Genomic DNA, 57,671 nt, shown 5'->3' with positions numbered 1-57,671 from the left:
TAGTTTTTGATGAAGCTGAAAACCGTATGCATACAATCAAGGCAGTAATCGCTGCAACTCTTGGCAATAACTTTTAGCCTGGAGATAAAGGAGAACACAATGAACGCAATTATAACTGTAGTAGGATCAGATAAAGTCGGAATCATCGCAAAGGTTTCTCAGTTCCTTTCTGAGCATAAAATCAACATTGCCGACATCACACAGACAATTCTTTCAGGTAACTTTGTAATGATGATGATGGTAGACCTTTCTGCTGCCGACATCGACATTGAAGTCCTCCGTTCAAATATGAACACCCTCGCCGAAGACATGGGCGTAGAAATCAACATCATGAACGAAAAAGTCTTTTCTGCAATGCATCGTGTTTAAAAGGGAGTTTTGCTTGCAAAACTCCAGGTGGCGGTACGAAATTATTTAATTGAACGATAAGGTTTTCAACCGCCACCAGCTATGCACCGCGTATAAAAAGATCATAGAAAAGAAATAACGGGTTGTATATATTTATTTTGCGCATAGTAAATTTCTGTGTTAAAATTAAATAAATGGAATTCGGATTATCAGACTACTATGTGATTGGCGAACTCATCACCTGCTGGGGCTCGTTTCTCATTTGTGTTAATACAATTCTCTCTTACGTGCTCTATGACAGGAGTCAAAGATTCTTTTTGTATGCTGCGCTTTCTACATTCTTTGCGTCAATGTTCAACATGATTTCCGTTTATAACATTACGCATTTTACAGAACATTCGCATTTTGCATTAACGCTCGTTACTACACTTTACTTTTTTTCTTTGCTTATATGTCCGTTCTTTATGACAACTTATGTCTGTGATATTGCAATTCAAAGTCCAAAGGCAAAAAAGATTTTCTGTTCAATTATAGGAACTTTTCAAACTGCCTTTTTATTGATAGTTCTTTTGAATTGGAAGACCGGTTGGATTTTTTATTATGATGATGTGATTGGATATGTACGTGGGCCGCTGAAAAATTTAACCTATTTATATTCAGCTGGATACGGATTAATAATTCTTTCTACAGTCATAGTTCAGTTTAAGAAGATTGCACGTCGCATCTTTATTGTATTTGCCTTGTATCCTTTTATTTCATTGTACTTTGTTGCAATTCAGTTTTTGTTTCCAAAGGTTATACTTACAGGAGTCGCTTCATTCACATCACTCTTGTTTGCATATCTTACTATTCAGTCTTACATGATGGAAATCAATTTGAAGACTGGTCTTATGACAGAGACAAGGCTTCGAAAAAGAATTGCAACACACAGGCATGCTGGCGTACTTTATGTAATCAACATTGATAATATTAATGTGATTCAGTCGAGTCTTGATGTTGCTGAGTTGAATCAGATGTATCTTCAGCTCGGACAGATTATGATGACTCATTTTCCTCGTAATGCTTACATACTTTCGCTGAACCGTCTTGCAGCAATTGGAAAGAGCGTTCAGGAAGTTCAGCTCAAAACTGACCTGGTTCTTGAAGATATTAAAAAGCTTTCTTCAGATATAAATTCAATTATTCCTATCCGCATTGAATCTTATTCAGCCGCAATAGAAGTTTCTAAGGATGATAATGATTATGATGCAATGATGGATTTGATTAACAACATGCTTGTTCGCGCTAAGACATCACAATTAAAAGCACTTCAGGTTTGTGATGAATCAGTTTTTGCAGACCGCGAACGAAAACGCTGTATTTACCGAATCCTCAAAAGAGAGCTTACTCTGGAATCTGATCAGTTTCAGGTCTGGTTTCAGCCAATCTATTCGATTGAAGGAAAACAGTTTGAATATATGGAAGCTCTTTCGCGTTTGCGTGGAACAGAACTTGGTGATATTCCACCACAGGAATTTGTTCAGGTTGCAGAAAGTCGTGGTCTTATAGAAATGCTTGGCTTTGTTGCCTTTGAAAAAGTATGTAAATTTATTTCTGATAACCGAGACACTGTAAAAGCAGTTTCGATAAACTTTTCTGTATATCAGATGATGAATCCTAAGGTTGTAGAAAATGTTCTTTCAACGATTGAACGCTTCTCTCTTTCTCCTTCAAACATTGTAATGGAAATTACAGAAAGTATTTTTATTGATAACTACGAACTGGTTATGAAGCATATGCTTGAACTTGCCAATGCTGGCGTTAAATTCTATCTTGATGACTTTGGTACTGGTTATTCAAATCTTACAAATGTAATTTCGCTTCCATTTTCTACTATAAAAATGGACCGTTCTCTCGTGCTTGCAATGGAAGAAGGGCAGAAAGGGGTAAGCCTTTTCTTTGATCTTGTAAGTACATTCAAGGGAGTAGGCTTTAAGATTCTTGTAGAAGGTGTTGAAACTAATAATCAGAATTATCTTGTTGAACGGGCAGGGGTAGATTACATCCAGGGCTTCTTGTATAGCCGTCCGCTGCCACCACATGAGTGCGTTGAATTGCTTCGTCGCTCGACACAGCAAATTAAAATGTAATTATTTCCTCATAGACCTGGATTGCAAACTGGTCTGTCATTCCTGAAATAAATTCAATTACACATTTTGTATAAGACTCGTTGTCGTGCAGATCGAATACCGGCTGTGTGTTGTATTTGAGAATCTGCTTGCGGTCTACAAAAGTATGACGCTCTGCAATAAATGGTTTGTAGGTTGTGTATTTTATGAGCCAGTCTTCAAAGGTTGCACAGAGTTTTGGGTAAAAGCGCAGTGCCTGACTTACACGGCCAGTCTCTGCATAAATCTTTGTTTTCTGCAGGGTACGGAAAAGAGTTCCAATAATGTTCTCAGCATAGATTGCAAACTCGCCAAGTCTCCAGTGTTTGTAGATTCTCGCAAAGTTAAATTTTTTGAGTTCCAGAATAAAGCGGAAGTATTCATCAGAAAAGCACAGTCCTTTTTCCGGGCTGCTCTGTTCGCAAAGATCAACAATCAGATCATTAATAAGCGTTGTCGTGTTTACGGCTTTGCCGCTCCGTAATGCCCGCGCTCCCTTTCTCTCAAAACCGAGCGTGCTTCCCACAATTTCGCGGAGTTCCCTATACGCCGACATGTCCAAAATATGGTACGCGCGGGCATCCTCGATATCTCTACCAAGGTACGCAATCTTATCAGCAACTTTTACGACACAGCCTTCCCAGGTGTACGGCTGAATAAAGCCCGGGCGTTTAATTGAATACAAATCAATTGCTTCTTCACGAGGCTTAATAGCCTGCTGGTCAATTTCTCCACAGTGGCAGATAAGCCCGTCGCGTACAGCGTAGGTAAGATTCAGCGGTTGTTCAAAACCGTTCGGGTCTGGCAGAGTCTCAATAAAATCTGCAAAGAAAAGACTGTTTCTTTCATGCCAGAATTTTTTAGGTGCGTTGTGACCTTCTTTCTGTTCGAGTAATTTGTTCAGACAGTCTTCGCCGTGATGCCCAAAAGGTGCGTGGCCAATATCGTGCCCCATGGCAATTGCTTCTGCCAGGTGTTCGTTTAATCCAAGATATTTTGCAATGGTAGTCGCAACAGAGGCAACGTGCATTACATGCTCCATTCGTGTACAGATATGGTCGTTATGTGGAGCAAAAAAGACCTGTGTTTTATGCTTAAGGCGGCGGTATGCCTGAGAGTGCAAAATACGGGTATAATCTCTTTCAAAATCGGTTCTTATTTCATTGTTGCGGCCATAAATTGGAATTTCACGTTTGTTTGCCTGTTCCCACTTAGGATTTTCCGGGCTTATTCGAACATCATAAAAAGAATTCTGCATTTTTCCACCTTATATAGTAATTATATATCTAAAAATACATTTTGAAAATCTATTATACTAGTGATATAATTAAATGATATGCTGAAAAACAATAGAATCATCAGAAGGCTTTTCGGAGAGCAATTTGACATCCAGCACAGACTCCTCAACATCATTATTCTTGTGGGAATGCTTGGTGTATCTTTTGCTTGTCTGATGTCTATTGTACTTCATCAGAACAGCTTTACACAGATTCTTTCGTTTACCTGTCTTGGCCTTTTTATTCTGATTTTCTGGATAGCCAACAGTCTTAAACGGTCTCAGCTTGCAATCATAGTCTTTTCAATCATATTTGATAATTTTATCCTGCCGAGTCTTTATATTGCTTCAGGCGGCATTGAAGGCGGTATGCCCTTATGGTGTCTTTTAGGTTTTGTATTTCCATTCCTTTTGATTAAGGGAAAATCCAGCATAGTTGTTTTTATTATAAGTATCAGCGAATTTATAGCACTTGTTATCTATTCGTATTACCATCCAGAAATCATCATGAAAATGCCAAGCATTAAAATGGTGTATTTTGATATGGTTATGACAATGATTGCAGTTGTTGTTATTATCGCTTCTATTTTTGCTTATCAGACACATATCTATCAGAAACAGCAGAAGGCAATTATTAAGTCGGTACGCGAGGCAAACTCTGCTATCAAACAGAAACAGGACTTTATTTCAAACGTTTCTCACGATATTCGAACTCCAATGGATTCGATTATCGGTTTTACAGAACTTGCAAAAAAAAATATTAATAATCCGGAAAAGCTTTTAGACAGCCTTCAGAAAATTACGCTTGCTTCAGATCATCTTATGAATCTTATTAATGAGGTTCTTGACATTTCAAAAATCGACAGCGGTAAATCTGTTGTTGAAGATGAAATGTGCAGCATTCATGAAATTATTGATGAAGTCTGCCAGATGATGCAGCACGAAGTAGAAAAGAAAAAACTTAAGATTGAATTAGATTACAGCATGCTCGATGAAGACGTTCTTTCTTGTGATAGAATCCGTTTGAATCAGATTCTTTTGAATCTTGTTAGTAATGCCGTTAAATATTCTTATGAGGGCGGAACAATTACAATTGCTGTTATTCAGCTTTCTTCTGATGATGAGAGTAGAATTGTAAATGAGTTCCATGTGCGCGATGAAGGCTGTGGTATGACACCAGAATTCATTGAGCACGTTTTTGAGCCGTTTGCCCGCGATAAGACTTCTCTTGTTTCTGCAGAAGGTACAGGACTTGGTCTTACAATCGCAAAATCTCTTACAGAAATTATGGGTGGAACAATTGAAGTTGTAAGTGAACTTGGTAAAGGTTCGGAGTTTACAGCAACAATTCCGCTTTCTATTCCTCAGCTTACAGAAATCGAAGAAGAACAGGATATCGTTATTTACGATTTCAAAGGCCGCCGCGTTCTTGTTGTTGATGATAATCAGCTTAACCGCGAAATTCTTGTTGAAGCTATGCGCGAAGAAGGCTTTATAGTTGATGAAGCAATTGATGGTTCGTTTGCCATTGAAAAACTTCGCGACAGTGAACCTGGTACTTATGAGCTTGTTATCCTTGATCTTCAGATGCCTGTTATGGATGGTTTTGAAACAGCCAAAATTATCAGAAGTTTCCAGGAGCCAAAGGTTTCTGGAATTCCGATTGTAGCCCTTACAGCCGATGCTTTGCCGGAAGAAAAGACACGTGCCTTCAACTGTGGAATAAACGCATATCTTGTAAAACCTGTAGATATGCCGTCACTCCTTAAGGTTCTCATGCTTTTCTTCCGTGAAAATAAACGTTCATAAAAGGAGGTGCTTTGTGGAAAGAAGTGTAGTTGCATTAACATCCAGTTCAGTAAATGAAGAAGCTTATTCAGAAATCCAGATTCAGCTAGACTCACACAAAGCTTCTCCAAAACTCATCATCTTCTTTTCTGAAGTTGATATGCTGTGGTTTTTCTCACAAAAGCTGCAGTCGCGATATCCAGACTCTGTTGTTATTGGTTCCTCAACTTATGTAAATTATAATTCTGAAGGCTACAGCCACTGTGGAGCTTCTGTACTTGCGGTTAATTCTGATATTGAAGTTACTTCCGGCCTCCTTTTTGATATTGACCGACATCCCGGAATGTACAAGGCTCATATTACTAATGCACTGAGCGGGCTTTCCTCTTATGAAAACACCTGTTGTCTTGAATTTATGACCGCGTTCGGCAAGGGCGAAGAGCTCGTGCTCGATACCTTTGAAGAAGCGCTTGCCGGAACCGGAATTACAGTTGCTGGCGGCTCTGCCGGAGTTGCTACAGACCGCAAAGAAACCTTTGTTGCCCTCAATGGTGCAATCTATAAAAATACCTGTGCCTTTGTTTTGATTCATAATCTAAAAGGTAAAATCGGCTTATACAGAGAAAATATCTTTAAGCCAACTTCATATAGATTTACTGCTACCTACGCAGACTGCGAAGACCGTGTTGTTATGGAATATAACGAAGAGCCTGCCGCAGAGATTCTTGCGCGTGCATTGAACGTTCCTGTAGACCGGCTTCCTAAAGAACTCGAATCACATCCAATGGGCCGCATTGTAGACGGCACAATAAACATCACCGAAGCAGATGAGGTTTATGCAGACGGTTCAATTTCTTATTACGCAACTATTTATAATCATACAAAAATGCTCCTGCTCGAAACAGACAATATCAAACGTGTATGGAAAGAAACTGTTGAGCGTGTAAAAAATGATTTTAAGGAGCCAGCTTTTACAATTTCTATAAACTGTCTTTCCCGTTCCAGACTTTTTGAAAACGAAAACTGCTTTGGTGAGTTTGTAAACGTTCTTCGAAATTATGGAACTTTTATTGGCGTTTCTGGATATGGCGAACAGTTAAATTTCGTACATTTAAATCAGACAATGATACTGCTGGTTTTTGAGTGAGGCATACATGGGCGGATATAATAGCGGCATAATTTTTACAAATGATAAATGTATCGGCTGTAACAGATGTATAAGTAACTGTTCTCTTATGGGTGCTAACGTTTCCATTATTAAAAATGGAAAAGCCCATATGGAAATTGACTCACGAAAATGTAATGACTGTGGACGTTGTATCAATATCTGTGTACATCATGCACGAGACTTCCGTGACGATGCCGATGCCTTTTTTGCAGATCTTAAAAAAGGTCAAAAGATTTCTGTAATTCTTGATCCAACCTTCTACGCCATTTACGGAAAAAAAGCACCTTGCATTGTAGGCTGCCTCAGAAAGCTTGGTGTTGAAAAAATCTATGATGGTGCCTATGGCCGAGAGCTTTGTGCATACCTGACTGTAAAATATCTTAAAGAAGCAAAAAATCTTCCGGTAGACCAGCGTGCATTTATCAGTAATGCCTGTCCTGCTATGATTGCGGTTGTTCAGAAATATCATCCTTTCCTTCTTAAAAAGATGATTCCTGTTCAGCCTTCTCCAGTCTGCGGTGCAATTTATGCTCATAAATATCTTGGTGATGATAATAAGATTGCTTATCTTAGCGCCTGTGTTGCCAATAAGACAGAAGCAGAAAGTGAGAATACAAACGGTGTAATTTCCTATAACCTTACCTTTGCCCATGTAATGGATCATCTTAAGGAATATCAGAATGAGAAATTTACCGAGGGCTGTGAGCCGGACTTAAAGGGTAGTGGCTTTGGTTCGCTTGTTTCTATTGGCGGACAGTTTTCAAATATCATCTCTTATTTCTTTTCTCATACAGAAACTGTTCTTTCTTTGCAGGGATTTTCTAAGGATAATATTGATTCTTTGTACATGTCGCTTGATGACAAGTTCAAGGAAAATCAGCCTTTGTTTGCCGAAATTACAGCCTGCAAAAATGGCTGTAGCGGCGGTCCTGGAATTGACCGCACTAATTACAACAGCGGCGACGTTTATTCAAATGCCATAGAGCTCAGAAAAGATGCCTATGCAGCTTTTTCAGAAATTGATAATCCAGAGAAATTCTGGAAACATGTTTCTTCTCAGTTTAAATATATACGACCGGAAGACTTTAAGCGTGAGTATACAGACAGCTCTCGCCAGCAATTTAAGATTCCAAAGAGTGCTCTTGAAGAAATCTTTACCGATATGCTTAAGGACACTGTTCAGAAGCAGAATATCAACTGCGGTTCTTGTGGTTACAATTCCTGCAAGGATATGGTTCGTGCCATTGCTTATGGATACAGCCGTAAGGAAAACTGTATTCAGTATATGCAGGAACTTTTGATTAAGCGTTATTACACAGACGCTGAAACAGGCTTAATGAGCCGTGCTGCCTTCCTGCAGGCAGGAAATAAACTTTTTGCAGACAATCCTAAAAAGACCTTTATTGTTGCCGTTGGTGATGTTAATAAGCTTAAGGTTATTAATGACCTGTACGGCTTTGCGGCTGGTAATGATGCGCTCAAGCAGATTGCTGCAACCCTGCGGCAGATTGCCGGAGAGCAGGGACTCGTTGCAAGACTCGGTGGCGGTGCTTTTGCGGTTTGTATGGAGAACTCGGTAGACAATCTGCAGAAGCTTCAGTCATGTAAGGTTTTTGATAACGGTTCTGTTCACATGTCTTTCCCAATCACAATGCATTTTGGAATCAGAATTGCAAATGCAGAGATTGGACTTACCGTTGCCCTGGACCAGGCTTCTCTTTGTATGGATAACAATATTTCGTCTGTACAAAACACCTTTACTGCCTTTACCGAAAAGAATGTAGAAGATACACATCTTGAAGCAGAAATTACTTCGCTTATGCAACAGGCGCTCAAAGATGGTGAATTTAAAATCTGGTTCCAGCCTCAGTATACTGCCGCAAATGGAGAACTGGTTGGTGCCGAGGTTCTCTGCCGCTGGATAAAAGAAGACGGTACAATCATTTCTCCTACAGTATTTATTCCAATTGCAGAAAAGAACGGCTTTATCCGAACTCTTGATGAAGAAATCTGGACTAATGTTTTTGCAGCAGTTCGTTCCTGGCTTGATATTGGAATTGATCCGGTTCCAGTTTCAGTTAACATTTCCCGTGTAAGCCTTGAGACAGATAAGATTTATTATATTATTAAGCGCCTCAAAGAAAGATATAATATCCCTGAAAAATACATTCACTTTGAAATTACCGAAAGTGCGTCTATTACAACTCAGGGAGTTTTAAACAGCCGCATTCAGAAGATCCGTGAACTTGGTTTTAGAATCGCAATGGATGATTTTGGAAGCGGTTATTCTTCACTGAACTCTCTTAAGGATATGCCAATTGATATCCTTAAACTTGATATCGGCTTTATGCGCGGCGATGATAGCCTGAACCGCGGCGGAACAATCTTAAATTATGTTGTCCGCATGGCACAGGGCCTTGAATATATTACCGTTGCCGAAGGAGTTGAAACTTCCGAACAGGCAGACTTCCTGCGAAGTATTGGTGTAAATGTTTTCCAGGGCTTCCTATATGCAAAGCCAATGCCGGAAGAAGAATTTGTTGAAATACTTAAAAAAAGCAAAGAGCGCACATCTGTTTTACGTCCAAGAACCTTTGGTCAGATTGACGTTCGCCGCTTCCTTTCTCCGGATTCTCCAGAAAGCCTTATGTTTGAAGATTTTACCGGCCCTGCTGCAATTTATGAATTTGATGATAAATCAAAATCTTTCCAGCTGATTCGCGCAAACAGAAAATATCTTTCTCTTTTTGAAATGGACTCTCTTTCTTTTGCAGAGGTTCGCAAAAATCTTAAAAAGCTTGTGGGAAAAGAACCTTTCGGTTATATGCTTAAACAGATAGAACAGTCTATTTCAGATAAGCAGGAAGTTATTTTCAATGTTGAAATGCGTACGTATGAAACAAATACTCCAGTCTGGGTAAAGATTCATATGTGGGAAATCAGCGCTAACGAGAACAAGCATTCCTTCTATATGCTTCTCGAAGATATAACCAATGAAAAGCTCACTGAAAGTACGCTTGAAATTGCAAATACCCAGCTTGGAATGATGATGGAGAATTCTCAGATCGGTATGTGTCTTATGCATATTGATGTTGATTTAAAGAGACTTGTTACAGGTCTTTCTCTTCATGTGCTTCGTGTTAATAAAACTTTCCTGGAAATTTCTGGTTTTACAGAAGAAGAGGTTTTGGGCTGGACGTCAAAAGAAGCTCTTGCGGTAATTCATCCAAATGATGTTCTGGGCTTTAAGGTTAAGATGGCTAAAGCACTTCTTGGAAAGTTTAAGAATGCGTTTACTTATGATTATCGTGCTATAAAGAGTGATGGAACTTATGCATTGGTAAGGATTATTGCTACCGGAGTTCAGCAGCCGGATAAATCGTTTATGGTAATTACAAACTATATCATTCTTGATATATAAAAAAACACCAGCGATTAATCGCTGGTGTTCTTATTTAACAGATCCCTAAGCGGAGTCGAAGGGATAATATTATCTATGCGTTCTTCTTAGACATCGGACGAACAAGGAAGCAGCTCAAACACATAGCAACAGCATAAAGGATTGTTGTTACGATGAGTACGTTCTGGTAACCAGCCGGGTTAGCCTGAACTCCGTGTACATCAATAAACTCACCTGTGTGCTTTACAATGTAAGAAGCCATCTGGTTTCCTGTAAGACCTGCGAATGCCCATGCAGAAAGTGTAATTCCGTGAATAGCAGAAATGTTACCCATCCCGTAGTGGTCAGAAAGGAGGGTAGGAACGTTAGAGAATCCTCCACCATATCCTGCGTTTACAATGAAAATCAAAGCAAGTACGAAGATGATGAGGAGTGTATTTCCTGCACCGTTAGCAATACCCTTTGTGCAGAGAACAATTACAGTTGAAACAATTGAAAGTGTGAAAATCAACTTATAGATTGTGTTGCGGTCCTTAAGCTTGTCTGCCCATGCAGAGAAACCAAGACGTCCGCCGGCATTGAAGAGAGCAGAAATTGTAGAAATAATTCCTGCGAAAGCTCCAAGACCTACACACTTAACAATCATCTTTTCCTGAGAAATGATTGCAAGACCACAAGTGATGTTGATGTAGAACATAAGCCAGATACCGATGTAAGAAGCAATTGGTTCTGTCTTAAGAGTTGCAATGATTCCTTCTTCCTTAGATTTTTTCTGTGGTTCAACCCAGCCTTCAGGTTTAGCAAGAATAAGGTGACCAACAAACATCATTACAAAGTAAACTGCTGCAAGGATGAGGAACATTTTATAAACTCCGGTACCATCATGCTTAATGATGGTACCTGCCTCATCAAATACTTTGTTTCCACTAAGACCAGAAAGCATACGTGTCATAATTGGAGAAGCAATAGCTTTAGCAGCACCAAAACCTGCTACAGCAAGACCAGTTGCAAGACCTTTCTTGTCCTGGAACCAGAGCATCAAAGTCTTAACTGGAGAAAGATATCCAGTTCCAAGACCAATACCCATAATAAAGCCGTAGCTGATGTAAATACCAACAAGAGAAAGTACACTGTGAGGATTGTTTCCGCCGTACCAGATAAAGAAACCTGTTCCAGCCATACCAAGTGCAAATGTGATTGAAGCAATCAAAGAAGACTTGTGGATATTTTTTTCTACAAGGCTGCCAAGGAAAGCAGCTGACATACCGAGGAAGAAGATTGCAAAGCTGAAAGCCCATTCTACAGCGCCCTTTGAAAAGCCGATGTAGTCTGCAATTTCCTGGCTGAAAATTGACCAGCAGTATACAGTACCGATACTGCAATGGAGAAGAAGAGCCGGGATAGCACCACGGATCCACTTGTTCTGAATGTTTTTCATATTTGTTATACCTTAAATATTAAAATGATTTACTATTTTATCAGAATTTTGTGCGATAGCCAATATCAACCGAAAAAGCTTTTCCGGTGCGTTCGCGAAGCAGTTCCATAAAACGAACTGTTGCCTGAACGTGAAGCTGTCCTGAAAGGAACTGAGATTCAATATATGGAGTCAAAGAAATGTTGTAATCATCTGTTGTAAAATCTGCAATGTTTTCAAGGTCTTTGAAGTTTTTATCAATCAAAGAAATTGAAAGATGAGAACCAAATACAATTGAGTTGGAAGAAGTTACAGAAGCCTCTGAATAAAGGTTTAGATTAACTCCAAGAGTATCTTCTACTAATAAAAGTTCAGCTACAGTTTTCTCAGGCAGAGAATAAAGACTCATATTGAAATGTGAATTCTTAAACAGGATTCTAGGTTCAATAAGAATGTAAATATCATCAGGACTTACAATAGAGCTGTCCTGTTTTGCCTTAAAGCTTGCGTTGTAAATACCACCCTGCATAAAGAGAGAGTTTGTAAAGTTGTTACCAATAAGAATAGTTGTACCGGCATGCCAGTAAACTTTTTCAACGGCAATAATTACATCTTCTCCTCTGTATTTGTCTGCAAGAGGAACACCAACTCCACCGGCCAAATCACAGGTGAGGTAGCTAAGGTTAGTAGCAAAACGAAGGTCAGTATTCAATACATAGTAATCAGCATCTTCATGATTCAAATATACGTAGCCACCAAAAGCAATCGGCTGATTGTAGAGTTTAATAACATCTGCAATACCAACACCAAAGTGAGGGTAGAGGATAGAGCCTGCAAGGCCAAGGTAGCTTTCTGTAATTTTGGAGTTTATAGGTTTAATATTGAAATATCTCTGAAGGAAAATATCTGAACCGATTGGATCATAAGTTCCCATAAAGACACTGAAATAGTTTGCATTGCTGTACATGTTAGCTCTGGCAATCAATGAGATTTCATCAATCTGGAATAGAGATTCTGTTTCGTGGAAAATTGACTGAGCTAAAAGGTCGTTTGTATTAATAGAAAATTCAAGATGACTCCAGAGGTTCTGAGTAAAGTTAAACTGTCCGGCAAAGAATGCCTGAAGTTTGAGGTCCGGGTCGTATTCTTCTGCTTCCGGGTTTGCAGTATAATTGAGCTTGCCGCCCGCATATCCGCTGAAGGAGGTTGCGGCGAATAGTCCTGTTGAGAAAGATATAACTGCCGCCAGTATAATAATGTGCTTTCTATTCATAATATAAAACTCCTGTTTCTTTATCGGCAGAAAATAAGTTCATCATTAGAAAAATCTGCTGCAAATCATTTAATAATAGAAGAAAAGTGTAAAAATTGCAAAAAAGAAAATTCATCATTCAAAATTATTTTTAACTTGAAATATGTGATTTTCGGGGTATAATAGTTCTATATGAGTGATTATCTTGACCCAAATAACGAAGAACTGTTGAAGGACTTCTTCGCAGAAGCAGAACAGCAGGTAGAACAGTTGGAGAGTAATATTCTCGTTATTGAAAATGATCCTTCTAATCACGAAGCGATCGATGAGATATTCCGTGCCGCACATACTTTAAAAGGCGGTTCTGCAACCGTAGAAATGATGGAGCTTTCTCACTTTACACATACTGTAGAAGATGTGCTTGATGAGATTCGTTCTGACAGAATCAAAGTAGATGAAGACGTTGTAGATCTTCTGCTTACCTCAATTGACGTAATTAAGGCAATGCTTGAAGCACGCCAGAATGGCAGTGTATACGAAGAGAATATTGACCCAATTATCGAAAAGCTTCAGGGGCTTATTCCTTCTAAAGATGGAAAGGCGCCTGCAAAACCAAAGGCTGCTGCAAAGCCGGCTGCGCCAAAACCGGCTCCGGCTCCTGCCGCTGCACCTGCGCCAGCCGCTGCTGCTTCTTCGGAAACACTCGTACTTCCAGATATTACAGAAGACGATTTTACAGAACTCAAACAGACATGCGAAGGCAAGCAGAAGCTCTGGTGTATTGCTGTTAAGTTCGATGAAAACAATCCTATGAATACAGTAGGCGGAATCCAAGTATTCGCTGCTCTTAAGAATGTTGGTAACGTACTTAAGACTGTTCCTGATTTCGATGCTCTTTATGAAGATCAGTTCTATGAGAATGTATTCTATTATGTTGCAACAGAAGCTGAAGGGGCAGAAATTGAAGACTGTGCCTTCCTTAGCGACGTAACTCTCATTACAGATGCTCATCTTCTCGAAGACTATACTACTGGAACTGCTGCAGATCCTTCTGTAGCTAAGGCTGCTGCTGCCGCTCCTAAACCAGCTGCTGCACCTAAGCCTGCTGCTTCGGCTCCAATTACACCTTCTGATGATGTTCCTGCAGGAAATATGACTGCTGCTCAGTCTGAACTCCTTGGCGACATTTTGAACGACAATGTTCTTAAGCCGGAACCAAAGAAAGAAGAAAAGAAGCCTGAGCCTAAGAAAGAAACAAATGCTGCTCATGCACAGCAGGGCTCAATCCTCCGTGTTGACTCACGCCGTATTGATAACCTGTTGAACCTTGTATCAGAAGCAGTAATCAATAAAGCTTCATTCAACCAGCTGGCAATGCAGAATGCTGCAGAGCTTTCTCACTTCCAGTCTATCGAAGCAGAATACAAAGAAAGACTTCACAATCTTTTCGACAAGCTTCCAGATTACATGGAGCAGGTTAAAGATGGAGTTTCTTCTGTAGATATCAGAAAGAATATTCTTAAAGAATACGGTTCTTTGAGCAATATCTTTGATGAATATGAATCAGAGGCAAAGAATATTTCGGGTAAATTCCGTTCTTATACTCAGAACCTTGGAACAATTGCAGGCGACCTTCAGGAAGGCGTAATGAAAATCCGAATGGTTCCTATCAACCAGATTTTCAGCCGCTTCCCTCGTGTAGTTCGCGACCTCCAGAGAGATCTTAATAAAAAGATTGACTTGGTAATTGAAGGTGAGGATACAGAACTTGATAAGTCGGTTGTAGAAGATCTTCTCGACCCAATCATGCACTGTGTTCGTAACTCTGTAGACCATGGTATTGAAACTCCAGAAGCTCGTATTGCTGCCGGAAAACCAGAAACAGGTACAATCCTTCTTAAAGCTTCAAACGAAGGTAACCAGATTGTAATCGAAGTTAAAGATGATGGTGCCGGAATTGATGTAGAAAAGGTTCGCAAGAAGGCTGTAGAGCGTGGTCTTATCCATCCGGACAAGGCTGTTACAGAGCAGGATGCTTTCAACCTTATTATGCAGCCAGGTTTCTCTACTGCAGATAAGATTTCAAATATTTCTGGACGTGGGGTTGGTCTTGATGTTGTTAAGACAATGATTAACAACCTTAAGGGAACAATTTCCATCAACTCTGCAAAGGGTAAGGGAACTTCCTTTATCATCAAACTGCCACTTACACTTGCAATTATTCAGGGACTTTTGGTACGCGTAGGTCACGAGGTTTACTCAATTCCTATCGCAAACGTAATTGAAAGTCAGTGTATTAATATTTCAGAAATCAACCATATTGATAATTACGAAATTATGAACGTTCGTAACGAGGTTATCAGTGTACTTCGTCTTTCACGACTGTTCGGCATTACAGAGTCTGTTCAGACAGATGAATGCTACATCGTAATTGTTGGTACACAGGAAAAGAAGATCGGTGTTATGGTCGATGCCCTTATCGGAGAAGAGGATGTCGTTATCAAACCTCTGAAAGACCAGTTCACAAACTCGCCAGGTATTGCCGGTGCGTCAATCCTTGGTGATGGTTCTGTTTCGCTGATTATTGATGTTGGTCAGCTTCTTGAGCTTGGTGTTAAGCAGGAGCTTCTTGCTCAGGCACAGGAACAGGCTCAGTATGTTCAGTAATAGAGGTGTTTTTTATGAGTGCAGAAAATGAGACTTTAGTTGCAACAGAACTTGCGCAGCAGCTTGAAGAAAAGAAAGAAAATGCCGCTATTGTTGATTTTAAGATGGTAACTTTCTCGCTCGCAGATAAAGATTACTCAATCGACATTATGCATGTAAAGGAAATTGCTAAAGCCGGACGTTTTACATACGTTCCAAATACACTTCCTTTCGTACTTGGTGTTTACAATCTGCGTGGTGAAATCATTCCTATCCTTGATTTAAGAATCTTCTTCAATATTGAAGTTCCTCCTCGCGATGAAAATAAGCTTGAAAATATGCTTATTCTTTCAGTCGAAGATCAGAAGTTCGGTGTTGTAGTAGATAAGATTGATAAGGTAATTGGTGTTCAGAAGAGCACAATCCAGCCACCACACCCATTGTTTGGTGATATCAATATTAAATACATCGATGGTGTAGTTGAGAGTAATAACAGACTTTATGTCCTCCTCGACATTACACGTATCTTCTCTTCAAAGGAATCTGCAGAAGCCATTGCTCCTGGTGCAAATTATGAGAAACCTCAGAAAATAGTGAAGCAGCCACAGCAGGCTACAGCAGTTCCTAAAAATCAGGCCGCAGCTGTAGTACAGGGCGGAATGGTAAAATCTCCGGCAGATATCGCAAAGGGTATCTCGGGCGGGGCTGCAGAAGATGAAGCATCTTCTGTTGATATTAAGTTCATAAGCGAAAGCCTTCTTACCTATAAGAATTTCACTGTGTCGTCAGTGAATTCATCTTGGGTAAAGCACAGATATTTGGAATGGTCTAAGGAAACAAAAAAGACTCAGCTTCAGAATTCAGACGATGCTGATTCATTCCTCAAGACCTTCTGGTCACCATTTACTAATAACTGGTGGTCATCAGAATATGCTGATGCTATTGCCAAGGTTCTTCCTGAAAACTCTGCTAAGCAGATAGTTGTATGGAATCCGGGCTGTGGAAAAGGCACGGAAACATATTCTCTGGCATGTGTTCTTAAGAAACGTTACCCTGGAGCAAAAATCAGAATTTATGCTCAGGATATCGATCTTCTTAATGTTTCTAATGCGGGGCTTATGTCTGTTCCAGCAAATCTAGCTTCAGATTGGTACGCTCCTTATTTGACAAAAAAAGCAAATGGAGAGTATACTTTTAGTCAGGAGATTAAAGACAGTATTATGTTTGAGTATCACGACTGCAAGAACACTAACGCTCTGCCAGCAGTAGACGTTATTTTTGCACGCGATATTCTTTCTCTGCTGGATGAAAAGGCTCAGGAGTCTGTAGTTGCCGACTTTATCGAGAAAATGAAGGGCAATGCAATTGCAATTATCGGAGAAAACGAAGATATGCCAGATTCCTTTAGTTTTGGTGAGAATGCGGTTGGTGCGCTTGTGGCGTATACAAAGGATTAATAAAGCAAATAAAATAGGAGATTAAGATGCGAGTAGAGTATATTAACCCGTTCGTTGAAACTTCATTCCGTGTGCTTCAGGAAGTGCTCGGTGGCGCAGAGGTAAAACGCGGTGATTTGTATTTGAAATCAACTGCTATGCCTGTTATGGGTGTTGCTGCATTGGTTGGTCTTGCTGGAGATGTAGAAGGTCGTGTTCTTTTTGATATGACTATGGAAACTGCATTGAATATTGCGTCTGCAATGAACGGTGAGACTCTGCCGGAATTTGATGATTTGGCTAAAGCTACTATCAGTGAGCTTGCTAACCTGATTACTGCTCAGGCTGTTACAAAGCTTCATGAGCTTGGATTCAGATTTGACCTTACACCACCAGCTCTTTTCGTTGGCCAGAAGATGGAAATTGCTGCTCTTGGTGGAACTACAGATAGTGTTGAGGCTTTGATTGTTCCTCTTATTTCTGATTGTGGAAAAATTGAAGTAAACGTTTCTATCAGGGAACGTGCATAAAATATTCTAAAGGAGTAATAACATGAAAACGACACAGGATTATCCTACAATCAACGAGCGTCCGCCTGAGGGCAGAAAAGACGACGGAACTTCTTTCAGAGTATTAGTTGTCGATGACTCTATGTTCGTTGCTAAGCAGCTCGGACAGATTCTTTCTAGCGAAGGATATGAGATTGTTGCAACTGCCGCTGATGGAAAAGAAGGCGTTGATAAGTACAAGGAACTTTGTCCAAATGTAGATCTTGTAACAATGGATATTACAATGCCTAAGATGGATGGTATTACAGCTCTTGAGCAGATTATGGCTTTTGATAAGAATGCAAAGGTTGTAATGGTTTCTGCTCTTGGAAAAGAGGAACTTGTAAAGAAGTCTCTCATGACAGGTGCAAAGAGCTACATTATCAAACCTCTTGACCGCAAGAAGGTTCTTGAGCGTATTGCTAAGGTATTACAGTAGTTCTACCAGACATAAAAAAAAAAGCGACAGTTTTTACTGTCGCTTTTTTTATAAACTGCATTATTTACATCGCTTTATTTGTCCACTCTATTGCCATCTGTCTTAATTCAGCAGAAGATGCGCAGTGAAGTTTACCCTTGATATTTTCTTTGTGGGTATCAATTGTCTTAATACTCAGATTCAGTTTCTTGGCAATTTCAACAGTACCAAGACCTTTTCCAACAAGTGTAAAAATCTGAAGCTGGCGGTCTGAAAGTGCGCTGATAAGATCTGAAAGCTCTCCAGATTCCGGTTTTCCCTGAGAAAGCTCTTTAATGCGGTTCTTTTCGTTTTCGCTAAGATAGATTTCTCCGCTGGTAACAGTCTTAATAGCATTAATAACCTGTGATTCAGCTTCTTCCTTCATGATATAGCCCTTAGCTCCGGCTTTAATGGCACGTTCCGCATAAAAGCGTTCATCATGCATTGAAAGAACAAGAATCTTTGTCTGTGGGTGAATAATAATGATGTCTTTAATCAGTTCAAGACCATCTTCCTGGCCAAGGTTTAAATCCACTATGGCAAGATCAGGTGTTGTATTATCAAGGAGAGTGAGAGCTTCGTTTCGGTCTTTTGCCATACCAATAACTTTGTAATCCTTCTGTGTCTCAATAAGCTGAGAAAGCCCGCGGCTAAAAAGAGGATGATCGTCAATAATAATTACATTACAACTCATGGCTATATAATATCATATTTTTTAATTTAAATGTATAATATTTCTATATGAGAATTGGAGTTGTTTTAAATATTCTTGATGAGGAATATCAGATTTCTGTTTATAAAGGAATTGAACAGAAAGCACGGAGTCTTGGTGTAGAACTTGTATGTTTTCAGCAGGAAAATGCAAAAATTACAGAAGATGAGCCCGTCTCTAGGTTTCCTAAAAAAGAATATTTTGATCTTGATGGAATTATTCTAGTTACCTCTGTAATTACAGGAAATGCAGATTTTACTACAAAGGCTGATGTTGAGCGAATCTGGGGAAATCTTCCGGTTATTTCTGTCGGTCAGAGAATTGAAGGAATTCCTTCTGTTTTAATTGAAACGGAAGATTCTATGAAGCAGCTTGTTGAGCATCTGATTCTTAATCATAAATATAGAAAGTTTCTGTTTATTAGTGGTGCAGAAGACCATCCTGATGCAGAAGAACGTGAACAGATTTTTACAAAAACCATGGAAGCCTATAAACCCTGGTTTGCAGATTTGCAGTATAAACTCAAGCGCGGTTACTTTACCGAAGTTGCAGCCATTCGTGCAATGACAGAATATATGGAAGAAGAAAAGACTTCTCCTGATGTTGTTGTCTGTGCAAACGATAACATGGCTATTGGTGTTTATAAATACTTTAAGATTAATCCTAAGATAAAAGAATGCGCCGTAACCGGCTTTGATGATATTCCGCAGGCACGTTTTGAGATTCCGTCTCTTACAACTGTACATCAGCCTTTGAGTGAAATTGGAGCTAAGTCTCTGGAGCTTATAGTAGAGCTTAAAAAGGGAAAGTCTCTTCCTCAGGAAGTCTTTATTGAATCTCGTGTTGTATATAGAAAGTCCTGCGGTTGTAAAGGCAGTAAGGATGATTTTGCTTCTGATGAAGAACAGTTCCGTGCAATGCAGGCAAATTATGTTCAGTCAGAAACCCTGCTGCGTATGGTAAGCCATATTGGTCAGGATTTAAACTATGGTGAAAGCTTTGGCGCGCTTAAATACGTTGTAAGGCAGAATCTCAATCAGCTTGGACTTAATAATTTCTGTATCCTTCGTTTTTCATCGGGAAATCCAAAAGGGCCGCATTTGAAAAATATGCCGGTAGATCCTCTGTTTGTACGCAGAAGTGGAAACGAATGTTATGAGTTTGACCGCGAAATGCGTATGCCGCTTGGTCAGTTTTATCGAAGATTTTATGATATTGACCCGCAGACAAAACCTTCAATGATTTTGAAATTCCTTAATGCGGGAAACGAGCTTATTGGCTGTATTTTCTACGAAGCAGACGAAAATGTTCTTCCATATTTAAGTTCTATTGCAATCAATATTGCACATGGCTTAAACCGAATTACCATTGCAGATGAAAGACGTAAACGCTCTGAGTTCCTCGAGCGTGAGGTTAATGAAAGAACAAAAGAGCTTGTAGAAGCCAATAACCGCCGTATGGAAGTGGAAGCAGAAATCTTAAAGATCAGTGAACTGGAACGCCAGCGCTTTAGTAATGATCTTCATGATGATATCTGCCAGCGCCTTGCGGGAATCTCAATGCTGTGTCGCAGTTATTCAAATCAGGATACTCCTGTGGAAAAAAGTCAGATGCTGGAACTGGCACAGTTAATTGGTGAGACTCTTGCAACAACCCGTCAGTATGCGCATAACTCGTATCCGGTAGAACTGGAAAGCCTTGGTATGAATCACAGTTTGAGTAATCTGTGCAATACCTTTATGGCTCAGTCTGGAATTAATTGTGAATATGAATGGGGGATGCCTAAAGGCGTACATTTTGATAAGATTCAAAAACTTAATATCTTCCGTATTATTCAGGAAGCTTTGCATAATGTTCTTAAGCATTCAAAGGCAAAGAATGTATGGGTTAGCGTAAAGCCTGAAGCAAGAAAAACTGTCATAAAGATTGTAGATGATGGTGTTGGCTTTTTGAATGATTCTGAGGAAAACGGAAAGGGAAACAATAAGGGCTTGGGCTTAAACTCAATGCAATACAGAGCAAACCAGATTGGTGCTAGCTTTGTTATTAAGAGTAATAAGCCTAACGGAACCTGCGTACAGCTTTCACTGAGCAATAAATTGTTAGAGGACAAGAATAAAAAATGAAAAGTAAATTAAGACAGTTTGTGGAGCTGTATCTTGCTTTCCTTAAAATAGGTGCATTTACTTTTGGTGGTGGTCTTGCAATGATGCCTATTATGCAGCGCGAGCTTATAGAAAAGCGCGGCTGGCTTACAGATGAAGAACTTATTGATTATTTTGCAATTGGTCAGAGTACACCGGGAATTATTGCTGTAAACGTAGCAACCTTTGTAGGTTATAAAAGACTTGGTGTGCTTGGTGGAATTATCGGGACACTTGGAGTAGTAACTCCATCCTGGGTGATCATAATGATTCTGGCTGGGGCTATAAGTTCTGTAGATAAGTATCCGGTAGCACAGAAGGCTTTGAAAGGAATAAACGTTGCCGTTGCGGCTCTTCTTACAAGCGTAATTGTAAAGTTTTCAAAAAAGACTATTAAAAGCGTATGGAATGCAGTTCTTATGCTTACTGCTTTTGCGCTGATTTACTTTTTCAAGGTACAGTCTGTATGGATTATCATTGCCTCTCTTGTAATTGGATGTCTGATTACAATGTATAAACAGAAAAAGGCAGCTAAGGCTGTTGGAGCATCTGATACTGAAAAGGAGGCTGAATAATGTCTTTGTTACAGCTTGCGTTTACCTTCTTTTATATCGGTCTTTTTACAATTGGCGGCGGTCAGGTTGCAATCACATTGATGCAGCAGGCTATTGTTTCTGCAGGTCTGATTTCTCAGGAACAGTTTTACAATATGATTGCAATTTCAGAAAGTACACCGGGTCCTATCGGAATCAACATGGCTACTTACATCGGCTATGAGCTCTATGGAGTTCCTGGTGCCCTTATAGTTACCTGTGCCCAGGTACTTCCTTCTATCATAATCATTTTAATTATTGCCCGCTTCTTAAAAAGCTTTAACGATAATCCTTTTGTAAAAGGCTCTTTAGCATTTTTACGCCCGGTAACCACAGGACTCATTCTGGTTCCGGTTATTCAGGTAATCATGTTTACCCTGATTAATCCCCCGGAATCCCTTAGCGTGCTTACCACTCTGGAAGGCTGGAAAGGACTTTTCAACCCAATCCCGATTGCCGCCTACGGTGTGTTTGTGTTCCTGCTGTTTAAGGTAAAACTTCACCCAATCGGAGTGATAATACTGGGTGCTGTTTTCGGTATTGTTTTTTTGTAATACGCTGATATAATAAAGGTTATGAGTACACATATTAACGCTCCAGAAGGAGCAATCGCAGACAAGATTCTGCTTCCAGGTGACCCATTAAGGGCTAAATTTATTGCCGAGAATTTCCTTGAGAATCCGGTATGTTATAACGAAGTACGCGGAATGTTAGGTTTTACTGGAACTTACAAAGGCGTAAAGGTTTCTGTTCAGGGAACCGGTATGGGACAGCCGTCTCTTTCAATCTATGTACATGAGCTTTTTGACTGCTATGGAGTTCAGAAGGCAATTCGCGTTGGAACTTGTGGCGCGGTAAGTGAAGATGTTGAGCTTCGCGATGTAATTCTTGCAAACGGAGCATGTACAGACTCATCTTTGCAGAACCAGAGATTTGGTGGACTTCACTATGCTCCAGTTCCTGATTTTGGACTTCTGTATACAGCTTACAATAAGGCAAAAGAAATGAACCTTAAGACTGTTGTAGGACAGTGTGTTTCAAGCGACCGTTTCTATGATGATAATCAGAACTGGAAGCTCTGGAAAAAGTATGGAGCTAAAGGTATTGAAATGGAGTCAGCTGAACTGTATACTTTGGCAGCCGAATTCAACAGAAAGGCACTGACAATTCTTACTGTAAGTGACCATATTCTTAAGGGCACAGCTACAACAGCAGAAGAACGTCAGACAACATTTAAGGACATGATGAAACTTGCCCTTGAAACAATTATCACAGAATAACCGAGGTAATAAAAATGAAACCAACATTATTAGTTCTCGCAGCCGGTATGGGCAGCCGTTATGGTGGAGTAAAACAGATAGACGGAGTAGGCCTTCATGATGAATGTCTTCTCGACTTTGCAACTTATGATGCAATGAAGAGCGGCTTTGGAAAGGTAGTATTCATTATTCGTAAGGATATTGAACAGGCTTTCCGTGAGCGCCTTTTTGACCGCGTTGCACGCAATTTTGATGCTGAATATGTTTTTCAGCAGCACGAAAGTCTTCTTACACCACAGCAGCTAAAAGACAGCGAAGGCCGTGAAAAGCCTTGGGGAACAACACACGCTGTTCTTTGTGCGGAAAAAGCAATCAATGCACCATTTGCAGTAATCAATTCTGATGACTACTATGGACGCCAGGCTTTTGAAGTACTTGGTAAGTATCTTTCTTCAATTGATAATGATTGTACAGAACATGCAATGGTTGGTTATATTCTTGGTAATACAATGAGCCGTTCTGGTTCAGTAAGCCGCGGTGTATGTACAGTAGCTGATGAAAAGCTTGTAAGCATCGTTGAAAATCTTAAGATTTATTATGATGAAAAAGATCAGATTATCAGCGAAATGCCAGACGGAGAGAAAAAGCTCTTTACTGGAAAAGAATGGGTAAGTATGAACCTCTTTGGATTCAGCCCTAAGGCTTTTGAAGAATTCCATGTATACTGGGAAAACTTTATGGCTGCAAACTCTAAGGCACCAAAGGCAGAGGCTTTGCTTCCTGTTGCTGCAAGCGATATTATTGCTCACAACAAGGGAATCATTAAGTTCTTTAATTCTTCTGAAACCTGGTTTGGTATGACATATCCGGAAGACCGCCAGCTCGTAAAAGACGAAATTGCTAAGAAGATTAAAGACGGTTACTATCCAGAGAAATTGTGGGAGAAATAATGTCATTGCGAGCGAAGCGAAGCAATCTATAAAAAGATTGCCACGTCGCTATCGCTCCTCGCAATGACGGATGGTCTACTATGTTAAAACTTAATTCAATTAAATCAGATAAAATCTGGGGCTACGAACTCTGGATTGCTTCTACTCATCCAAATGGCTGCCAGCAGGAGTTTAAGAATTTCTGTGGCGGCGATTATCCTCTTCTTATAAAGGTAATTCAGGCAGATGAAACTCTTTCAATTCAGGTGCACCCGGATGATGACTGGGCTGTAAAACTTGAAGGTCCGGGAAATCGCGGAAAAACCGAGTGCTGGTATGTACTCGATGCCGCTCCTGATGCAAAGCTTGTTTATGGAATTAAAGAAGGTTATTCAAATGAGGTTCTTGCAAAGGCAATTACAGAAAACAATCTTGAGCAGTATCTTGAGTTTGTAAATGTAAAGCCTGGTGACTTTGTTTATATTCCGGCTGGTACAGTTCACGCAATTGGCGGCGGTCTCCGTCTTATGGAAACTCAGCAGTCCTGCGACCTTACTTACCGTCTTTATGACTGGGGGCGCGGCCGTGAAGTTCATATTGAAAAAGGTCTTGCTGTAATCAAGCGCGAGGAAATGCAGCCTGTAGCTCAGTTCCCCGGCGAGTTTGACTGTAAGTATTTTTCTCTTGAACGCATTGATGTAAAGGGCGGCTGGAGCATGTACTGTTCAGGTGATGCAGGCGAGCCTTCAGATGTTCAGCTTTTGTATGTTCTTAGCGAAGATAAGGCTGTTATCCGTACATCAGAAGATAAAATCGGGCAGAAGATTCTTGCAGAAGAGATTTATGCAGTAAAGCCTGGTGAAAAAATAACAGTGGAGGGCAGGGCAAGCATAATGCGCATTCGTGCAAAGAAGGTTGATTAAACCTGTGCTTAACTGTATTTTTTAGTCATGTATCTTTTTATGTTTTTGCTGCTTCCGTTGATTCTTGCTTCATGGTGTTTTTATAAACGAGACCCGCATATGATTCCGGTTATCTTTACCGGTCTTATTTCTGCGGTTCTTGTATGCGGCTTCAGAGCTTTCTTTCTGTATTCACACAGAATCATTCCGCTTTCATTTGAACTGAATATGTGGTATCTGCTGCTGCGTCAGACTCTGCTTCCTGTAATTGTTTTGTACGCCGTATTCTTCCTTGTTTCAAAGGATACAATAACTTATAAAGTAGAAGCGCTTTTTCCTCTTTTACTTTCTTTCTATCTGCTTTATCTGCCATATACAATTCTTTCAGGTTCAGAAAAAATCATTACAACATTTCCGTTGTTTATAAAACCGGTTGTCTTTACAGTTATGATTTTTTCACTCGGGCTTGGTGCTAAGCATATCGAAAAAACAATCAGAGCAAAGAAGTATGTATTTACTTCAATCTGGATATTGATTTGTATTGTAAGTATTGCGGCTCCTTCTATTCTGGAGACAATGTACTTAATGGATATGAATTATCTTTTGATTCTTGTTCTAAGTGGTGTTTACAGTGCAACGCTTCCAGTGCTGTTTATTTTGAGCAGACTAGGCGTGCTGACAGTTCGGGATAAAGAATAAATAAGGTTAAATAAAAAAGACTTCGTTGTAAAACGAAGTCTTTTTTTATGGTGGTTTCGACAAGCTCAACCACCATTATATTAGCCTAATCGAGAGCGTGGCCAGCTGAACCGAATACGTTGCGGTTCTTTTCTGCATACATCTTAACGAGTTCTGCACGAGCGTCTGTGAGGTACTGACGTGGGTCGAAATCCTCTGGATGCTCAACAAGGTGCTTACGGATAGCAGCTGTCATAGCAAGACGTCCGTCTGAGTCTACGTTGATTTTGCAAACTGCAGATTTAGCAGCCTTACGGAGCTGTTCTTCTGGAATACCTACAGAGTTAGGAATCTTTCCGCCGTATTTTTCGATTTCTGCAACGTAAATCTGTGGAACTGAAGAAGATCCGTGGAGTACGATTGGGAAACCTGGGAGCTGCTTTTCGATTGCTTCGAGAACATCGAATGCCAGTGGAGGTGGAACCAAAGTACCATCTTCGCGGCGTGTACACTGCTCTGGAGTGAACTTACAGCGTCCGTGTGAAGTACCGATAGAGATTGCGAGTGAGTCACAACCTGTCTTTGATGTGAAGTCAATTACTTCTTCTGGCTTAGTATATTTAGATTCTTCAGCAGCAACATCCTCTTCTACACCACCAAGAACTCCGAGCTCTGCTTCTACAGTTACGTCGAACTGGTGAGCGTACTCTACAACTTTCTTTGTAAGAGCAACGTTTTCATCATAAGGAAGTGAAGAACCGTCGATCATTACAGATGAGAATCCGTTGTCGATACAGTCTTTAGCTACTTCGAAGTTTGGACCGTGGTCAAGGTGAAGAGCGATAGGAATATCACATCCGAGTTCGTGAGCATATTCTACAGCACCACGAGCCATATTGCGGAGGATATTAGCGTTAGCGTAAGCGCGTGCTCCCTTTGAAACCTGGAGAACAACAGGAGATTTTGTCTCAACACAAGCCATGATGATAGCCTGCATCTGTTCCATGTTATTGAAGTTATATGCTGGAATAGCATATCCGCCTTTCATAGCCTTTGCAAACATATCGCGTGTGTTTACGAGGCCGAGATCTTTGTAACTAATAATGTTAGCCATAATTAACATCCTTTTTCAGACGAACAGCGCCTGAGATTTCTTTGATGTAAATAATAAAATAAATTGAAGGTTTATTCAATATATTGGGGGCGTTAGACGTTCGCTGGCGCTCACTAACGAGTTTGCAAGCAAACTCGCGGGGTATTTTACCGGGGTTTTAGGGGCAGAGCCCCTAGGAGAGAGGGTAGGCCGCAACGCGCTCGATTAATCTCGCGAGCCATTCTTTCGATGAGCCTAAAAAATGCAATGCATTTTTTTTAACGGCTCTTCGATGTTAGGCAAGTGCGGCCGAGGGGGAGACTTCCCCCGCTTAAAACCTGGAACCTGAAACCTAACACCTAAAACCTAGAATTTCGTTTGACAAATAATATCATAGGAAATATAATTGAAAGAGTTATAAATTTGACTGTTATTACCGATAATCTAAGGGTACTAATCTATTTTATCGGTGTGATAAAAGTTTCAAGGAGTTTTGCATGAAAAGGGAACTTAAAGTTCTTATTGGTCTTGCATGTCTGTTTGTAATAGGTTTGCCAGCTTTCGCTCAGCCTAATTCACGCAGCATTGAGACATTCGTATTGGATGATTTTGATTCTGCAGGTTCGCAGAATTATATGTACAATGGAAAGGCTTATAGCTGGGACTGGGACGTTGGATCAAGCCGCTTTATTGCTGATGGATATCCAAAGACTGGTTATTTTGAAGGAATTCCAAATTCTTTAAAACAGCTCCACAAAGGCGAAGATAAGGAATTTAAAGTTTACGGTGTAAAAACTGCTTTCAAACGCAAGGGTGATAACTGGTTCGAAGTTTATCCTACTGCAGACGGAAAGTCTTTTGAAATTCCTTTCGTAGGAATCGTTTCTCAGATGGACTTCTGGATCTGGGGTGCTGGTTATAACTACTACCTTGAAGTAATGGTAAGAGATGCTCTTGGAACTGTAAAAGTTCTTCCTGCTGGAAGTCTTGCTTTCCATGGTTGGAAAAATATTGTAATAAATATTCCTGGTTGGATTCAGCAGAGCTCACATCTTCGTTCTGGTCCTGAGAACCTTACATTTGTAGGTTTCAGAATTCGTTCAGATGCTGAAGAGTATGTTGATAACTTTGTTATTTACTTTGATCAGATTAAATATACAACAAACTCACTTTCTTTGATTTACGATGGTTATGAATTGAACGAAGTTGATTTTGGTGATAGTTCTGATTCAGATGATGTTTCGGAGGCTAAATAATGAAAAAGCTTGTAACAATTAGTATTATTGCTGTGCTCTCTATGGGCCTTGCTTTCGCTCAGAATTCAAGCCTTCAGGAGCCAAATCCGGAAAATGTTGGTGCTGATTCTGCTGAATCTGCATTGCGTGAAGTTTCTATTGATAAGTTTGAACGTGAAGGTTCTTGGAACGTTCACATGTCAGCTGATGATGGTGTAATTACAAGTCGTCTTTTCGAAGGTAATCCTGCTATGAAGGAGCCTCTTCCTGATGATGAAGGAAAAGAAGATGAAGATACACAGGTTCTTGGTGTAAGAGTTGACTTCTTCCGCCGTGGTAAGAACTCATTTACAATTAAGTCTGGTCGTCCTCTCGCTATTGAGGGTACTACAAAAACTATCTCTGTATGGGTTTGTGGACGTAACCAGGATCACGAATTGTACTGCCTTGTTCAGGACTACTTCGGACGCAACTTTGAGCTTTACATGGGAAGCCTTGGTTTCTCAGGATGGAAAAAGCTTATTTGTGTAGTTCCACCAAGTCCAGATGGAGAACATGGTATTGTTCAGAGTAGCGCATACTATGGTGATAAGCCAGGTCTTAAGATTCTTGGTTTCCGTGTAGACTGTAACCCAATGCAGGCTCGTGGTACATACTATATGTACTTTGATGACCTCCGTTGTGTAACAGACCTTTATGATATGGAAAACCACGACGAAGACGATATGGCTGATAACTGGTAGTCTTCTATAAATCATGCAAAAGAAAGACCGTTCCGAAGGGGATGGTCTTTTTTTTTGTCCCTTCGACTCTGCTCAGGGGCCGACGGTGGTTGAGCCTGCGGTCCCTGAGCCTGGTCGAAGGGTCGAAACCACCATGTAAAACTTTGACCGTGCATTCATTTCTACCTGCTCGATCAGGCCTGCGTGGGACAGAACCCACACGATGAGGTGGGCGTCGGCGGTGTGCTTGGGGATGTCGGGGTTTTTGTCCAAGGCTGCCTTCAGGTCTTTTGCACAGAACGGTTGGGGGAGAGGCGGCAGAAGTTTTAAGTAATCTTCTGGCTTTGAAAATCTTGTTGTATTAATTATTGAATCAAGTCTTTTCCCGGTTTTGATCCAGTTGCGGCGGAAACGTCGGCGCCCGTTTTTGGACTGCACAGGTTCTGTGGTGCGTGTTCGTTCTTCCGTCATTTCTATTTCCAGAACTTCCAGTGAAAAATGCGGGTTTGTTATAAGAGGGTAGATTCCTGTAAGCTCACGGAATATACCATATATACTTCCTTTTTTAGGGCTTTTTCTGTTTGATATTATTTTTCCATTCTCATCCTGAAGTTCAATTCTTGTGATTACTGGAACAGGGTGAACTAATTTTACATTATGACCTTTCTCTATTGTATCCAGAATTTTTGTAAGAAGCTTTGCAAGATTTTTTGTCTGAATTTCAATTACATTCCCGTTTTTAGAAACAATGTCATAGATATGACCGTCTTGTTCTACTTCAGTCTGACCTTCATAAATCTCCTGATATAGAATTTTTAGAGAATTGTGTAGTTTGCTTTCATTTAATGTAGAGAACCCCATATACAGCGTGTCAAAGAGTATAGTATTTAACCGTATAAGTAAAATCAAAAAAATCAAAAAATTTTTTTATTTATCGGTTAAAAAAAGCATTGACTTTAGGAATTTTTGGTATAAAATGGTAGTTAAGTGGGAAAAAGTGGTAAAAAGTGGATGTAAGTGGGTATGAATCTGTTGACTGGTGAATACAATAATACGATTGACGATAAAGGTCGTGTCTCGTTTCCTGTAAAATTGAGAACGGCTGTAAATCAAAACGTAGTTATGGTTACCAAGGGTTTAGATCGCTGCTTATGGCTTTTTACTACTGATGAATGGGAGGCTTTTCAGACTAAGCTTATGAGCAATGCTTCAATGATGAAAAGTCGTAGCTTGAATGTTGTACGTCATTTTATTGCACCTGCACAGCCTGTTGAGTTCGATAAGAACGGCAGACTTTCCATTCCGCAGAGTCTTCGTGAATATGCAAATCTTTCTAAGGACTGTGTAGTTCTTGGTATTGCAAAGTATATGGAGCTTTGGGATTCCCAGACTTATAAGGATTACCTGGCTGAGACCGAGGATTCGTTCCGCGATGCAGCTGAGGAATTCAACGATATTAATTTTTAAAACTTTTTAAAATTAGGTGGGATTAAAAAGTGGAAATCGTACACACTCCGGTTTTATTAAATGAGTGTCTGGAATATCTTTCGCCAGTTGGTGAATCATTCGAATCAGAAGCTTTGATGATTGATTCAACTCTGGGAGAGGGTGGCCATACTTATAATTTTTTGAAAAAATATCCGTCTCTTTCTGTTATTGGGCTTGATGCTGACAAGGTTATTCAGGCACGTGCTAAAGAGAGACTGGCTGAGTTTGGCGACCGCATGCATTTTTATAATGGCTGGTTCCAGGATTTCTATGCTGATTATCCATCTGAATATAAGCGTCCAAATATAATTCTTTTTGATCTCGGAATTTCGGTTTTTCATTATGAAAAATCTGAACGTGGTTTTTCTTTCCGTTATGATGAACCTCTTGATATGAGATTGAACTCTTCTGAAGGTGAATCTGCTGCAGATCTCGTTAACGAACTTGCAGAAGAAAAACTTGCAGATTTAATTTATCTCTATGGAGAAGAAAAACTCAGCCGCCGTATTGCACGTGCAATTGTTGAAGCTAGAGCTGGTGGTCGTATTGAATCTTCTAAAGCACTTGCTGAAGTAATCTGGAATGCAGTTCCTGGAAATTACCGCTATGGTCCTATTCATCCTGCTACAAGAACTTTCCAGGCTTTGCGCATTGCTGTAAATGGTGAACTCAAAAGACTTCCTAAGGCTTTGCATGACGCTTTTGGTTGTTTGCAGCCAGGCGGAAAAATGGGGGTTATTACTTTTCATTCTCTTGAAGATCGTATTGTTAAGAATTATTTCCGTAATCTCGGAAAGCAGTGTGTGTGTCCTCCTGAGGTTGCAGTTTGCCGTTGTGGTGGTTCTGCCTGTGCTGAGATTATTACACGTAAGCCAGTTGCACCAACAGCAGAAGAGGTGAAGGTTAATTCTCCTTCACGCAGTGCTAAGCTTCGTGTTATCAGAAAGATTAAGGATGATACTCCATATCATCTGGATGGAGTTATAGGTTTTTAATTTATGAAACGTGGTATTAAGGATTTTATAGTTAAGTTTTTCTTCTGTGTATTTGTACTTGCTATTCCAGCAGTTTTGTGTCTTTATGCGGCACAGGCAAGACGTTACATGGCTCTGACAAATGAAATTAGAGAACTCGAAAAGAAGCAGGAAAAGCTGATTGAAGAAAACAAAAAACTTGTAAGTGACATTGCTGTTCTTTCAAGCGCAGATAGAATTGAAAAGATTGCAGTTGAAGAACTTGGAATGCACAAGGCTGAGACTGAAGATATAGTTCGTGTTGAGATGACGGGAGAGAAAAAATAATGGAGACTTTGCTTACAAAAGAAGAGCTTCTTACAGCAGTTAAGGGCACTCAGATTGGCAGTGCTCCATGTTTATTTAACGACGTACAGACAGACAGCCGCAATGTATGTGCTGAAAAGCCTTGTATGTTCGTGCCTCTTATGGGTGAATTCCAGAACGGTCATAAATATATTCCAGATGTTCTTAAAAAGGGCGTAGCTGTTGTTCTTATGAACGAAGCTGAATATCAGTCTAATACTGGATATTACGACGGACTCGCAGCTGCTAATGCAGGTGTTTGCTTTGTTCGTGTTGAAAATACTCTTCATGCTTTGCAGAATGCTGCAGAAGCTTATGTAACAAAAAAATGTGCTGACATGATTCGTGTTAGCATTACTGGTTCAAGTGGAAAAACAACTACTAAGGAAATGATGGTAAGTGTTGCCCGTGCTCATTATGGAGATGCTGGTGTAGCTTATACATACGGCAATCTTAATTCTGAAACAGGACTTCCACTTTCTGTATTCAAGATTCGTGGTGATGAAAAAATCGGAATCTTTGAAATGGGTATGAACCGTGTAAATGAAATTGGAGAAATCTCAAAGGTTCTGAAATCTCGTTTTGGAATCATCACAAATATTGGAACTGCTCATATTGGTATTCTTGGAAGTCAGCAGAATATTGCAACTGAAAAGCGCAAGAGCCTTTCTTATATTCCTGCTGATGGTGCTGCAATTGTTGGAGCCGCTGATCCTTTTGCTGATTACTGTACAGAAGGTGTTTGCGGTAAGGTTGTAAAGTTTGGAACAGAGATTCCTGCATCTGAGAGTGGAGTTAAATTTATTGAAGATAAAGGTCTTTTTGGAACTTGCTTTGAACTTGATGGCCTTACAGTAAATCTTCCGCTTTCTGGAAAATATAATTATCTTAATGCACTTTCTGTAATTGCCTGCGCAAAAGAAATTGGAATTCCTTCTGCAGATATTAAGCGTGGTCTTGAAACTGTTTCTGCAATTTCTGGACGTATGGAAGTTTGCCAGAGCCTTCTCCGTAACGGACAGAAAGTTGTTCTTATTAAAGACTGCTATAACGCAAACCTTGATTCTATGATGAAGGTTATTGATTTCTGCGGTGAACTTAAGGATGTTGGAAATAAGATTTTTGTTCTTGGCGATATGAAGGAGCTTGGAGCAGAATCTGAAAAGTCTCACGAAGCTGTTGGTCGCAGAGTGAGCGAAACAGAACCTTCTCAGGTATATTTTGTTGGACCAGAGATGCAGACTGCATATGATGTTGTAAAGCAGGAAAATGCCGAAGTTTTGGCAACCTGGTACAGCGAATCTAATGATCAGAACTTTGCAGAAATTGCAGACGCTATAAATGAAAGGGCAGCAGATAACGATGTAATTCTTCTTAAAGGTTCTCACAGCATGCAGCTTGAAAAACTTGTTCCGCTTCTTTGTGGAGCTGAAGGGGAGGCCCGCTAAGAATGAACCAGTTTACTTTCTATGCGAACAAACCTTCGCAGAATTATAATAAAGTTGACATCTGGCTGCTTGCTTCTATTCTTCTTTTATGGGGTCTTGGAATCTTTACACTTTATGTTTGCTCACAGAACTTTGCAATCAGAGCATTTGGTGATGCTTTGTATTTTGTAAAACGCCAGCTCCTTTGTTCAGCTGTAGGTTTTGTATTATTTGCAGGTTTTCTGATTACAGATATGAAGTATATCAGAAAGATGGTTTCGGTAATTGTAATTGTTTCTCTTGTATTGTGCTTCCTTACATTTATTCCTGGAATCTCAATCATAAAGAATGGTGCCCGTCGATGGATTAAACTTCCAGGTAATTTTACATTCCAGCCATCTGAACTTGTTAAGTTTGCAATTGTAGTTTTCCTTGCTAATTATTTTGATAAGCAGGATAAGCTTTTGAATCCGGATGATAAAACAGTATTCCCTTGCGTAATTGCATTGATTGTTTTTGCCGGAGTTGTATTTATGCAGAAGGATTTTTCTTCTGGTGTATTTATCACTTTGATTGGAATCCTTTTGTTCTTTGTATCTGGCGCAAAGCTTGTTTGGATTTTCCCGTTTGCACTGATTGCAATTCCAGCAGCATTTTTGATGATTACACTTAATCCTTACAGACTTCAGCGTCTTATTGGATGGATCAGCCCTGATCAGTACAGCTCAAGCATTAACTATCAGAGTATTAATGCAAAGCGTGCTATCAGTGCCGGTGGTGTATGGGGAAGTGGTATTGGTGCCGGTCTTTCAAAAATCAACAGTATTCCTGAAGTTCAGGCAGACTATATTTTTGCCGGCTGGGCAGAAGCTATGGGCTATATTGGTGTTGTTTTGTATTTTGTTCTTCTTGTTTTCTTTGCTTACAGAGGATACAAGGCTGCACTTTCAAATCCAGATAAGTTTTCTGCACTCTCTGCTTTTGGCTGTGTATCTGTAATTGTTTTGCAGTCAATCGTAAATACAATGGTTGTTTGCGGAGTGCTTCCTTCAACAGGAATTAACCTGCCGTTCTTCTCACTTGGTGGTTCTTCAATAATTGTAACGCTCGCTATGTGTGGATTTATCTTAAATGCTTCACGATGCGAAAAAATAGATGAAAAAGTAACAGAAAATGACGAAATTAATATAGAGTCACTTTCTTACTTATAAAAAGGTGGATAAAAAAATGAGTGATGTGAGTTTGTTAGTCGCTGAAGAGTATCTTGAGAATGATTATTTTCTTTCTGAAGATTTTGATGGTTCCTCAGACAGCAAAGCAGAGAAGAAAATCAAATTTATTAAAGTGATTTTCTGCGTACTCTGCTTTGCATTGCTTTGTGAACTGGTAATTTACAAGTACATTATGCCAAGTTTCTCAAGCCCTAAGGTTACTGTTACAGGACAGAAAGACTATTCTGCAGAAGAAATTGCAAGACTTCTTTTGCCAATGAATAGTACAAGCTGGTTCGATTTTGATGTTGAACAGGCAGTGGCTCTTCTTTCTTCTGAAGCTGGAATTGACCATGTTTCAGTTGAAAAGAAATTTCCGGATAAGATTTACGTTAATGTTGCTGAGCGTGAACCAGTTGCCGTTACTTTTGTAATGGAAAACGGACGTACTTCACCAGTTCAGATTGACAAGAACGGCGTTCTCTTCCCTGGAAAAAAGAATAAGTCAATTGATGCAGATACAATTCTTCCAATTGTATCTGGACTTCCAGTAGAATATATGTCAAAAGGAATGAGAATTCCTGCAAAATACAGACCTCTTATTGATCAGATTTCTAAAATCAGCGAAATGCCACAGCATTATTTTGCAAGTGTTTCTGAAATCTGTGTACTTCCTAAGGATTCAGGAAACTATGAACTTGCTTTAATTCCTTCTCAGTCAAAAGTTAAAGTTCTTACAGACCGTGCCTTGAATGAAGACGCATTAAAGTATATGCTAGTAGTACTTGATGTTGTGAATCAGATTGGAACTGATGTTGCGGCTGTAGATTTGCGTTACGGATCTGTTTCCTACATCACACGATAATTCAGAGGTTATTTAGAAAATGGCAGATGGAAAAGTAGTCGGACTTGATATTGGCACAAGTATGATTCGCGTGGCTATCGGAGAGATAGATCCTGATACAGGAAATATCCGCATAGCTGGCACTGCATCAAGAAAATCAGCCGGACTCAGAAACGGTGTTATCGTTAATATTGAAGATGCAAAAAATGCCATTAAAGAGACTATTGATGCTGCTGAACAGAATGCCGGTACAACTGTAGAATCTGTTATTACTGCAATCGGCGGTTCTCAGATAGAAAGTCAGAACTCACGTGGAACAGTTCCTGTTTCAAGTGCAAATAAATCAACAAAAGAAATTTCCCGTGCAGATGTTGAGCGCGTAATTGAATGCGCTACAGCAATTAAAGTGCCGGACGATAGAGAAAAACTTCACGTTATTCCACAGAATTATATTGTAGACGGAGTAGGCGGTATTCAGGACCCTATCCACCGAATGGGTACACGCCTTGAAGCTGAAGTTCATATCGTAACTGCTGCTAAAACAATCATTCAGAATATCCGCTCTTGTGTTTCCCGTTCAGATTATATTCTTGACGGCGTAATGCTTAAGACACTTGCTCAGACTCAGTCGGTATGTCATCAGGATGAAATGGATCTTGGTTCTATTTTGATTGATATGGGTGCGGGAACAACTGATGTACTGCTGCTTTTGAAGGGTGCTCCAATTGGTACCTTCTCAATTCCAGTAGGTGGTAATCTTGTAACAAATGATATTTCGGTTGTAGGCGGTATTTCTACTGCTGCTGCTGAAAAAATCAAAATAGAAAGCGGATGCTGCTGGGTAGAGGGAATTACTCCGGAATCTGATCTGGATGTTATTCTTCCTGGTGTTGGCGGTCGTGCTCCTGAAGTAATGAAGAGAAGTCAGCTTGCTCAGATTATTCAGGCCCGCGTTGAGCAGATTTTTACGCTGGTAAAGGCTGCGCTTAAAAAGAATGTCGGGGATTCAATCAGGGAACTTTCCGGAAATATTATTCTTACCGGCGGCGGTGCAATGATGGATGGTGTTATTGATCTTGCACAGAGTGTATTCCGCACAACTTCGGTTCGTCTTGGAGTTCCTGAGAGTCTTGGCGGAATTGAAGAAGATTATAAGAGACCAGATTTTGCTACAGTAATTGGTCTGGTACTTGCAAATAAATCACTTGCGAGCGGTAAGGACAGAAGCCGCCGCACACACACACGTTCTGTTAAAAAAGAAAAGCAGAAGGGTGAGAGTGTATTAAAAAAGATATTTAAATCATTATTCTAAACACGCTTGGGGAAGCGTTTTTGAGTGGGAGGAAATATGGGAAATCTTGGCATTTCAATTGTAGACGATGAGGCTGGTTACGACTCGGAAGTTTCTGGCGGCAGCCCTACCGTAATTAAGGTAGTTGGTTGTGGCGGCGGCGGTTCAAACGCTGTAAACAGAATGATCTTCCGCGAGCTTAGCAATGTAGACTTTATCGTTCTTAATACCGACTTACAGGCACTTGGTCGTTCTCGTGCACCAACTAAACTTGCTATCGGTCAGAAGGTTACTAAAGGTCTTGGAGCCGGCGGTAAACCAGAAGTAGGCGAGCAGGCAGCAGAGGAAGATAAGGAACTCATTACAAATGAGCTTCGCGGTGCTGACATGGTATTTATTACCGCAGGTATGGGTGGTGGAACAGGAACTGGTTCTGCTCCTGTAGTTGCAAGAATTGCCAAGGAACTCGGATGCCTTACTGTCGCAGTAGTTACAACTCCTTTTGAATTTGAAGGAAACGTACGTATGCGCCAGGCTAAGGAAGGTCTGAAAAAACTTCATGAACAGGTAGACTCTCTCATTGTTATCCCTAACGAACAGCTTTTCAAAAATATTGATAAAAACCTTACTGTAAAAGAATCCTTCAGAAAGGCAGATGAAGTACTTTGCCAGGGTGTTGAAGGTATTTCTAATATTATTACAAACCCAGGTGATGTTAATACCGACTTTGCCGATGTACGCAATGCAATGGCAGGCCAGGGTAATGCAATCTTTGGAATTGGTATTGGTGAAGGCGAGAACCGTGCAACAGATGCAGCTTACAACGCTATTCATAACCCAATGCTTGAAAACTCAAAGATTGACGGAGCAAAGAATCTTCTTGTAAATATCTGTGCTTCGGAAGAAATTACTTTGAGCGAAGTTGGAGAAATCTGTAAGATTGTTTCTGCTTCTGCAGACAAAGATTACAACATGTTCTGGGGACAGGTTACTCAGCCAGAACTCGAAGGAAAAATCAGCGTAACAGTTATTGCAACTGGTTTTGAAGATTCTGGAAAACTTACAGTTGAACAGCCGGTTGTTGTTCCTGAAGTTAAGTCTGAACCAAAACCTGCTCGTGAAGATACAGTCAGCCTTAATGACATCAACAGTATTCTTCATAAGCCTGCTTCTTCTGGTGCAGCTTTGGGAGGAGAATTTGTTGCTTCACACGGCGTAGCTCATACACCAGATGCAGAAAAGAAAGGTACTCTTGGTGCAGATATGTTCAGTGATGATATTCCATCTGCAGGTTCATTTACTCCACCTAATGGTTTTATTCCTGATGAGAATGACCTTACAAAACCTGCAATCTGGAATAAGAGTGAATTCAGCAGGACAATCCGCCTGGATGACTAAGGAAATATTTTTGAATCAGTTTTATACGGACCTTCTCCTTGTAAAACGTGATTCAAAGCAGACGGCAATTACATATAAGATTTCAGCAGAAGAATTTCTGAACTGGCTTACCACCGAGCGAATAAAACTGAAAGATGTTTCAGTTCAGAATCTCTTGTATTATCTTATAAATAGACAGACCGATGGTTGTTCTGAGCTCACAATTGCCAAGGATATTTCTGGAATCAGGGCTTTGGGCGATTTTCTTGTACGCAAAGGTATGTGGGAAGAAAATGTTGCCCTTGCTTTAGATAAACCTAAGGCTGTAAAACATCTTCCTAAAGTGCTTTCTATTGAACAGATAGATGCTTTGTTAGGATGTATTGATACTTCCACCCCAAGCGGTAAACGGGATGATGCACTGTTTGAACTGATTTATTCGTGCGGACTTCGTATAAGCGAGGCCTGTACACTGCAGCTTGCAAATGTGCATCTTGATGAAAAATTGATTCTTGTTCGCGGAAAGGGCGATAAAGAACGAATTGTTCCTTTTGGAGAGCGGGCTCTGGAAAAAATCCTTGTGTATTTGAACGAGGTTCGGCCGGCTCTGGTAAAGGGACGTTCGGTGCCTGAGCTTTTTGTGAATTACAGGGGAGATCCTATTTCACGGAAAGGTGTATGGAAGCGATTCCAGGAACTTGAAGCGCTGAGCGGAGTTGAGGCAAAGGTTCATACACTTCGCCATTCGTTTGCGACTCATCTTTTGAGTGGCGGGGCGGATCTGCGTTCTGTGCAGGAACTTTTGGGGCACAGTGATTTGAGTACAACTACAATTTATACGCATGTTACAGACAGACAGCTGGAAGATGCGCATGAAAAGTACTTTAAATAATAGGTGTAAGGAGAAATCTGATATGAAAAAATGTATTCCTTTAGTTTTACTGGCAGCTGTTTTATTTAGTTCCTGCCGTGTATCAAACAAGCAGATAATCCGTCAGCAGCATCTTGAAGAAGGTGTTGAAAGCCCGACAACTGTTGAAGAACTTAAGGATGCAATTGAAAAATATCAGAAAAGAGTAGCAGATATTCAGCTGGCACAGAGTCAGATTGGAATCTGGTATAAAATCCTTGGAACACGATATCTTGATCAGAAAATGTATGGAGAGGCCTTAAAATGCTTTCAGGAGGCCCTTCAGTACTATCCAAACAATCAGAATTTATATTATTATGTAGGTGTGTGTGCGGGCTATATGTCGCATGCCGCAATGGACTTTGGAGGAAGCGGAAGTACAGAGGTAAAATATAATTACCTTAAGCTTGCTGAAGAAGCCTACCTTCGTGCAATACAGATTGAAGACAGATATGTGCGTGCCTTATACGGACTTGGCGTGCTGTATGTGTTTGAACTTGATGAGCCTGCAAAGGCAATTCCTCACCTGGAAAAAGTTCTTTCAATCGATACTAAAAATATTGACGCAATGTTTGTACTTGCTAGAGCATATTATTCAAATTATGATTTTGAAAAGTCTGCCGCAATGTACGATAAAATCATAAACACCACAAAATCCGCCGAGAAAAAAGCAACCGCAGAGGAGAACAAGAAAACAGTTTTAGATGCAGCATATTCTAACTGATGATACTCTGATTCTGGGCCTTTCTGTAGCGAGAATTTCATTTCTTGATTTTAATCAGAAAAAAAATTTACTAAAAAAACTTGACAGTCCTTATTCGCTTGCATTACAGTCTATAGAAGAAATATTTAAACTTGCTGAATGCGGAGAGAAACCTCGGGCCGTCTGGAACGGTTCCGAAAACCTGCGTATGGCAAAGGCTGAAGCCTGCCAGTGCGAGCGTCTTGGGATAAAAATTCTTTTTCATTACGATGAGGGATACCCTGAGCCTTTACGGCAGATAGCTGATCCTCCGTTTTGTCTTTTTGTACGCGGAGATGCGTCGCTGCTTAGCGGACGGTGCGTTTCTGTTGTAGGAACAAGAAGATTGAGTCAGGCGGGGCGTGTGGCTGCACGGAGTTTTGCACATGAGGCAACTCTGGACGGCTGTAACGTTGTAAGCGGGCTTGCCGGTGGGGCGGATTCTTACGCGCATCTTGGAGCGATTGATGCCTTTTATGATGCGGCTGAGCGTGGTGATGCAACTTTGCGTGATGGCGCGATTGATCGTTGTGCCGTGCTGGGACACACGATTGCGGTTTTGCCGAGCGGTATAGACAATATTGTACCGTATTCGAATAAGAGGCTGGCCGCGGCGGTGCTTCAGAGCGGGGGCTGCCTGGTGAGCGAGTACGGTCCGGGCGCGCCGGCAGGAAAGTGGCAGTTTATTGCACGGAACCGGATTGTTGCGGGGCTCTCGGAAGCTACGGTTGTGATTGAAGCGCCGACGGGTAGCGGAGCGCTTATAACGGCAGACTTTGCCCTTGAGGACGGCCGCGACGTAATGTTTCATGAGGCGGCGTTTGGTGAAGCGGCTTCCAGAATATCTGAAGTTGTACGCGACGATCTGGAAAAGAGTTTCGCCACAGGCCGGGTAAGCAAGTATAAAATGGAAAATACACCGGAAAAGTTCCTTTCTGCAGGAGCCCCGGTGATAAAAGATTATAAAGATTACTGTGTCGCTCTGGCAGAACCGCCGGGTTTACGCAGTACGCCTCCTGTTCAGGGGGAATTATTTACATAAGACTTTTAAAGGATTTTGTTACAAGGATTTTGTTATGGCTAAAAAGACTAAAACTCCTCAGACTCTCGTAATTGTAGAGTCTCCTACTAAAGCACACACTATTGAAAAGTATCTTGGGCCTGGCTACGTGGTTAGAGCTTCTGTAGGTCATCTTATTGATCTTCCTAAGTCTCGAATGGCTATTGATATTGAAAACGGATTCCAGCCTGAATACATTACAGTGCGCGGAAAAGCAAAATTACTTAAAGAACTCCAGAAGGAAGCAAAGAAATCAGAAGCTGTCCTTCTCGCATCCGATAACGACCGCGAAGGAGAAGCTATTGCATGGCATTTGAACCGTGCTCTGCGCGATAAAACTGATGCAAAAATCAGCCGAATTGTTTTCAACGAAATCACTCCTACTGCAATCACAGAAGCTGTAAAGCATCCTGGTGAAATTGTAGAATCTAAGGTAAATGCTCAGAAGGCACGCCGTGTTCTTGACCGCCTTGTAGGTTATAATCTGAGCCCGCTTTTGTGGGTAAAGGTAAAGAATGGTCTTTCTGCAGGTCGTGTTCAGTCTGTAGCACTCCGCCTTATCTGTGAGCGCGAAAAAGAAGTTGAAGACTTTTTACCAGAGGAATACTGGTCACTTGATGCGGACTTCACTAAGGGAAAATCTTCTTTTACAGCTCAGCTTGTAAAATATAACGGAGAGGCGCCAGAACTTAAGAGCGAGGCAGCCGTAAACGAAATCATTGAGAAAATCAAAAACTCTCCTTGTACAGTTTCATCAATCAAAAAGACTGAAAAAACTGTTCGCCCTAAGCCACCGTTTACAACTTCAAAGCTTCAGCAGGCAGCTGCTAACCGTCTTGGTTTTACTTCACGCAAGACTATGCAGATTGCTCAGCAGCTTTACGAAGGTATTCAGATTGGCGAAAATCATGTCGGTCTTATTACTTACATGCGTACTGACTCTGTACGTATTTCTGAAACTGCTCTTGCAGATGTTCGCGACTGGCTTTCAAAAAATCATCCGTCAGAACTTCCTGCTGAACCAATTCACTATGCTGTTGGAAAATCAGCTCAGGATGCCCATGAAGGTATTCGTCCTACATACGCAACTTACACACCAGAGAGCGTAAAGGAATATTTGAGCCACGACCAGTTCCGTTTGTACTCAATCATCTGGGAGCGCTTTGTGTCTAGCCAGATGAACAATGCAAAGATGGTAACTACCTCTGTTGAAATTGAAGCTGGAGACGCTTTGTTCCGCGTTGCTGCAAGTAAGATTGCAGAGAAGGGCTTCTATCAGGTAATTAAGCTGCTTTCATCAAAAGAAGAAAAATCATCATCCCTTCCTGCTATGAAGGAAGGCGAGGCTTTGAATGTAGAAAACTTCCATCCGGAGCAGCATTTCACTCAGGGACCTGCACGCTATACAGATGCTTCTATTGTTCGTATGCTTGAGGAAAAAGGTATTGGCCGTCCTTCAACTTATGCAACAATTATTTCTGTATTGCTTGACCGCTACTACGTAACCCGCAGTAACAAGCAGCTGGTTCCAACTCAGCTTGGTAAGATGATTAATAAGATTCTCGTTGAATCATTCCCTGCTGTAATTAACGAAGAGTTTACAGCCAAGGTAGAAAATGAACTCGACCAGGTTGAAGAAGGTGAACTTGTTTGGAATGACATTATTGCAGACTTCTATGGTCCGTTTAAGCAGACTGTTGATAACGTAATGGAACATCAGGAAAGTATTAAGGGCTTCCTTGATGAACAGACTGACAAGGTTTGCGAGCTCTGTGGTAAGCCAATGGTAAAGAAACTTGGCCGCTTTGGATTCTTCCTTGCATGTTCCGGATTCCCAGAGTGTCATAACACTAAGTCTATTCCACTTGCTAAGTGTCCTGTTTGCGGCGACGGCGAAATCGTTGAGCGCAAAACAAAAGGCCGTGGTAAGGCTTTCTATGGTTGTACAAATTATCCAACCTGTACCTTCATCAGTCACTTTAAGCCGATTGACCAGTACTGTCCTAAGTGCGGCTGGTTCCTTGTTGAAAAGTTCGACAAGAAGAATGGTGCTTACAAGAGCTGTATTAACCCGGACTGTGATTACTTGCACACAAGCGGTGAGGAAGCTGCGGTGATGCCGGCAGAAGGCGAAGAATAATAATCAACAACGCGTGAGGGATACGGAAGGCGCGAAGCGTTCCTGCGCAGCGGGAATGAAGCGATAGCGGAACCTGTAGTAGCCCGACCGCCGCTTGCGGCGGGCACGCCCAAAAAATAATAAAAATAAAATTTGCTTTATACTGATAGTGATGCTATCATAATGGTATGAGCAATTCTAATAAAAAATATGTTATAGCCTTAGACGAAGGGACGACTTCTTGTCGTGCGGTTCTTTATGACAAAAATGGTTCGCCTCTTGGTTCAAAACAGCGTGAGTTTACTCAGATTTATCCGCATCCAGGCTGGGTTGAACATGATGCTGAAGAAATCTTTAAGTGTCAGCTTAAGGTGCTTCAGAGCCTTTTAATTGAAAACGAAATCAGACATGACGAAATTGCCGCGATTGGAATTACTAACCAGCGTGAGACTGTTGTTATCTGGGATAAGAAAACCGGAAAGCCTGTTTACAACGCTGTTGTCTGGCAGTGTCGTCGTACGGCCGATTACTGCGAGAAACTGATTGCAGACGGCTGGTCGGACAAGATCCGCGAGAAGACCGGACTTCTCATTGACGCATATTTTTCCGGTACAAAAATCAAATGGATATTGGACAATGTTCCTGGCGTTCGTGAACGTGCTGAGCGCGGTGAGCTGCTTGCAGGAACTATTGATACCTGGCTTATCTGGAAGCTTAGCGGTGGCCGTGCGCATGTAACTGATTACACAAACGCCTGCCGTACTATGCTTTTTAATATTTACAAACTTGAGTGGGATAAGGAACTTCTTTCGCTTTTGGGAATTCCTGAGGGACTCTTACCTGAGGTTCGAGATTCTTCATGCGTTTACGGCAATACAGATCCTGAGGTTTGTGGTTTTGAAGTACCTCTTGCTTCTGCAGTTGGCGACCAGCAGGCAGCGCTTTTTGGTCAGGGCTGTTTTAAGAAGGGTGACGCTAAGAACACTTATGGTACAGGCTGCTTTATGCTTATGAATACAGGAGCGGAGCCGGTTCATTCGAAAGAACTTTTGACTACAATTGCGCTTGGTATGAACGGCAAGATTGAGTATGCGCTTGAAGGAAGTGTGTTCATTGGTGGTGCTGTAATTAAGTGGCTTCGCGATGAAGTGGAGCTGATTTCCAGCGCGCCGGAGATTGATCGCCTGGCTGAGAGCGTGCCTGATTCTAATGGCTGTTACCTTGTGCCTGCCTTTGTTGGTCTTGGTACTCCTTACTGGGATATGTATGCGCGTGGAACTATTGTTGGACTTACACGTGGTGTAAAGAAGGCTCATATCTGCCGTGCTGCGCTTGAGGGAATTGCTTACGAGGTGCGCGACGTGCTTGATACTATGGTTGCAGATTCGGGTACTCCTATTAATACACTGAACGTGGACGGTGGAGCCTGCGTTAGCAACGTTATGATGCAGTTCCAGTCTGATATTTTGAATACTAAGGTTTGCCGTCCGGCTAATGTTGAAACTACTGCGCTTGGTGCTGCATACCTTGCCGGTCTTGCAACTGGCTTCTGGAAGAGCCGCGACGAGATTCTGGCTCACCACAAAATTGACCGCGTGTTTGAGCCGGTTATGAAAGATGAACAGCGCGCACGGTTGTACGCTGGCTGGAAGAAGGCCGTGGAACGTGCTGAGCACTGGTCTGAGTAGAGGTGTATATGATTTATGATATAGCAATTATTGGTGCAGGCGTTGTGGGCTCGTGCATTGCGAGGGAACTCGCAAAGTACCGGCTGAACGTTTGCATGATTGAGAAGGCGGATGATGTTGCCTGCGGAACTTCTAAGGCGAACTCGGGAATTATTCATGCGGGCTTTGATGCAAAGCCAGGAACTTTAATGGCTAAGCTGAACGTTGAAGGAACTGCTATGTATCCAGAACTGGCTCAGTCACTTCATTTTGATTATAAGAATAACGGTTCTCTGGTTATCGGCTTTTGCGAAGAAGATATGGAGCATATCAAAAAGCTCTATGAACGTGGACAGTCGAATGGCGTACCAGGTCTTCGCATTATTGACGGCGAGGAATTGCACCGGCTTGAGCCAAATGTAAGTGAAGAAGCATGCGGTGCTCTGCTTGCAGAGTCTGCAGGTATTGTAAGTCCTTATATGGCAACCTGGGCTTTTGCAGAAAATGCTGTTATGAATGGTGTAAAGCTTTTCCTTGAAACAGAGGTTCATGGAATTGAAAAGGCTGACGGGCTGTTCGTGATTAAAACTGGAAAAACTGACATCAGTGCAAAATGTGTGGTAAACGCAGCAGGCTTGTATGCAGATGTTGTTTCTGAGATGGCTGGGGCCCGCAAGTTTAAGATTGTGCCTCGCCGTGGTGAATATTATCTGCTTGATAACAAGTGTGCATATCTTGCAAGTCATACTTTGTTCCAGACTCCTGACAAAATGGGTAAGGGTGTTCTGGTTACTCCAACTGTGGATGGAAATATTCTGTCTGGTCCTACAGCGGCAGATGGAAACGACAAGTCAGCTACAGAGACAACTGCTGCCGGTCAGGACGAGGTTTTCAGAAAATCTGGAAAAACAATTCCGGATATTCCTCGCAGAAATATCATAAACTCTTTTGCGGGTGTTCGTGCCCTTGCTTATAACGAGGATGGAACTCCGGTAAATGATTTTATTATTGAAGAGGATAGTGCGGTTCACGGCTTTATCAACGTTGCAGGAATCTGTTCTCCGGGACTTTCTGCGGCTCCTGCTATCGGATCTTATGTAAGAGAAATTGTTGAAAAATCTCTTGGTGTTAAGCTTGAAGCAAATCGCGACTTTGTGGCTGTGCGCAAAGGAATTGAATCTTTTAAAGATGCTGATGATGAGCGCCGTGCACAGCTGATTGAAAATAATCCGCTTTATGGTCGCATCATCTGCCGATGCGAAATGATTACCGAGGGCGAGATTGTTGCGGCAATTAAGTCTCCTGTAGGAGCTGTGGATCTTGATGGTGTTAAGCGCCGTACAAGAGCCGGAATGGGACGCTGCCAGAGCGGTTTCTGTTCTCCACGTGTAACTGAGATTTTGAGCCGCGAGCTTGGAATCCCTATGACAGACGTTCGAAAGAATGGCGGCTGTTCTTATGTTTTGACTGGAAAAACAAGATAGGTGGGGCGTGATTATGGAATACGATATAGTTGTAATTGGCGGCGGCCCTGCCGGAATGGCGGCGGCAATTGCTGCAAAGAAGGCTGGTACAGACAGCATTTTGATTTTAGAGCGTGATACAAGAATCGGAGGAATTCTGCTTCAGTGTATTCATAACGGATTTGGTCTTCATTATTTTGGTGAAGAGCTTACAGGTCCTGAATATGCGGCTCGTTTTTCTGATGAAGTAAATCAGCTTGGTATTGAATATAAAACTGATACCATGGTGCTGGAGGTGGAAAAGGAAAGTACGCCAGGGCAGGGGCATAGAGTTACTGCAATCAACACTGTAGATGGTCTTATGCACATTAAGGCTAAGGCTGTTGTGCTTGCGACTGGCTGTCGTGAGAGAACCCGCGGTGCTTTAATTATTCCTGGTACAAGACCTGCCGGTATTTTTACTGCGGGTGCGGCTCAGCGCTTTGTAAATATCGATGGATATATGCCAGGCCGTAAGGTTGTAATTCTTGGTTCGGGTGATATTGGTTTGATTATGGCACGTCGCCTTACTCTGGAAGGAGCTGAGGTAAAGCTTGTCTGCGAGGTTATGCCTTTCAGTTCAGGTCTTCGTCGTAACATTGTTCAGTGTGTTGAAAACTTTAATATTCCGCTGAAGTTCAGTCACACAATTGTTCAGATTCATGGAAAGGAGCGTGTTGAAGGAGTAACTGTTGCGGCAGTTGATTCTAACCGTAAGCCTATTGCCGGAACAGAAGAGTTTATTGAATGCGACACACTGCTTCTTTCGGTTGGTTTGATTCCTGAAAACGAAATTGCATCCGGCTGTAAAATCGCAATTGATTCTGCAACCAGCGGCCCTGTTGTAAATGAGCACATGCAGTCTTCTGTACCTGGCATTTTTGCCTGTGGAAATACAGTGCATGTTCATGATCTTGTAGATTTTGTAACAGCAGAAAGCCTTCGTGCCGGTGAAAATGCCGCAAAATATGTTCAGGGAAAAATCACAGCGAGTGGAGAAAAAATCATACTGCGCCCCGGAAACCGCGTGCGCTACACCGTGCCTCAGTACATTGAGTCACGCGCTCAGGACGGAAATGTTTCTATTATGTTCCGAGTAACAGATGTTTATAAGGATGTTTACGTTGAAGTTTCCAGCGGCAACGAGGTCTTAAAATCAGTTAGAAAAAAGGTTGTGCGCCCCGGTGAAATGCAGGTTGTTGAACTTGCCCCAAATCAGATAGAAAGTGCCGGCGGCGACATCACCGTTTCAATCCAGCTTCCACAGGAGGTAGCAGAATGATGGAAAATACAAATCAGACATCAGGCGAAATCCGCCGCGAAAAAATCCCTCTTACCTGCATAATCTGCCCTATGGGCTGTTCAATGGAAGTAACGGTAGAAACAGACGCCAGTGGCCACAAAAAAGTCACAGCAGTAAAAGATAATGGCTGCAAACGTGGGGAACAATATGCATCAAAAGAACTGCAGAATCCAACCCGCACCCTCACAACAACAATAAAAGTTAATGGAGGCGTGCTGCCTGTGGTGCCGGTAAAAACCGCCGGCGAAGTTCCAAAGGCAAGCCTGCTGCAGTGCATGGAAGTTGTACGTCGAGCAAGCTGCCGAGCCCCTGTAAAACGCGGCGACATACTTCTGTACGACCTGCTTGGAACCGGCATAAACGTAATAGCCTGTGCGGATGTGGAAAAAATATGAGATGAGCCCCTTGAAGATTTTGCGGAGTATATGTAATAAAGTATTTGTTAGATACTCATGCAATACTATATTATCTCTTTGGGGATTAACGTTTATCATTATTGGGAAGAATTGCGCGTCTGTCCAGGTATGAATCAATTGTTCTTTTACAGATTACAACAACTGAAAATTTCGTTATAATAAAATTATATGGCAAAGCATGAACATGAAAGAATTCTTTGTGCAATGGTATTCCTCTTTATCTTAGATATTATGGGACTTATTTCTAAATTTGGTTTCAATCTTATTGGTTATTTAGAAAAAATTCCTGTTTTAATTGGGTTACCGATTGTCGTAATGATAATTGTTCATTTTATCCCAGAAGAAGCTGATGATTATTATGAAGAGAATCCTGCTCTTTTTATCGCTATTTATATTATTGAAGGAGTTTTCTTATTTGTCTTTATGTTACCAGGTCATTTTGAAATTCCGCGATAAAACAATTATTCTGAATCTTCGCTAGGTTTCAAAATCCGGAAATTCTGCCGATAATTTAAGTATGACTTTACGCGAGCTTACAGATGAATTTCTTCTTTATCTTTCTGCTGTGAGGGGGCTTTCTGAGAATACTGTTAAGGGCTATGGCAACGACCTTGCCCAGCTGCAGGAGTTTCTGACGCCGGAACTGGATGTTACTTCTATAACTCGTGAAAATCTTATGCTTTGTATCGGACGGCTTTCTGCGGAGAATAAGTCGGCGGCTACTGTGAACAGGTTTATTGCCGCCGTGCGTACTCTGTTTGCTTATGCGAAAAAGTTTGGGTATGTAGAGAAAAATCCTTCGCTGGAAATGAAGACTGTAAAGCTGCCAAAGCGTATGCCGAATTTTATGACTTCCGCCGAGGTAGGGGAGATTTGCGACGAGCCTGTTAAGGATGAGCTTTTGTGGAAGAGCCGCGACCATGCGCTTTTTCTGATGCTGTATTCTTCGGGCTGTCGTGCAAGCGAAATTGTAAGCCTTAAGATTTCTGATTTTATGGATGGCGGCCGCTCGGCAATTGTTACTGGAAAGGGTAATAAGCAGCGCAAGGTCTATTTTGATATCGAGGCCAGAAAGGCACTGGCTGAATATCTTACGGATAGGAAAAAGATACTGGCGGAAAATAAAGTGGATCCGGTGCCGCGGGAATTATTTATTAATCAGAAGGGTGGAGCGCTTACGACCGGTGGGCTGCGCTACATTTTGAACAGATACTCTGGGGTGGAAGGAACGAACAGACATGTGAATCCGCATGCTTTCCGCCACACTTTTGCAACAACTATGCTGGGGAATGGGGCGGATGTGCGCATGGTTCAGGAGATGCTTGGCCACAGTTCAATCAGCACAACTCAGCGCTATACTCACATCACCACTGAAAAACTTATTGATATTTACAATAAGGCTCATCCGCATTCGTAAGTGTTTAAGTTGGTTGAAAAGAAATCTGTGTTTAGTTATGGAATTTTCCGTCAAAACAAAGGAAATGATTAGCTTTAACGGAATAAAAAGATGATAGAAGAAGTCTAAAAAACAGAAAGTTCCGTCAAAAAGGCTTTGTATGTTTGTTTTGACGGAATGTTTTCAGTGATTTTATTAAGATTTCCTGTAATTAAAGCAAAAAACTTTATTTGTTTCCGTCAAAAACTTGCTTATGAAGAGATTTGACGGAAGAAACGCCGGATTTACAAAGAAAAATCACAGAATTTATCCGTCAAAAATCGCATAATCCAAGTTTTTGACGGAACTTTCGCGAAAAAATATCTGTTTTTATACGATTCAAATCTTTTTTCTAGCTATTTTTTATTTGCCCTTTGACGTCTAAATCATTATATTTTAACTCATGGGAAATAAGACTAAGATTCGAAGCACAACTATTCTTGCTGTGCGCAGAAATGGACAGGTTGCTATGGCTGGAGACGGCCAGTGCACTTTGGGCGAGACAGTTTGTAAGGGAAATTCTCGCAAAGTTCGAAAGATTTATGATGGAAAGATTCTCACCGGTTTTGCGGGTAGTGTTGCTGATGCGTTTACACTGCTTGACCGCTTTGAAGCTAAGGTAAAGGAATATAACGGAGATATTATGCGCTCGGCTGTTGAGCTTGCTAAGGCCTGGCGTACAGACCGTACCTTGCAGAAACTTGAGGCTATGCTCCTTGTTGCCGACAAAAAACAGATTCTTTTGATTAGCGGCGACGGTAACGTAATTGAGCCTGAGCACGATGCGATTGCGATTGGCAGCGGCGGTAACTACGCTTACTCTGCGGCTCTTGCTTATCTTGATTCTTCTGATTTGAGCGCTAAGGAGATTGCGGAGAGATCTTTGAATATTGCCGGCAGCATCTGTATTTACACAAATCAGAATCTGACGATTGAAACATTGGAATAGCACATGGAAAATATCGAAAATAAAACAGAACTTACACCAAAACAGATTGTAGAAAAACTCGACGGATATATCATCGGACAGGAAAAGGCTAAGCGTGCCGTTGCGGTTGCGCTTCGTAACCGCTTCCGCCGCCTTAAGCTGCCGGAAGAAATCCGCGATGAAGTTGCTCCAAAAAATATTTTGATGATTGGACCAACTGGCTGTGGTAAAACAGAAATTGCACGCCGTCTTGCAAAACTCTGCGGTGCTCCTTTCTTAAAGGTTGAGGCTACAAAATACACCGAGGTTGGTTATGTTGGCCGTGACGTTGAAAGCATGATCCGCGACCTTATGGCCGTAGGCTACAATGACGTTAAGGCAGAGATGGAAGATCAGCTTCGTGAGAAGTCTGTAAGCGTTGTAGAAGAGCGCCTTCTTGATCTTCTTTTGCCAGGAACCGGCAAGGGCGACAAAAAGAAAGCTGACGGCGAAGGCGATAAATCAGAAGTTAAGCCACTCGGATTTTTGAGTCAGCCAAGTGCAAATGAAATTACAATTGATTTGAACAAGGTTGCCGCAGATATGCAGTCAGCACTAAATGCTGCAAATCAGGCAGCTGCTGAACAGCAGAAGGCAGATGAAGAGTCTGCAGAAAAAGCTGTAGAAAATCATACACGTGAAAAGTTCCGCCAGATGCTCCGCGAAGGTAAACTCGAAGACCGTGAAGTAGACATGGTTGTTCATCGTCCTCAGGGAATGCCTAACATGGAAATCATTGCCGGCGGCAGCATTGACGATCTTCAGAACAGCATGCAGGGAATCCTTAATATGATGAACGGTCAGGGCCGCGGTAAAAAGCGCTCTGTTACAGTAAAGGAAGCCCGCAAGATTCTTACAGAAGAAGTTCTCGATAATATGGTAGACCACGACAAGGTTGCCGACGAAGCAAAGAAGCGAGTCGAACAGAGCGGAATTATCTTTATTGATGAAATTGATAAGATAGCTGTTCACGGTGAAAGCCACGGACAGGATGTAAGCCGCGAAGGTGTTCAGCGCGATATCCTTCCAATCGTAGAAGGAAGTAACGTAAACACAAAGTTCGGCGTAATCGATACAACACACATTCTGTTTATCGCTGCCGGAGCCTTTAGCGTTGCTGCTCCAAGTGATCTGATTCCTGAACTTCAGGGCCGCTTCCCATTGCGTGTTGAGCTTGATTCACTCCACAAAGAAGATTTCAAGCGCATCCTCAGCGAGCCAAAGAACAGTCTGATTATGCAGTACACATCACTGCTTGAAACTGAAGGTGTTAAACTCGACATTACAGAAGACGCTCTGGATCGTATGAGTGTGGTTGCAGAAGAGGTTAATTCGAGCGCCGAGAATATTGGTGCACGCCGCCTCCACACAATCATGGAAAAGGTTCTTGCAGATATCAACTTTGAAGCTGATGAGCATGCAGGTGAGACAATTAAGATTGATGCAGCGTATGTCGATAGCAAACTTGAAGGCATCAGCCAGAATCAGGATTTAAGCAGATATATACTGTAGAAATAGTACAGTCAATAAAAAATAAAGACCACGGAATTGCCGTCGCTGGGACCCGCAATTCCGTGGTCTTTATTTTTTAGAACAAAATCAATTTCTATTTGAACAGCTGAGGGAAGGCTGCTGCCTTCTGGATTGCTTCTTCCAGCGTGAGACCAGCAAAATCTTGGGCGCCTAACCATCTTCCACTCTTCTTATCATCTACAAATGCGCCGACTACGATACCAGGAATTACACTGTCAGGATCATTTGGGGCGTTTGGACCGCCGAGGTCGGTGCGGCACCAGCCTGGGTCTGCTAAGTTGATGCAGACGTCTGTGCCGTCGAGTTTGCCGGCGAGGTCACTTGTTACCTTGTCGAGGGCTGCTTTACTTGCGCTGTAGCCGGCCTGTTCCGGTTCGTTGCGGATTCCGCTTGTTGTGTTGATTACACGGCCCCAGCCACGTTCAATCATCTTTGGAATAAAGCGGTAGCAGAGCATCATTGGAGCGATTGTGTTAATTACAAAGCTCTTTGTGTAATCTTCTGCGGGTGTCTTGTAATAGTCTGTGCGGTAAGCAATCTGAACTGCGGCGTCGTTGAAAAGAATATCAACCGGCTTTCCGCGTTCTTCAATTTCGTTCATCATTGCTTCTACCTGAGAAATGTCTGAGAGTTCTGCGGCAACGTCGTAGGCTTCAACGCCCATTGCGCGAACCTCTGCGAGAATTTCTGCAGTATGCTCAAGTGAGCGGCTGTGCAAAATCAGGTTACAGCCTTTGCTGGCCATAAACTTTGCGATTCTATATCCGATTCCTCGGTTTGCACCGGTAACCAGCGCCCATTTTCCTTTAACATTAACCATTTGTTTGTCTCCTTTTGGTGGTTTCGACCCTTCGACCAGGCTCAGGGACCGCAGGCTCAACCACCGACCTTACTGATTATCTCATCGCACCATTTGTCGAAGTCCGGGTCTTCGGTCTGGCATTCGGGGTGGGCGAGAACGTATTCTATTGTCTCTCTGATTCCCTGGTCTGCGCGTTTTGTTGCAACAAAATCTGGTACAAGAGACTTCAACTTACTGCAGTCAAATACAACGGAGTTTGCCTTGTCTCCAATAAGGCTTCCTGTAAAGTCATAATCAGAATGTGCTGCAAGATATGCCGAAGAAACATAAACCGGCTTAAGTTCAACACCAAGCGATGCTGCAATACACTGATAAATCTGATTCCAGGTAACGCTTTCATCGCTCATAATCTGAACGGCTTCACCGATAGCGTGAATGTTTCCCATCAGACCAACAAAGCCCTTAGCAAAATCAGAATTGTGAGTGATTGTCCAAAGCGTTGTTCCATCTCCATGAATAATCACAGGCTTTCCTTCTTTGATGCGTTTTACAACCTGCCAGCTGCCCTTGTTGCCGTGAACTCCAAGAGGTACCGAGCGCTCATCATAAGTGTGGCTCGGTCTAATAATAGTAACAGGGAATTGCTCATCACGATAAAGCTTCATCAGATAATCTTCGCAGGCAATCTTATTGCGGGAGTATTCCCAGTACGGATTTGCAAGAGGTGTTTTCTCGCTGATCATGTAGTTTCCACAAGGTTTCTGATAAGCCGATGCAGAACTGATGTACATAAACTGACGAACCTTGCCCTTAAGCAGGCGGTAGTCACGCTCAAGCTGTGAAGGCACAAAGCCGATGAAATCACAGGCAACATCAAACTGCATTCCGGCAAGCTTTCCTGCAGCCGCAGCCTCATCATTTATATCAACAGTAATAAAATGCGCACCCTTAAGGCGCTCGTCGTTATTACGGTTTCCTCTATTAATAAGATACAGCTCCCAGCCTTTTTCCAGCAGCAGCTTTGAGATAGCCATGCTGATTGTACCGGTTCCGCCGATGAATAATGCTTTCATATTTCCTCCGGATTAGAGACTTGCTTTTGCGGCGATTTTGTAGATCTCAGCAATATCTTCAGAACTCAGCTTTACAAATCCGCCAGTTCTTCCGCCTTCTGGTAAGCCGAACTTTTTTACGAGAGTAGGGATGTCTTCTTCTTTTGCACCAAGCTCAGCAAAATTAATTGGCATACCAATGCTGTGAAGGAACTCGCGGAAACGCTTGATACCCTCGCGGGCTGTTGCTTCCGGATCTGCAAAATCCATCTTGCAGCCCCAAACGCGTGTTGCCCACTGTGCAAAACGCATTACGTCATGCTTATAAACAAAATCCATCCATGAAGGCATGATAACTGCAAGACCTGCACCGTGAGCACAGTCGTAAAGACCGCTTAATTCATGCTCAATTCCGTGGCTGTTCCAGTCCTGGTCGCGTCCAACACCTACGATGTTATTGTGGGCAACCATTCCGGCCCACATGATGTTAGCGCGGGCTTCATAATCATTTGCGTCAGCAATTACCTTTGGAGTTTCGTGGATCATAGCCATCAAAACAGCCTCACACAAACGATCGGTAGTTTCTACATTCTTTGTGTTTGTAAAGTAACGCTCGCAAACGTGAGCCATAATATCTGTTGCACCACACGCTGTCTGGTATGCAGGCAGAGTCTGTGTTAATGCCGGATTCAAAATAGAGAACTTAGGACGGATACATTCGCCGCCAGTTCCGCGTTTTACCATGCCGTCTTTTTTAGTGATTACTGAGTCACCAGAACCTTCGCTTCCGGCTGCCGCAATTGTAAGAACTGTAGCAACAGGAACCGCCTTTTTAGGAGCAGCTTTTCCGCTGTAGAAATCCCAGAAGTCTCCGTCATAGCAAACACCGATTGCAATAGCTTTGGCACTGTCAATTACAGAACCGCCGCCTACTGCAAGTATAAAATCAACACCGTTTTTACGGCACAAATCAATTCCTTCGTAAACAAGGTCATCAAGAGGATTAGGGTGAACACCACCGAGTTCTACAAATTCAACGCCGGCCCCTTTCAGAGACTCACGAACTCTTCCAAGCAGACCGGATTTCTCAGCAGATTTACCGCCAAAATGAAGCAGAACCTTGCTGCCTCCAAACTCGCGAACAAGCGCACCGGCCTGCTGCTCAGTATCCTTTCCAAAAACAAACTTAGTTGGGCTGTAAAATGTAAAATTATCCATTGATTTATTTCCTCCACATTAATTTTACCCCGATTTTCATAAAATCAAAAATAAATCATCTCTAATTAAATTGTATAAAACTATATTTTTAAATAACCATGCAAAAAATCAGAAAATGGCATAAAATAGAGGTTATGAAGCTTATTTTGTATTTTATTCTGATTCCGGCCTTGCTTCCGGTCTTTTTGATTTTGCGTTATGTATATCTGCTTGATAGAAATGAGCGTGAACCTCTTGGATTTGTTCTTAAGGTAGTTCTTTTTGGTGCCATTTTCTCGATTCCTTGTGCCGGTGCAGAACGTTTTCTTATTGCTTTCATTAGTGAGTATTACGACCCGGCAACAATTGAGTTTGCCTGGATGGAAAATACTGTTGGAGTTGCGCTTGTAGAAGAGTTTTCAAAATGGCTCGTCCTTATGCTCATAGTATGGAAAAACAAGAATTTTGATTTCAGGTATGACGGAATTGTTTATGCGGTTTCTGCTTCTCTTGGATTTGCCGCACTGGAAAATATTTTGTATATCATAAGTTATGGTACCGGCGTTTCTATTGGCCGCGCAATTTTTGCCATTCCGGGCCACGCTACCTTTGGTGTTTTTATGGGCTACTGGCTCAGCCGTGCTAAAAATTTCTGGCTGCACGGAAAACTAAATAGAATGAGATTCTGTAAGCTTTTTTCACTGTGTATTCCAATGCTGATTCATGGGGCTTATGATTTCCTGCTTTCAGAACAGGTTTCGCAGCTCGGCTATCAGTCTATTTTCTATATTTATGTAATTCTGCTTGATTTTTTTGCATGGCGTGTTATTAAACATGAATTCCGAACAGACAGGCGCCTGTAAATCTTTCTGATAAAATTCACTAAACCTTTTCCTCCAGATTCCGAAAATCAACTAGATGTAAACAAAATGGACAGCGATATACGTCCGCGTCAAGGCACGCTTCGCTTAAAGCCTTGACACGTCCGTTTGTCAGTTGTCCCTCAGGAGGATACAACTGCCATGAACAGTTTCACCCGTTCAATTGACCTGCTTCAGCGTGAAATGGACGTAACTTCATTGCGCTATCAGGTTACAGCAAATAACCTTGCAAACAGTGAGGTTCCAAATTTTAAGCGTTCAACAGTAAACTTTGAAAGCGAACTTAAGCGTGCTATTGATTCTGAAAAAGAAGCTCAGAACGCTTTTCATCTTACAACCACTGATTCCCGCCACATTCAGGTAAATGTACCTTATGATTACCGTGATGTTCAGCCTCACCGTGTACTTGATTATACAACTACAGCAAAGGCAAACGGCAATAACGTAGATGCAGAAACTGAAGCAAACAATATCCTCCAGATTCAGATGCAGTACCGCATGCTCACCCAGCTCACAAGCTTCGAGTTTGATCAGGTCAGCACAGCGATGAAGAAGTAATCACGGTGGTTGAGCCTGTCGAAACCACAATTAAGGAGATCTAGACTATGGGAATGTTCACTAGTATAAATATTGCGGCAACCGGAATGGCTGCTGAAAGACTCAGAACAGATGTAATTTCTGATAATATCGCAAACGCTTCAACAACACGTACACAGGACGGCGGTCCATTCAAAAAATCTACTGTAGTAATGCGTCCTGTTGCAGATGCAAATCCTCAGTGGAGAACACCTTTCACACCTTCAAGCCTGGATAATGGTCCTGGAAAGGGAGTTAAGGTTTTAGAGATTACAAAAGATACTTCTGAGGGACGTCTTGTTTATGACCCGACACATCCTGATGCATATCAGAGTGGCCCTCACAAAGGTTATGTAGAATATCCTAACGTAAATATTGTAAATGAAATGGTAGATTTGATTTCTGCCTCAAGAGCATACGAAGCAAACGCAACAGTTGTTGACGGTGCAAAAGATATGTTCTCAGCTGCCCTTGAAATCGGACGATAACCGGTGTAGAATAATAAATGGGTAGGGAAATATGAAGATTCAAGATTTCGGCACCTTGCAGATGGTGCGCACAGATAAAGCTCATTTTGGACAGGGAAAGATTCAGCCGCTCACAACTAATGTTCCAGGTATGTCGCCAATTGAAAAGATTCATAAGGCAGACAAAACTACAGAAGCTGCATCTATTCAGCCAGCCGGCCAGTCAAAATCATTTCAGTCATATCTTCTTGATGCCTTGAGCACAGTAAACAGCCAGCAGCTGGATGTTACTGCCGTTCAGGAAAAGCTTATTACAGATCCTGATGATGTTGATATCCATGATGTAACAATTGCAATGGCAAAGGCACGCCAGAGCCTGAACCTTGCGCAGACAGTTATTGACCGTCTTGTTACAGGATGGAATGAAATTACTACTACTAGATAAAATAGACCCCGAATCAAGTGATATGTACCCATAATTCTGGACACATATTATGAATTAGGCCGAATGAATGGATGCTTCCCTGTATTTTGCGGGAGGCATCCATTTTGTTTTAGCCTGTATTCGCTTATTGTTATAATAGTCTATATATTCTGCAACTGCTACAGAAAATTCTTCAAAAGATTTAAAATCCTTTTCATGTCCATAATACAATTCATTTTTCAAACGTCCAAAGAAAGTTTCCATAATGCAATTGTCATAGCAATTTCCTTTACGAGACATAGATTGAATAACGCCATGATTAATCAATCTCGTTCTGTAATAAATATGCTGATACTGCCATCCCTGATCAGAATGAAAAATAAGGCCATTAACTCTTTGGAATTTTTTAAAAGCTTTATCCAACATTCGTTTTACTTGTTCCATGTTTGGACTTAATGATAAATCATAAGAAATTATCTCGTTTGTATGCATATCAAGAATTGGAGAGATGTAGCATTTGCCCCAGGAAAAATTAAACTGTGAAACATCAGTTGTCCATTTCTGAAAGGGCGCAGTTGTACTGAAATCCCTGTTAATTAGATTAGCAGCAATTTTTCCAACTTCCCCTTTGTATGAATGATACTTTTCTTTTGGTCGTTTTCCAAATAGTCCCAGAGAATGCATTATTCTTTGAACTCGTTTGTGGTTTACAGTTTTGCCACGGTTTAGAAGTTCTCTGTAAACACGACGTACGCCATATCTTTCTTTGTTTTCTGTAAAAATCTCCAGTATTTCTTGTGCCATAGCGACATTTTTTTCAGCAATAACATCCTTTTTGCTTATTTCAAAGTAATATGTCGATTTTGACATTTTTGCAGCTTTTAAAAGATACCTTAATCGGTATCCTTTTTCTTGGAGTTCTTTGAGGACTTTTGCTTTTTCGCCTTGAGATGTTCGTCCCATTCTGCGTGTCTCAAGGCTATAGATTTTTTTATTACTTCGTTCTCTGCTTTCAGATATTCATTTTCATTTCGTAACCGTAATAGTTCATCTCGTTCTTCTTCTGTAAGAGGTTTCGTGTTTTTTGATTTTTTTTTCATAACTGGATTTTTCCTTGGACGTCCTATTGAAATGCTCTTTAATCCATCATAACCGTTATCTTTATATTTTTTAACCCATTTATGAAGCAGGCCTGAAGCTATACCTGCATTACATGCCGTTTCTTGAATAGAGTTTCCTGCTAAGACTTTTGAGACAAGATTAAATCGTTCTTCTGGCGTCCATTGTTTTTTATGAGACTTATGATGTAATGCTGTTATTCCTTTATGTTCTTCTATCCTTTTCCATCGACGTATCATCTTATGGAAATCTTGTGGATCTTTTATTCCTTCTGGTGTTTCAACCCAGATTCCTTGTTTGTAAAGTTCAATGCATCTAAGCTTGAACTCTAATGTGTAGCGCATAAAAATACCCCTTTTACTTTTGTCCAGTAAAAGGGGTACATATCA

General features: G+C 41.4%; 54 protein-coding genes (1 of these 54 running past the window's edge). 43 read left to right on the top strand and 11 right to left on the bottom strand.

Annotated elements, in window-relative coordinates; translation table 11 throughout:
• The 3 genes from argF to BM161_RS10865 form a co-directional block, all read left to right on the top strand.
• Positions 1 to 77, top strand: the 3' end of a protein-coding gene (argF, locus tag BM161_RS10875) for an ornithine carbamoyltransferase (protein ID WP_074932645.1). The gene continues 916 nt to the left of window position 1, outside the view; the window shows 77 of its 993 coding nt (coding positions 917-993); its start codon lies beyond the left edge, outside the window; the stop codon is at positions 75 to 77.
• Positions 78 to 99: 22 nt separating this feature from the next.
• A complete protein-coding gene (locus tag BM161_RS10870) occupies positions 100 to 369 on the top strand; it encodes an ACT domain-containing protein (protein WP_074932641.1) in 270 nt (89 codons plus the stop codon).
• A 173-nt stretch (positions 370 to 542) separates the two neighbouring features.
• A complete protein-coding gene (locus BM161_RS10865; RefSeq protein WP_083425778.1) occupies positions 543 to 2,477 on the top strand; it encodes an EAL domain-containing protein in 1,935 nt (644 codons plus the stop codon).
• On the opposite strand, the gene BM161_RS10860 is transcribed toward BM161_RS10865, so the two are convergent.
• Complete coding sequence (locus BM161_RS10860) at positions 2,467 to 3,753, bottom strand: deoxyguanosinetriphosphate triphosphohydrolase family protein (RefSeq protein ID WP_074932638.1); 1,287 nt, start codon at positions 3,751 to 3,753, stop codon at positions 2,467 to 2,469. The two genes, BM161_RS10865 and BM161_RS10860, sit on opposite strands and share 11 nt — an antisense overlap.
• Before the next feature lie 78 nt (positions 3,754 to 3,831).
• Between BM161_RS10860 and BM161_RS10855 the strand changes: the two genes are divergently transcribed.
• Genes BM161_RS10855 through BM161_RS10845 form a run of 3 tightly spaced genes read left to right on the top strand, consistent with a single transcriptional unit; the run spans position 3,832 to position 10,148 of the window.
• On the top strand, positions 3,832 to 5,580 hold the full coding sequence (locus BM161_RS10855; RefSeq protein ID WP_074932637.1) for an ATP-binding response regulator: 1,749 nt from the start codon (positions 3,832 to 3,834) through the stop codon (positions 5,578 to 5,580).
• 13 nt (positions 5,581 to 5,593) lie between these two features.
• The gene (locus tag BM161_RS10850; protein WP_074932634.1) at positions 5,594 to 6,706 is read left to right on the top strand and encodes an FIST signal transduction protein; all 1,113 of its coding nucleotides are present in this window, start codon (positions 5,594 to 5,596) and stop codon (positions 6,704 to 6,706) included.
• A 7-nt stretch (positions 6,707 to 6,713) separates the two neighbouring features.
• Positions 6,714 to 10,148, top strand: a complete 3,435-nt coding sequence (locus BM161_RS10845; protein WP_074932629.1) for an EAL domain-containing protein — start codon at positions 6,714 to 6,716, stop codon at positions 10,146 to 10,148.
• 73 nt (positions 10,149 to 10,221) lie between these two features.
• Here the strand turns inward: BM161_RS10845 and BM161_RS10840 are convergent, their stop codons facing one another.
• Together BM161_RS10840 and BM161_RS10835 are read right to left on the bottom strand one after the other, a co-directional pair.
• Entirely contained in the window at positions 10,222 to 11,565 is a 1,344-nt protein-coding gene (locus tag BM161_RS10840) for an OFA family MFS transporter (protein ID WP_074932627.1), read from the bottom strand.
• Positions 11,566 to 11,605: 40 nt separating this feature from the next.
• Positions 11,606 to 12,817 carry a hypothetical protein gene (locus tag BM161_RS10835; protein WP_074932625.1) on the bottom strand — a complete coding sequence of 404 codons (1,212 nt, stop codon included), beginning with the start codon at positions 12,815 to 12,817 and terminating at the stop codon, positions 11,606 to 11,608.
• Positions 12,818 to 12,988: 171 nt separating this feature from the next.
• Here BM161_RS10835 and BM161_RS10830 point away from each other — a divergent pair, with 171 nt between their 5' ends.
• The 4 genes from BM161_RS10830 to BM161_RS10815 are packed head-to-tail and all read left to right on the top strand — an operon-like array spanning position 12,989 to position 17,865.
• The gene (locus tag BM161_RS10830; protein WP_074932623.1) at positions 12,989 to 15,463 is read left to right on the top strand and encodes a chemotaxis protein CheA; all 2,475 of its coding nucleotides are present in this window, start codon (positions 12,989 to 12,991) and stop codon (positions 15,461 to 15,463) included.
• A 14-nt stretch (positions 15,464 to 15,477) separates the two neighbouring features.
• A complete protein-coding gene (locus BM161_RS10825) occupies positions 15,478 to 16,899 on the top strand; it encodes a CheR family methyltransferase (RefSeq protein WP_074932616.1) in 1,422 nt (473 codons plus the stop codon).
• Positions 16,900 to 16,925: 26 nt separating this feature from the next.
• Complete coding sequence (locus tag BM161_RS10820) at positions 16,926 to 17,408, top strand: chemotaxis protein CheX (protein WP_022930957.1); 483 nt, start codon at positions 16,926 to 16,928, stop codon at positions 17,406 to 17,408.
• Positions 17,409 to 17,430: 22 nt separating this feature from the next.
• Positions 17,431 to 17,865, top strand: coding sequence for a response regulator (locus BM161_RS10815; RefSeq protein WP_074932613.1), 435 nt, complete (start codon positions 17,431 to 17,433; stop codon positions 17,863 to 17,865).
• A gap of 64 nt (positions 17,866 to 17,929) precedes the next feature.
• Here the strand turns inward: BM161_RS10815 and BM161_RS10810 are convergent, their stop codons facing one another.
• Complete coding sequence (locus BM161_RS10810) at positions 17,930 to 18,580, bottom strand: response regulator transcription factor (protein WP_074932611.1); 651 nt, start codon at positions 18,578 to 18,580, stop codon at positions 17,930 to 17,932.
• Between the two features lie 47 nt (positions 18,581 to 18,627).
• Between BM161_RS10810 and BM161_RS10805 the strand changes: the two genes are divergently transcribed.
• The 7 genes from BM161_RS10805 (at position 18,628) to BM161_RS10775 (ending at position 25,124) form a co-directional block, all read left to right on the top strand.
• Positions 18,628 to 20,724, top strand: a complete 2,097-nt coding sequence (locus BM161_RS10805; protein WP_074932609.1) for a substrate-binding domain-containing protein — start codon at positions 18,628 to 18,630, stop codon at positions 20,722 to 20,724.
• Complete coding sequence (locus tag BM161_RS10800) at positions 20,721 to 21,317, top strand: chromate transporter (protein WP_074932606.1); 597 nt, start codon at positions 20,721 to 20,723, stop codon at positions 21,315 to 21,317. Before BM161_RS10805 ends, BM161_RS10800 begins: the two co-directional genes overlap by 4 nt.
• Positions 21,317 to 21,889: a chromate transporter gene (locus BM161_RS10795; RefSeq protein WP_074932604.1), complete on the top strand. Its 573-nt coding sequence runs from the start codon at positions 21,317 to 21,319 to the stop codon at positions 21,887 to 21,889. The genes BM161_RS10800 and BM161_RS10795 overlap by 1 nt, the downstream gene beginning before the upstream one ends.
• Positions 21,890 to 21,910: 21 nt before the next feature.
• Positions 21,911 to 22,615 (top strand): purine-nucleoside phosphorylase, encoded by a 705-nt coding sequence (gene deoD, locus BM161_RS10790; RefSeq protein WP_074932601.1) that lies wholly within the window; start codon positions 21,911 to 21,913, stop codon positions 22,613 to 22,615.
• Between the two features lie 14 nt (positions 22,616 to 22,629).
• Positions 22,630 to 23,544, top strand: a complete 915-nt coding sequence (locus BM161_RS10785) for a hypothetical protein (protein WP_074932599.1) — start codon at positions 22,630 to 22,632, stop codon at positions 23,542 to 23,544.
• An 80-nt stretch (positions 23,545 to 23,624) separates the two neighbouring features.
• On the top strand, positions 23,625 to 24,446 hold the full coding sequence (locus BM161_RS10780; protein WP_074932597.1) for a type I phosphomannose isomerase catalytic subunit: 822 nt from the start codon (positions 23,625 to 23,627) through the stop codon (positions 24,444 to 24,446).
• Between the two features lie 27 nt (positions 24,447 to 24,473).
• Positions 24,474 to 25,124, top strand: coding sequence for a hypothetical protein (locus tag BM161_RS10775; RefSeq protein ID WP_143090548.1), 651 nt, complete (start codon positions 24,474 to 24,476; stop codon positions 25,122 to 25,124).
• Between the two features lie 85 nt (positions 25,125 to 25,209).
• Here BM161_RS10775 and BM161_RS10770 read toward each other — a convergent pair whose 3' ends face one another.
• The gene (locus tag BM161_RS10770) at positions 25,210 to 26,208 is read right to left on the bottom strand and encodes a class II fructose-bisphosphate aldolase (protein ID WP_074932849.1); all 999 of its coding nucleotides are present in this window, start codon (positions 26,206 to 26,208) and stop codon (positions 25,210 to 25,212) included.
• 485 nt (positions 26,209 to 26,693) lie between these two features.
• Between BM161_RS10770 and BM161_RS10765 the strand changes: the two genes are divergently transcribed.
• Complete coding sequence (locus BM161_RS10765; RefSeq protein WP_074932593.1) at positions 26,694 to 27,452, top strand: flagellar filament outer layer protein FlaA; 759 nt, start codon at positions 26,694 to 26,696, stop codon at positions 27,450 to 27,452.
• Entirely contained in the window at positions 27,452 to 28,174 is a 723-nt protein-coding gene (locus tag BM161_RS10760; protein WP_074932591.1) for a flagellar filament outer layer protein FlaA, read from the top strand. Before BM161_RS10765 ends, BM161_RS10760 begins: the two co-directional genes overlap by 1 nt.
• 72 nt (positions 28,175 to 28,246) lie before the next feature.
• Here BM161_RS10760 and BM161_RS10755 read toward each other — a convergent pair whose 3' ends face one another.
• Positions 28,247 to 29,014 carry a DUF8091 domain-containing protein gene (locus tag BM161_RS10755; RefSeq protein ID WP_074932589.1) on the bottom strand — a complete coding sequence of 256 codons (768 nt, stop codon included), beginning with the start codon at positions 29,012 to 29,014 and terminating at the stop codon, positions 28,247 to 28,249.
• Positions 29,015 to 29,176: 162 nt separating this feature from the next.
• Between BM161_RS10755 and mraZ the strand changes: the two genes are divergently transcribed.
• The 20 genes from mraZ to hslU all read left to right on the top strand — a co-directional run bounded on the left by mraZ (position 29,177) and on the right by hslU (position 50,743).
• The gene (gene mraZ / locus BM161_RS10750) at positions 29,177 to 29,620 is read left to right on the top strand and encodes a division/cell wall cluster transcriptional repressor MraZ (RefSeq protein WP_083425777.1); all 444 of its coding nucleotides are present in this window, start codon (positions 29,177 to 29,179) and stop codon (positions 29,618 to 29,620) included.
• Positions 29,621 to 29,649: 29 nt separating this feature from the next.
• On the top strand, positions 29,650 to 30,636 hold the full coding sequence (gene rsmH, locus BM161_RS10745; RefSeq protein WP_074932588.1) for a 16S rRNA (cytosine(1402)-N(4))-methyltransferase RsmH: 987 nt from the start codon (positions 29,650 to 29,652) through the stop codon (positions 30,634 to 30,636).
• A gap of 3 nt (positions 30,637 to 30,639) precedes the next feature.
• Positions 30,640 to 30,942, top strand: coding sequence for a septum formation initiator family protein (locus BM161_RS10740; protein WP_074932586.1), 303 nt, complete (start codon positions 30,640 to 30,642; stop codon positions 30,940 to 30,942).
• Positions 30,942 to 32,408, top strand: a complete 1,467-nt coding sequence (locus tag BM161_RS10735) for a UDP-N-acetylmuramoyl-tripeptide--D-alanyl-D-alanine ligase (RefSeq protein ID WP_074932584.1) — start codon at positions 30,942 to 30,944, stop codon at positions 32,406 to 32,408. The genes BM161_RS10740 and BM161_RS10735 overlap by 1 nt, the downstream gene beginning before the upstream one ends.
• A gap of 2 nt (positions 32,409 to 32,410) precedes the next feature.
• Entirely contained in the window at positions 32,411 to 33,598 is a 1,188-nt protein-coding gene (locus BM161_RS10730; protein ID WP_074932582.1) for an FtsW/RodA/SpoVE family cell cycle protein, read from the top strand.
• Between the two features lie 16 nt (positions 33,599 to 33,614).
• Complete coding sequence (locus tag BM161_RS10725; protein ID WP_074932580.1) at positions 33,615 to 34,463, top strand: cell division protein FtsQ/DivIB; 849 nt, start codon at positions 33,615 to 33,617, stop codon at positions 34,461 to 34,463.
• A gap of 19 nt (positions 34,464 to 34,482) precedes the next feature.
• Positions 34,483 to 35,754, top strand: coding sequence for a cell division protein FtsA (gene ftsA / locus BM161_RS10720; protein WP_074932578.1), 1,272 nt, complete (start codon positions 34,483 to 34,485; stop codon positions 35,752 to 35,754).
• 36 nt (positions 35,755 to 35,790) lie between these two features.
• On the top strand, positions 35,791 to 37,131 hold the full coding sequence (gene ftsZ / locus BM161_RS10715) for a cell division protein FtsZ (RefSeq protein WP_074932576.1): 1,341 nt from the start codon (positions 35,791 to 35,793) through the stop codon (positions 37,129 to 37,131).
• Positions 37,124 to 38,002, top strand: a complete 879-nt coding sequence (locus BM161_RS10710) for a tyrosine recombinase (protein ID WP_074932574.1) — start codon at positions 37,124 to 37,126, stop codon at positions 38,000 to 38,002. Before ftsZ ends, BM161_RS10710 begins: the two co-directional genes overlap by 8 nt.
• Before the next feature lie 22 nt (positions 38,003 to 38,024).
• Positions 38,025 to 38,744: a tetratricopeptide repeat protein gene (locus BM161_RS10705; RefSeq protein WP_074932573.1), complete on the top strand. Its 720-nt coding sequence runs from the start codon at positions 38,025 to 38,027 to the stop codon at positions 38,742 to 38,744.
• On the top strand, positions 38,725 to 39,804 hold the full coding sequence (locus BM161_RS10700; protein WP_074932572.1) for a DNA-processing protein DprA: 1,080 nt from the start codon (positions 38,725 to 38,727) through the stop codon (positions 39,802 to 39,804). The genes BM161_RS10705 and BM161_RS10700 overlap by 20 nt, the downstream gene beginning before the upstream one ends.
• A gap of 34 nt (positions 39,805 to 39,838) precedes the next feature.
• Positions 39,839 to 41,962 (top strand): type I DNA topoisomerase, encoded by a 2,124-nt coding sequence (gene topA, locus BM161_RS10695; protein WP_074932571.1) that lies wholly within the window; start codon positions 39,839 to 39,841, stop codon positions 41,960 to 41,962.
• Between the two features lie 167 nt (positions 41,963 to 42,129).
• Positions 42,130 to 43,629: a glycerol kinase GlpK gene (glpK, locus tag BM161_RS10690; protein ID WP_074932569.1), complete on the top strand. Its 1,500-nt coding sequence runs from the start codon at positions 42,130 to 42,132 to the stop codon at positions 43,627 to 43,629.
• Between the two features lie 8 nt (positions 43,630 to 43,637).
• Positions 43,638 to 45,092, top strand: coding sequence for an NAD(P)/FAD-dependent oxidoreductase (locus BM161_RS10685; RefSeq protein WP_177206236.1), 1,455 nt, complete (start codon positions 43,638 to 43,640; stop codon positions 45,090 to 45,092).
• A 13-nt stretch (positions 45,093 to 45,105) separates the two neighbouring features.
• Positions 45,106 to 46,392, top strand: a complete 1,287-nt coding sequence (locus BM161_RS10680; RefSeq protein ID WP_074932565.1) for an NAD(P)/FAD-dependent oxidoreductase — start codon at positions 45,106 to 45,108, stop codon at positions 46,390 to 46,392.
• Entirely contained in the window at positions 46,389 to 46,808 is a 420-nt protein-coding gene (locus BM161_RS10675; protein ID WP_244882802.1) for a DUF1667 domain-containing protein, read from the top strand. The genes BM161_RS10680 and BM161_RS10675 overlap by 4 nt, the downstream gene beginning before the upstream one ends.
• A gap of 189 nt (positions 46,809 to 46,997) precedes the next feature.
• Positions 46,998 to 47,285, top strand: coding sequence for a hypothetical protein (locus tag BM161_RS10670; RefSeq protein WP_074932564.1), 288 nt, complete (start codon positions 46,998 to 47,000; stop codon positions 47,283 to 47,285).
• 61 nt (positions 47,286 to 47,346) lie between these two features.
• Positions 47,347 to 48,246: a tyrosine-type recombinase/integrase gene (locus tag BM161_RS10665; RefSeq protein ID WP_074932562.1), complete on the top strand. Its 900-nt coding sequence runs from the start codon at positions 47,347 to 47,349 to the stop codon at positions 48,244 to 48,246.
• Positions 48,247 to 48,667: 421 nt separating this feature from the next.
• On the top strand, positions 48,668 to 49,213 hold the full coding sequence (gene hslV / locus BM161_RS10660; protein ID WP_074932561.1) for an ATP-dependent protease subunit HslV: 546 nt from the start codon (positions 48,668 to 48,670) through the stop codon (positions 49,211 to 49,213).
• Between the two features lie 3 nt (positions 49,214 to 49,216).
• Positions 49,217 to 50,743, top strand: a complete 1,527-nt coding sequence (gene hslU / locus BM161_RS10655; RefSeq protein WP_074932559.1) for an ATP-dependent protease ATPase subunit HslU — start codon at positions 49,217 to 49,219, stop codon at positions 50,741 to 50,743.
• 94 nt (positions 50,744 to 50,837) lie between these two features.
• Here hslU and BM161_RS10650 read toward each other — a convergent pair whose 3' ends face one another.
• From BM161_RS10650 to BM161_RS10640, 3 genes are read right to left on the bottom strand one after another with little or no spacing between them, the layout of a single operon-like run.
• Positions 50,838 to 51,584, bottom strand: coding sequence for an SDR family NAD(P)-dependent oxidoreductase (locus BM161_RS10650; protein WP_074932558.1), 747 nt, complete (start codon positions 51,582 to 51,584; stop codon positions 50,838 to 50,840).
• A gap of 56 nt (positions 51,585 to 51,640) precedes the next feature.
• Positions 51,641 to 52,639: an NAD-dependent epimerase/dehydratase family protein gene (locus BM161_RS10645; protein ID WP_074932556.1), complete on the bottom strand. Its 999-nt coding sequence runs from the start codon at positions 52,637 to 52,639 to the stop codon at positions 51,641 to 51,643.
• A 12-nt stretch (positions 52,640 to 52,651) separates the two neighbouring features.
• Positions 52,652 to 53,836 (bottom strand): iron-containing alcohol dehydrogenase, encoded by a 1,185-nt coding sequence (locus BM161_RS10640; RefSeq protein ID WP_074932555.1) that lies wholly within the window; start codon positions 53,834 to 53,836, stop codon positions 52,652 to 52,654.
• 134 nt (positions 53,837 to 53,970) lie between these two features.
• On the opposite strand from BM161_RS10640, the gene BM161_RS10635 reads away from it, so the two are divergent.
• The 4 genes from BM161_RS10635 (at position 53,971) to fliE (ending at position 56,184) form a co-directional block, all read left to right on the top strand.
• The gene (locus BM161_RS10635) at positions 53,971 to 54,678 is read left to right on the top strand and encodes a PrsW family glutamic-type intramembrane protease (protein WP_074932553.1); all 708 of its coding nucleotides are present in this window, start codon (positions 53,971 to 53,973) and stop codon (positions 54,676 to 54,678) included.
• A gap of 159 nt (positions 54,679 to 54,837) precedes the next feature.
• Positions 54,838 to 55,254 (top strand): flagellar basal body rod protein FlgB, encoded by a 417-nt coding sequence (gene flgB, locus BM161_RS10630; protein WP_074932551.1) that lies wholly within the window; start codon positions 54,838 to 54,840, stop codon positions 55,252 to 55,254.
• A 47-nt stretch (positions 55,255 to 55,301) separates the two neighbouring features.
• Complete coding sequence (gene flgC / locus BM161_RS10625) at positions 55,302 to 55,760, top strand: flagellar basal body rod protein FlgC (RefSeq protein ID WP_074640066.1); 459 nt, start codon at positions 55,302 to 55,304, stop codon at positions 55,758 to 55,760.
• Between the two features lie 31 nt (positions 55,761 to 55,791).
• Positions 55,792 to 56,184 carry a flagellar hook-basal body complex protein FliE gene (gene fliE / locus BM161_RS10620; protein ID WP_074932550.1) on the top strand — a complete coding sequence of 131 codons (393 nt, stop codon included), beginning with the start codon at positions 55,792 to 55,794 and terminating at the stop codon, positions 56,182 to 56,184.
• Between the two features lie 54 nt (positions 56,185 to 56,238).
• On the opposite strand, the gene BM161_RS10615 is transcribed toward fliE, so the two are convergent.
• A complete protein-coding gene (locus BM161_RS10615; protein WP_083425697.1) occupies positions 56,239 to 57,126 on the bottom strand; it encodes an IS3 family transposase in 888 nt (295 codons plus the stop codon).
• Positions 57,057 to 57,626, bottom strand: a complete 570-nt coding sequence (locus BM161_RS10610) for a helix-turn-helix domain-containing protein (protein ID WP_074931124.1) — start codon at positions 57,624 to 57,626, stop codon at positions 57,057 to 57,059. The genes BM161_RS10615 and BM161_RS10610 overlap by 70 nt, the downstream gene beginning before the upstream one ends.
• Between the last annotated feature and the right edge of the window lie 45 nt (positions 57,627 to 57,671).

Origin of the sequence: Treponema bryantii (assembly GCF_900113965.1) — a bacterium.
Taxonomy (GTDB): Bacteria; Spirochaetota; Spirochaetia; order Treponematales; family Treponemataceae; genus Treponema_D; species Treponema_D bryantii_A.
The sequence above is the reverse complement of the archived record's forward strand: the minus strand, read 5'-3'. Positions and strand labels throughout refer to the sequence as shown.

Bases quoted from the DNA above. Each gene is read 5' to 3' on its own strand.
- deoD (WP_074932601.1), top strand. From the start codon at position 21,911: ATGAGTACACATATTAACGCTCCAGAAGGAGCAATCGCAGACAAGATT.
- BM161_RS10760 (WP_074932591.1), top strand. From the start codon at position 27,452: ATGAAAAAGCTTGTAACAATTAGTATTATTGCTGTGCTCTCTATGGGC.
- BM161_RS10800 (WP_074932606.1), top strand. From the start codon at position 20,721: ATGAAAAGTAAATTAAGACAGTTTGTGGAGCTGTATCTTGCTTTCCTT.
- BM161_RS10830 (WP_074932623.1), top strand. From the start codon at position 12,989: ATGAGTGATTATCTTGACCCAAATAACGAAGAACTGTTGAAGGACTTC.
- BM161_RS10700 (WP_074932572.1), top strand. From the start codon at position 38,725: ATGCAGCATATTCTAACTGATGATACTCTGATTCTGGGCCTTTCTGTA.
- BM161_RS10675 (WP_244882802.1), top strand. From the start codon at position 46,389: ATGATGGAAAATACAAATCAGACATCAGGCGAAATCCGCCGCGAAAAA.
- BM161_RS10670 (WP_074932564.1), top strand. From the start codon at position 46,998: ATGGCAAAGCATGAACATGAAAGAATTCTTTGTGCAATGGTATTCCTC.
- BM161_RS10615 (WP_083425697.1), bottom strand. From the start codon at position 57,126: ATGGGACGAACATCTCAAGGCGAAAAAGCAAAAGTCCTCAAAGAACTC.
- hslU (WP_074932559.1), top strand. From the start codon at position 49,217: ATGGAAAATATCGAAAATAAAACAGAACTTACACCAAAACAGATTGTA.
- glpK (WP_074932569.1), top strand. From the start codon at position 42,130: ATGAGCAATTCTAATAAAAAATATGTTATAGCCTTAGACGAAGGGACG.
- mraZ (WP_083425777.1), top strand. From the start codon at position 29,177: ATGAATCTGTTGACTGGTGAATACAATAATACGATTGACGATAAAGGT.
- topA (WP_074932571.1), top strand. From the start codon at position 39,839: ATGGCTAAAAAGACTAAAACTCCTCAGACTCTCGTAATTGTAGAGTCT.
- fliE (WP_074932550.1), top strand. From the start codon at position 55,792: ATGAAGATTCAAGATTTCGGCACCTTGCAGATGGTGCGCACAGATAAA.
- BM161_RS10815 (WP_074932613.1), top strand. From the start codon at position 17,431: ATGAAAACGACACAGGATTATCCTACAATCAACGAGCGTCCGCCTGAG.
- BM161_RS10680 (WP_074932565.1), top strand. From the start codon at position 45,106: ATGGAATACGATATAGTTGTAATTGGCGGCGGCCCTGCCGGAATGGCG.
- BM161_RS10725 (WP_074932580.1), top strand. From the start codon at position 33,615: ATGAGTGATGTGAGTTTGTTAGTCGCTGAAGAGTATCTTGAGAATGAT.
- BM161_RS10860 (WP_074932638.1), bottom strand. From the start codon at position 3,753: ATGCAGAATTCTTTTTATGATGTTCGAATAAGCCCGGAAAATCCTAAG.
- BM161_RS10775 (WP_143090548.1), top strand. From the start codon at position 24,474: ATGTATCTTTTTATGTTTTTGCTGCTTCCGTTGATTCTTGCTTCATGG.
- BM161_RS10855 (WP_074932637.1), top strand. From the start codon at position 3,832: ATGCTGAAAAACAATAGAATCATCAGAAGGCTTTTCGGAGAGCAATTT.
- BM161_RS10640 (WP_074932555.1), bottom strand. From the start codon at position 53,836: ATGGATAATTTTACATTTTACAGCCCAACTAAGTTTGTTTTTGGAAAG.
- flgC (WP_074640066.1), top strand. From the start codon at position 55,302: ATGGGAATGTTCACTAGTATAAATATTGCGGCAACCGGAATGGCTGCT.
- BM161_RS10835 (WP_074932625.1), bottom strand. From the start codon at position 12,817: ATGAATAGAAAGCACATTATTATACTGGCGGCAGTTATATCTTTCTCA.
- BM161_RS10755 (WP_074932589.1), bottom strand. From the start codon at position 29,014: ATGGGGTTCTCTACATTAAATGAAAGCAAACTACACAATTCTCTAAAA.
- BM161_RS10740 (WP_074932586.1), top strand. From the start codon at position 30,640: ATGAAACGTGGTATTAAGGATTTTATAGTTAAGTTTTTCTTCTGTGTA.
- BM161_RS10870 (WP_074932641.1), top strand. From the start codon at position 100: ATGAACGCAATTATAACTGTAGTAGGATCAGATAAAGTCGGAATCATC.
- BM161_RS10810 (WP_074932611.1), bottom strand. From the start codon at position 18,580: ATGAGTTGTAATGTAATTATTATTGACGATCATCCTCTTTTTAGCCGC.
- BM161_RS10730 (WP_074932582.1), top strand. From the start codon at position 32,411: ATGAACCAGTTTACTTTCTATGCGAACAAACCTTCGCAGAATTATAAT.
- BM161_RS10645 (WP_074932556.1), bottom strand. From the start codon at position 52,639: ATGAAAGCATTATTCATCGGCGGAACCGGTACAATCAGCATGGCTATC.
- BM161_RS10820 (WP_022930957.1), top strand. From the start codon at position 16,926: ATGCGAGTAGAGTATATTAACCCGTTCGTTGAAACTTCATTCCGTGTG.
- BM161_RS10795 (WP_074932604.1), top strand. From the start codon at position 21,317: ATGTCTTTGTTACAGCTTGCGTTTACCTTCTTTTATATCGGTCTTTTT.
- BM161_RS10705 (WP_074932573.1), top strand. From the start codon at position 38,025: ATGAAAAAATGTATTCCTTTAGTTTTACTGGCAGCTGTTTTATTTAGT.
- hslV (WP_074932561.1), top strand. From the start codon at position 48,668: ATGGGAAATAAGACTAAGATTCGAAGCACAACTATTCTTGCTGTGCGC.
- BM161_RS10735 (WP_074932584.1), top strand. From the start codon at position 30,942: ATGGAGACTTTGCTTACAAAAGAAGAGCTTCTTACAGCAGTTAAGGGC.
- BM161_RS10650 (WP_074932558.1), bottom strand. From the start codon at position 51,584: ATGGTTAATGTTAAAGGAAAATGGGCGCTGGTTACCGGTGCAAACCGA.
- BM161_RS10845 (WP_074932629.1), top strand. From the start codon at position 6,714: ATGGGCGGATATAATAGCGGCATAATTTTTACAAATGATAAATGTATC.
- BM161_RS10865 (WP_083425778.1), top strand. From the start codon at position 543: ATGGAATTCGGATTATCAGACTACTATGTGATTGGCGAACTCATCACC.
- BM161_RS10610 (WP_074931124.1), bottom strand. From the start codon at position 57,626: ATGCGCTACACATTAGAGTTCAAGCTTAGATGCATTGAACTTTACAAA.
- ftsA (WP_074932578.1), top strand. From the start codon at position 34,483: ATGGCAGATGGAAAAGTAGTCGGACTTGATATTGGCACAAGTATGATT.
- BM161_RS10635 (WP_074932553.1), top strand. From the start codon at position 53,971: ATGAAGCTTATTTTGTATTTTATTCTGATTCCGGCCTTGCTTCCGGTC.
- BM161_RS10665 (WP_074932562.1), top strand. From the start codon at position 47,347: ATGACTTTACGCGAGCTTACAGATGAATTTCTTCTTTATCTTTCTGCT.
- BM161_RS10785 (WP_074932599.1), top strand. From the start codon at position 22,630: ATGAAACCAACATTATTAGTTCTCGCAGCCGGTATGGGCAGCCGTTAT.
- BM161_RS10710 (WP_074932574.1), top strand. From the start codon at position 37,124: ATGACTAAGGAAATATTTTTGAATCAGTTTTATACGGACCTTCTCCTT.
- BM161_RS10765 (WP_074932593.1), top strand. From the start codon at position 26,694: ATGAAAAGGGAACTTAAAGTTCTTATTGGTCTTGCATGTCTGTTTGTA.
- BM161_RS10840 (WP_074932627.1), bottom strand. From the start codon at position 11,565: ATGAAAAACATTCAGAACAAGTGGATCCGTGGTGCTATCCCGGCTCTT.
- flgB (WP_074932551.1), top strand. From the start codon at position 54,838: ATGAACAGTTTCACCCGTTCAATTGACCTGCTTCAGCGTGAAATGGAC.
- BM161_RS10805 (WP_074932609.1), top strand. From the start codon at position 18,628: ATGAGAATTGGAGTTGTTTTAAATATTCTTGATGAGGAATATCAGATT.
- BM161_RS10685 (WP_177206236.1), top strand. From the start codon at position 43,638: ATGATTTATGATATAGCAATTATTGGTGCAGGCGTTGTGGGCTCGTGC.
- BM161_RS10780 (WP_074932597.1), top strand. From the start codon at position 23,625: ATGTTAAAACTTAATTCAATTAAATCAGATAAAATCTGGGGCTACGAA.
- BM161_RS10825 (WP_074932616.1), top strand. From the start codon at position 15,478: ATGAGTGCAGAAAATGAGACTTTAGTTGCAACAGAACTTGCGCAGCAG.
- ftsZ (WP_074932576.1), top strand. From the start codon at position 35,791: ATGGGAAATCTTGGCATTTCAATTGTAGACGATGAGGCTGGTTACGAC.